Annotated in this window: 52 protein-coding genes and 4 tRNA genes (1 of these 56 only partly in view); 31 read left to right on the top strand and 25 right to left on the bottom strand. The window is 68.4% G+C overall.

From position 1 onward, the window contains the following. The 11 genes from ACFSVL_RS05855 to ACFSVL_RS05805 all read right to left on the bottom strand — a co-directional run. Positions 1-537, bottom strand: the 5' end (the start) of a protein-coding gene (locus ACFSVL_RS05855) for a polysaccharide pyruvyl transferase family protein (protein ID WP_378301144.1). Its footprint begins 645 nt before the window's first position; 537 of the gene's 1,182 nt are visible here — the first part of the coding sequence; the start codon lies at positions 535-537; the stop codon falls past the left edge of the window. After that, positions 534-1,487: a glycosyltransferase family 2 protein gene (locus tag ACFSVL_RS05850; protein ID WP_378301142.1), complete on the bottom strand. Its 954-nt coding sequence runs from the start codon at positions 1,485-1,487 to the stop codon at positions 534-536. The genes ACFSVL_RS05855 and ACFSVL_RS05850 overlap by 4 nt, the downstream gene beginning before the upstream one ends. Continuing rightward, positions 1,484-2,776, bottom strand: a complete 1,293-nt coding sequence (locus ACFSVL_RS05845; RefSeq protein ID WP_378301990.1) for a hypothetical protein — start codon at positions 2,774-2,776, stop codon at positions 1,484-1,486. Before ACFSVL_RS05845 ends, ACFSVL_RS05850 begins: the two co-directional genes overlap by 4 nt. Before the next feature lie 40 nt (positions 2,777-2,816). After that, complete coding sequence (locus tag ACFSVL_RS05840; protein ID WP_378301140.1) at positions 2,817-4,082, bottom strand: DUF4910 domain-containing protein; 1,266 nt, start codon at positions 4,080-4,082, stop codon at positions 2,817-2,819. Next, the gene (locus ACFSVL_RS05835; protein ID WP_378301139.1) at positions 4,082-5,104 is read right to left on the bottom strand and encodes an NAD-dependent epimerase/dehydratase family protein; all 1,023 of its coding nucleotides are present in this window, start codon (positions 5,102-5,104) and stop codon (positions 4,082-4,084) included. Before ACFSVL_RS05835 ends, ACFSVL_RS05840 begins: the two co-directional genes overlap by 1 nt. A gap of 4 nt (positions 5,105-5,108) precedes the next feature. After that, positions 5,109-5,753, bottom strand: a complete 645-nt coding sequence (locus ACFSVL_RS05830; RefSeq protein ID WP_378301137.1) for a PIG-L deacetylase family protein — start codon at positions 5,751-5,753, stop codon at positions 5,109-5,111. Next, a complete protein-coding gene (locus ACFSVL_RS05825) occupies positions 5,750-6,538 on the bottom strand; it encodes a glucose-1-phosphate cytidylyltransferase (RefSeq protein ID WP_378301135.1) in 789 nt (262 codons plus the stop codon). Before ACFSVL_RS05825 ends, ACFSVL_RS05830 begins: the two co-directional genes overlap by 4 nt. Next, the gene (locus ACFSVL_RS05820; protein ID WP_378301133.1) at positions 6,535-7,773 is read right to left on the bottom strand and encodes a methyltransferase domain-containing protein; all 1,239 of its coding nucleotides are present in this window, start codon (positions 7,771-7,773) and stop codon (positions 6,535-6,537) included. The genes ACFSVL_RS05825 and ACFSVL_RS05820 overlap by 4 nt, the downstream gene beginning before the upstream one ends. Before the next feature lie 202 nt (positions 7,774-7,975). Next, the gene (locus ACFSVL_RS05815) at positions 7,976-8,848 is read right to left on the bottom strand and encodes an LLM class F420-dependent oxidoreductase (protein WP_378301131.1); all 873 of its coding nucleotides are present in this window, start codon (positions 8,846-8,848) and stop codon (positions 7,976-7,978) included. Beyond that, positions 8,845-9,708 carry an LLM class F420-dependent oxidoreductase gene (locus ACFSVL_RS05810; RefSeq protein ID WP_378301129.1) on the bottom strand — a complete coding sequence of 288 codons (864 nt, stop codon included), beginning with the start codon at positions 9,706-9,708 and terminating at the stop codon, positions 8,845-8,847. The genes ACFSVL_RS05815 and ACFSVL_RS05810 overlap by 4 nt, the downstream gene beginning before the upstream one ends. Positions 9,709-9,747: 39 nt before the next feature. Next, a complete protein-coding gene (locus ACFSVL_RS05805; protein WP_378301127.1) occupies positions 9,748-10,707 on the bottom strand; it encodes a YncE family protein in 960 nt (319 codons plus the stop codon). Positions 10,708-10,854: 147 nt separating this feature from the next. Between ACFSVL_RS05805 and htpX the strand changes: the two genes are divergently transcribed. Continuing rightward, complete coding sequence (gene htpX / locus ACFSVL_RS05800) at positions 10,855-11,703, top strand: zinc metalloprotease HtpX (protein ID WP_378301125.1); 849 nt, start codon at positions 10,855-10,857, stop codon at positions 11,701-11,703. Between the two features lie 3 nt (positions 11,704-11,706). On the opposite strand, the gene ACFSVL_RS05795 is transcribed toward htpX, so the two are convergent. From ACFSVL_RS05795 to ACFSVL_RS05780, 4 genes are all read right to left on the bottom strand, one after another. Beyond that, positions 11,707-12,501 carry a MerR family transcriptional regulator gene (locus tag ACFSVL_RS05795; protein WP_378301123.1) on the bottom strand — a complete coding sequence of 265 codons (795 nt, stop codon included), beginning with the start codon at positions 12,499-12,501 and terminating at the stop codon, positions 11,707-11,709. A 17-nt stretch (positions 12,502-12,518) separates the two neighbouring features. Then, positions 12,519-13,007: a VOC family protein gene (locus ACFSVL_RS05790; RefSeq protein WP_378301121.1), complete on the bottom strand. Its 489-nt coding sequence runs from the start codon at positions 13,005-13,007 to the stop codon at positions 12,519-12,521. Between the two features lie 44 nt (positions 13,008-13,051). Next, positions 13,052-13,363: an EthD family reductase gene (locus tag ACFSVL_RS05785; protein ID WP_378301119.1), complete on the bottom strand. Its 312-nt coding sequence runs from the start codon at positions 13,361-13,363 to the stop codon at positions 13,052-13,054. Positions 13,364-13,432: 69 nt separating this feature from the next. Next, positions 13,433-13,514 (bottom strand) — tRNA-Tyr (locus tag ACFSVL_RS05780). A 119-nt stretch (positions 13,515-13,633) separates the two neighbouring features. Between ACFSVL_RS05780 and ACFSVL_RS05775 the strand changes: the two genes are divergently transcribed. Then, on the top strand, positions 13,634-14,125 hold the full coding sequence (locus ACFSVL_RS05775; RefSeq protein WP_378301117.1) for a YajQ family cyclic di-GMP-binding protein: 492 nt from the start codon (positions 13,634-13,636) through the stop codon (positions 14,123-14,125). Positions 14,126-14,162: 37 nt separating this feature from the next. Here ACFSVL_RS05775 and ACFSVL_RS05770 read toward each other — a convergent pair whose 3' ends face one another. Then, entirely contained in the window at positions 14,163-14,855 is a 693-nt protein-coding gene (locus ACFSVL_RS05770; protein ID WP_378301115.1) for a hypothetical protein, read from the bottom strand. 200 nt (positions 14,856-15,055) lie between these two features. Here ACFSVL_RS05770 and ACFSVL_RS05765 point away from each other — a divergent pair, with 200 nt between their 5' ends. Both ACFSVL_RS05765 and rfbA read left to right on the top strand, forming a co-directional pair. Next, positions 15,056-16,201 carry an exo-alpha-sialidase gene (locus ACFSVL_RS05765; protein WP_378301113.1) on the top strand — a complete coding sequence of 382 codons (1,146 nt, stop codon included), beginning with the start codon at positions 15,056-15,058 and terminating at the stop codon, positions 16,199-16,201. 75 nt (positions 16,202-16,276) lie between these two features. Next, positions 16,277-17,158 carry a glucose-1-phosphate thymidylyltransferase RfbA gene (rfbA, locus tag ACFSVL_RS05760; protein ID WP_378301111.1) on the top strand — a complete coding sequence of 294 codons (882 nt, stop codon included), beginning with the start codon at positions 16,277-16,279 and terminating at the stop codon, positions 17,156-17,158. Between the two features lie 73 nt (positions 17,159-17,231). On the opposite strand, the gene lon is transcribed toward rfbA, so the two are convergent. The 4 genes from lon to ACFSVL_RS05740 form a co-directional block, all read right to left on the bottom strand. Further along, complete coding sequence (gene lon, locus ACFSVL_RS05755; protein ID WP_378301109.1) at positions 17,232-19,634, bottom strand: endopeptidase La; 2,403 nt, start codon at positions 19,632-19,634, stop codon at positions 17,232-17,234. Between the two features lie 86 nt (positions 19,635-19,720). Beyond that, on the bottom strand, positions 19,721-20,545 hold the full coding sequence (locus ACFSVL_RS05750) for an SAM-dependent methyltransferase (RefSeq protein ID WP_378301108.1): 825 nt from the start codon (positions 20,543-20,545) through the stop codon (positions 19,721-19,723). Continuing rightward, the gene (locus ACFSVL_RS05745; protein ID WP_378301106.1) at positions 20,542-21,390 is read right to left on the bottom strand and encodes an SAM-dependent methyltransferase; all 849 of its coding nucleotides are present in this window, start codon (positions 21,388-21,390) and stop codon (positions 20,542-20,544) included. Before ACFSVL_RS05745 ends, ACFSVL_RS05750 begins: the two co-directional genes overlap by 4 nt. Before the next feature lie 35 nt (positions 21,391-21,425). Continuing rightward, entirely contained in the window at positions 21,426-22,367 is a 942-nt protein-coding gene (locus ACFSVL_RS05740; RefSeq protein ID WP_378301104.1) for a GNAT family N-acetyltransferase, read from the bottom strand. A 249-nt stretch (positions 22,368-22,616) separates the two neighbouring features. On the opposite strand from ACFSVL_RS05740, the gene ACFSVL_RS05735 reads away from it, so the two are divergent. From ACFSVL_RS05735 to ACFSVL_RS05710, 6 genes are all read left to right on the top strand, one after another. Continuing rightward, positions 22,617-25,238, top strand: coding sequence for a putative bifunctional diguanylate cyclase/phosphodiesterase (locus tag ACFSVL_RS05735; RefSeq protein ID WP_378301102.1), 2,622 nt, complete (start codon positions 22,617-22,619; stop codon positions 25,236-25,238). A 79-nt stretch (positions 25,239-25,317) separates the two neighbouring features. After that, a tRNA-Thr gene (locus tag ACFSVL_RS05730) sits at positions 25,318-25,390 on the top strand. Positions 25,391-25,441: 51 nt separating this feature from the next. Further along, positions 25,442-25,514 (top strand) — tRNA-Met (locus tag ACFSVL_RS05725). A gap of 49 nt (positions 25,515-25,563) precedes the next feature. Then, positions 25,564-25,728: a 50S ribosomal protein L33 gene (rpmG, locus tag ACFSVL_RS05720; RefSeq protein ID WP_005152047.1), complete on the top strand. Its 165-nt coding sequence runs from the start codon at positions 25,564-25,566 to the stop codon at positions 25,726-25,728. A 126-nt stretch (positions 25,729-25,854) separates the two neighbouring features. Continuing rightward, entirely contained in the window at positions 25,855-26,304 is a 450-nt protein-coding gene (locus tag ACFSVL_RS05715) for a MaoC family dehydratase N-terminal domain-containing protein (RefSeq protein WP_378301100.1), read from the top strand. Beyond that, on the top strand, positions 26,301-26,699 hold the full coding sequence (locus ACFSVL_RS05710) for a MaoC family dehydratase (protein ID WP_378301098.1): 399 nt from the start codon (positions 26,301-26,303) through the stop codon (positions 26,697-26,699). The genes ACFSVL_RS05715 and ACFSVL_RS05710 overlap by 4 nt, the downstream gene beginning before the upstream one ends. A 126-nt stretch (positions 26,700-26,825) precedes the next feature. Here ACFSVL_RS05710 and ACFSVL_RS05705 read toward each other — a convergent pair whose 3' ends face one another. Next, entirely contained in the window at positions 26,826-27,734 is a 909-nt protein-coding gene (locus tag ACFSVL_RS05705; RefSeq protein ID WP_378301096.1) for an SGNH/GDSL hydrolase family protein, read from the bottom strand. A gap of 50 nt (positions 27,735-27,784) precedes the next feature. Further along, a complete protein-coding gene (locus ACFSVL_RS05700) occupies positions 27,785-28,690 on the bottom strand; it encodes a TIGR03619 family F420-dependent LLM class oxidoreductase (RefSeq protein ID WP_378301094.1) in 906 nt (301 codons plus the stop codon). 435 nt (positions 28,691-29,125) lie between these two features. Between ACFSVL_RS05700 and ACFSVL_RS05695 the strand changes: the two genes are divergently transcribed. The 6 genes from ACFSVL_RS05695 (at position 29,126) to ACFSVL_RS05670 (ending at position 32,876) form a co-directional block, all read left to right on the top strand. Next, positions 29,126-29,198: transfer RNA gene (locus tag ACFSVL_RS05695), tRNA-Trp, on the top strand. A 32-nt stretch (positions 29,199-29,230) separates the two neighbouring features. Continuing rightward, complete coding sequence (gene secE, locus ACFSVL_RS05690; RefSeq protein ID WP_378301092.1) at positions 29,231-29,665, top strand: preprotein translocase subunit SecE; 435 nt, start codon at positions 29,231-29,233, stop codon at positions 29,663-29,665. A 74-nt stretch (positions 29,666-29,739) separates the two neighbouring features. Continuing rightward, a complete protein-coding gene (gene nusG, locus ACFSVL_RS05685; RefSeq protein WP_378301090.1) occupies positions 29,740-30,570 on the top strand; it encodes a transcription termination/antitermination protein NusG in 831 nt (276 codons plus the stop codon). Between the two features lie 82 nt (positions 30,571-30,652). Further along, on the top strand, positions 30,653-31,084 hold the full coding sequence (rplK, locus tag ACFSVL_RS05680; protein ID WP_037360170.1) for a 50S ribosomal protein L11: 432 nt from the start codon (positions 30,653-30,655) through the stop codon (positions 31,082-31,084). A 193-nt stretch (positions 31,085-31,277) separates the two neighbouring features. Then, positions 31,278-31,997: a 50S ribosomal protein L1 gene (gene rplA / locus ACFSVL_RS05675; protein WP_378301088.1), complete on the top strand. Its 720-nt coding sequence runs from the start codon at positions 31,278-31,280 to the stop codon at positions 31,995-31,997. Between the two features lie 69 nt (positions 31,998-32,066). Beyond that, positions 32,067-32,876 (top strand): alpha/beta fold hydrolase, encoded by an 810-nt coding sequence (locus ACFSVL_RS05670; protein WP_378301086.1) that lies wholly within the window; start codon positions 32,067-32,069, stop codon positions 32,874-32,876. A 6-nt stretch (positions 32,877-32,882) separates the two neighbouring features. Here the strand turns inward: ACFSVL_RS05670 and ACFSVL_RS05665 are convergent, their stop codons facing one another. Then, on the bottom strand, positions 32,883-33,854 hold the full coding sequence (locus ACFSVL_RS05665; RefSeq protein ID WP_378301084.1) for a hypothetical protein: 972 nt from the start codon (positions 33,852-33,854) through the stop codon (positions 32,883-32,885). 313 nt (positions 33,855-34,167) lie between these two features. Here ACFSVL_RS05665 and rplJ point away from each other — a divergent pair, with 313 nt between their 5' ends. From rplJ to ACFSVL_RS05600, 13 genes are all read left to right on the top strand, one after another. Next, entirely contained in the window at positions 34,168-34,722 is a 555-nt protein-coding gene (rplJ, locus tag ACFSVL_RS05660) for a 50S ribosomal protein L10 (protein ID WP_378301082.1), read from the top strand. A 48-nt stretch (positions 34,723-34,770) separates the two neighbouring features. Then, positions 34,771-35,157 (top strand): 50S ribosomal protein L7/L12, encoded by a 387-nt coding sequence (gene rplL, locus ACFSVL_RS05655; RefSeq protein ID WP_344270019.1) that lies wholly within the window; start codon positions 34,771-34,773, stop codon positions 35,155-35,157. A gap of 454 nt (positions 35,158-35,611) precedes the next feature. Then, a complete protein-coding gene (locus ACFSVL_RS05650) occupies positions 35,612-36,790 on the top strand; it encodes an ABC transporter ATP-binding protein (protein WP_378301080.1) in 1,179 nt (392 codons plus the stop codon). A 32-nt stretch (positions 36,791-36,822) separates the two neighbouring features. Next, on the top strand, positions 36,823-37,575 hold the full coding sequence (locus tag ACFSVL_RS05645; protein ID WP_378301988.1) for an MlaE family ABC transporter permease: 753 nt from the start codon (positions 36,823-36,825) through the stop codon (positions 37,573-37,575). A 2-nt stretch (positions 37,576-37,577) separates the two neighbouring features. Then, positions 37,578-38,414 (top strand): MlaE family ABC transporter permease, encoded by an 837-nt coding sequence (locus ACFSVL_RS05640; RefSeq protein ID WP_378301078.1) that lies wholly within the window; start codon positions 37,578-37,580, stop codon positions 38,412-38,414. Next, positions 38,411-39,742, top strand: a complete 1,332-nt coding sequence (locus tag ACFSVL_RS05635; protein WP_378301076.1) for an MCE family protein — start codon at positions 38,411-38,413, stop codon at positions 39,740-39,742. The genes ACFSVL_RS05640 and ACFSVL_RS05635 overlap by 4 nt, the downstream gene beginning before the upstream one ends. Continuing rightward, positions 39,739-40,767: an MCE family protein gene (locus tag ACFSVL_RS05630; RefSeq protein ID WP_378301075.1), complete on the top strand. Its 1,029-nt coding sequence runs from the start codon at positions 39,739-39,741 to the stop codon at positions 40,765-40,767. The genes ACFSVL_RS05635 and ACFSVL_RS05630 overlap by 4 nt, the downstream gene beginning before the upstream one ends. Beyond that, a complete protein-coding gene (locus ACFSVL_RS05625) occupies positions 40,764-41,750 on the top strand; it encodes an MCE family protein (protein WP_378301073.1) in 987 nt (328 codons plus the stop codon). The genes ACFSVL_RS05630 and ACFSVL_RS05625 overlap by 4 nt, the downstream gene beginning before the upstream one ends. Continuing rightward, the gene (locus tag ACFSVL_RS05620; protein WP_378301071.1) at positions 41,747-42,928 is read left to right on the top strand and encodes an MCE family protein; all 1,182 of its coding nucleotides are present in this window, start codon (positions 41,747-41,749) and stop codon (positions 42,926-42,928) included. The genes ACFSVL_RS05625 and ACFSVL_RS05620 overlap by 4 nt, the downstream gene beginning before the upstream one ends. 1 nt (position 42,929) lies before the next feature. Further along, entirely contained in the window at positions 42,930-44,159 is a 1,230-nt protein-coding gene (locus tag ACFSVL_RS05615; protein WP_378301069.1) for an MCE family protein, read from the top strand. Beyond that, a complete protein-coding gene (locus ACFSVL_RS05610) occupies positions 44,159-45,421 on the top strand; it encodes an MCE family protein (RefSeq protein ID WP_378301068.1) in 1,263 nt (420 codons plus the stop codon). Before ACFSVL_RS05615 ends, ACFSVL_RS05610 begins: the two co-directional genes overlap by 1 nt. A gap of 36 nt (positions 45,422-45,457) precedes the next feature. Further along, complete coding sequence (locus ACFSVL_RS05605) at positions 45,458-46,066, top strand: hypothetical protein (RefSeq protein ID WP_378301067.1); 609 nt, start codon at positions 45,458-45,460, stop codon at positions 46,064-46,066. A 26-nt stretch (positions 46,067-46,092) separates the two neighbouring features. Then, a complete protein-coding gene (locus tag ACFSVL_RS05600) occupies positions 46,093-47,160 on the top strand; it encodes a hypothetical protein (RefSeq protein WP_378301066.1) in 1,068 nt (355 codons plus the stop codon). A gap of 496 nt (positions 47,161-47,656) precedes the next feature. Here ACFSVL_RS05600 and aroQ read toward each other — a convergent pair whose 3' ends face one another. After that, on the bottom strand, positions 47,657-48,103 hold the full coding sequence (gene aroQ, locus ACFSVL_RS05595) for a gamma subclass chorismate mutase AroQ (RefSeq protein WP_378301064.1): 447 nt from the start codon (positions 48,101-48,103) through the stop codon (positions 47,657-47,659). Between the two features lie 960 nt (positions 48,104-49,063). Here aroQ and rpoB point away from each other — a divergent pair. Further along, positions 49,064-52,567, top strand: coding sequence for a DNA-directed RNA polymerase subunit beta (gene rpoB / locus ACFSVL_RS05590; protein ID WP_378301062.1), 3,504 nt, complete (start codon positions 49,064-49,066; stop codon positions 52,565-52,567). 90 nt (positions 52,568-52,657) lie between these two features. After that, positions 52,658-56,569 carry a DNA-directed RNA polymerase subunit beta' gene (locus tag ACFSVL_RS05585; RefSeq protein WP_378301060.1) on the top strand — a complete coding sequence of 1,304 codons (3,912 nt, stop codon included), beginning with the start codon at positions 52,658-52,660 and terminating at the stop codon, positions 56,567-56,569. 62 nt (positions 56,570-56,631) lie between these two features. On the opposite strand, the gene ACFSVL_RS05580 is transcribed toward ACFSVL_RS05585, so the two are convergent. Beyond that, entirely contained in the window at positions 56,632-57,441 is an 810-nt protein-coding gene (locus ACFSVL_RS05580; RefSeq protein WP_378301058.1) for a hypothetical protein, read from the bottom strand.

Genomic DNA, 57,441 nt, shown 5'->3' with positions numbered 1-57,441 from the left:
CATGTCCGCCATCGCCGAACGCGACAGCTCATCGCGGAAGGACCGATACGCCGCGAGCCGAGTCGCGTGCCGCACCAGAAACCGCGTCGCCGGCACCCGGATCCGATCCGCACCCACGCTGACCAGCGCGACCTTCGTCCGGCCGATCCGTCCGCACAGCGACAGCAGGAACAGCGCGTACGGAAACCCCCACGGCCGCAACGGAAGCGTCGCCTCCAGCACCCCCATGCCGGGAACTATCACCACGTTCTGCCGCCGCACCCACCACGCCGTACGGAAAACGTCGATGACCTTGCCGAAAGCCTTGGCCGCGATCGAACGCAGCCCGGACGCGTGCCGGTACTCGCCGCTGTACCAGTTCAACCGCATCGCCGGGATCCCGTACCGCGCCTGAACGGCGTCCGCACCGCCGCAGAACGCGGACACTTTCGCCTGCGGATGTTCGGCGCGCAGGAAGCCGAGCACCGCCTCCAGCGAGCCGTCATTGCCGAGGTTGCCTGAACCGAGCAGTCCGAAGACTCCGACTCGAACAGTCACGGCACCCGCCGTTCGCGCCCAGCGACCACCCGGTCGACAGTGAGGTTCAGCTCGGCCGCGTGCACCGGAGCCCGATCCTCGACACGTTCCCCGCCGCCGCCCGGCCGCGCCCGGCTGGTGAACCATTCGGCGAGCGCGAGGTAGCAGGCTCGTCGTTCGCCGGAGGACAGCGGCGCGGAGCGGATGCCGTGCACGAAACCCCAGACGTACTCGGCGAGCAGCCGCGCGGTCGGGTTCGTGAGCGCATTGCCGCGCTTCGGATCGAGGTTCGCGCAGCGGGAGCGTTTGCTCGGGTTGGCGCGCTCCGCCCGGTCCGGATGGTCGCGACGGAAGTACAGCAGCTCGGGCACTTGGTAGAACGGACCGTGCAGCGCCAGCTCGGCCACATAGGTCCGGTCCGCGTGGTGGTAGCTGCCCATCGGGGTGACGCGACGCAGCACCTCCGTGCGCATCACGCCGTAGAAATCGTCGCCACCAGGCTCGAAGAGCAGGCTCTTGAACCGCACCGACGGCCGCGGCGCATCCGTCCGGTGCCGGTAGTCCAGCGGCACCGTCACCGCACCGTGCTCGTCGATGATCGCCTGATGCGAGTGCGCGACGATCATCTCCGGCCGCGCGTCGAGCGCTTCGACGCACTTCGCCAGCAGCTCCCGGCCGTAGAGATCGTCGTGCGACGCCCACTTGAACAGCTCGCCGCGAGCCTGATCGAGCAGGATGTTGTGGTTCGGGGTCGCGCCGATGTTGCGCTGCTGGCGCAGGTACCGGATCCGCGAGTCCTGCCGCGCGTACTTCTGGGCGATCTCCTCCGTGCCGTCCTGCGACGCGTTGTCGGAGATGATCAGCTCGAAGTCCTCGTAGGTTTGCCCGAGCAGCGCGTCGAGCGCTTCGGCGAGGAATTCCTCGCCGTTGTAGACAGGCAGACCGATGGTCAGCCGGGGCACCCTGCTCATGCCGGTTTCATCTCCTCGGAAGCCGAATGGAGTTCTGCTTGGCTGAATGAACCTGACGCGGCGGGAAACTCGGGCACCGCCGCGAAGTGGTCGCGAAGCGCGCCGCGCAGCTGCCACCACCACACGGCCGAGCCGGTGAGCGTGGCGGCCGCGACGCCCCACTCCGAGCCGGTCGCGCCGCCGAGCACGGCCCCGATCAGGCCGAACACGACGTAGCACGCGGACGAGATCAGCTGCGACCGCAAGCTCCGCCGCGCCATCCCGAGCGCGCGCAGCCCGGCCGTCGCGCCGGTGGTGAAGCTCGCCCCGACGACCGCCATCGTGACCGCCGGGACCAGCGGCGACGAGCTGTCCCACAGCGAACCGAGCACGAACCGCCCGGCGTCGTCGGGGATGAAAAGCCACAACCCGAGCCCCCACGCCAGCGCCGCGGCGGCCTGCGCGGCGCCGAGCACCACGCAGAAGTGCCACAACCGGTGCGGCGACTGCCGAAGCACCCGCGCCCCCTCGGCAACGGTGACGAGGGAAAGTCCCATGAGCAGCGCGAGAAACGGCCCGAGCAGCTGTTCCGCGCCGCGCACTGTCCCGACGGCGGCGAGCCCGGAAATCGCGCCCAGCCCGTACGCCCGCAGCTGCGACGAACCGCTGTTGCTGACGTTCTCCACGAGATACCGCACGCCAAGATCGCGATGGTCCCGCAGCCAGTCGCGCACCCCGCCGAGCCGCGGCAGCACGCTCGTCTGCACCCAGCCGAACGCGGCCGCGACCCCGGCCGAGCAGCCCCAGGCCAGCAGGAACGCGACCACAGTGTCGTAGCGCGCGGCCAACACCAGCGCCGGGAACAACGCGACAGCCTGGATTCCGTCGTTGAGGAACGCCTTGTGCCCCGTGCCCTGTGCGAAGAACCCGAACCGCCAGGCGTCCTGCACGAGCAGGAACGGCAGTACCGCCCCGAGCGCGACGAACGCGGTGCCGAGCGAACCGCCGACCGCGAGTCCAAAAAGGACACTGAGCAGCCCGAAAGCGACGCCGACCATCAACGCCGTCCCGACGGCCTGTCCCACCGCGGTCCGCCAGCTCGCCCGGGGGACCCCGGAGAAGCGCACCATCAGCGGGTCGGTCGCGAGGCCGCGCGAGATGTTGAGAATGACGCCGTAGGTCACCCACGCGATGCTGAACAGGCCGAACGCCGTCGCGCCGAGCGAGCGCGCGACGAACAGGCCGACCACGAAGTTGGTCAGGCTCGAAACGGCCTGGTCCCCAAGGCCCCAGCTGAGCCGTCCCGCCATCGCGCGGACGGCTCGCGAACGCAGGATCGACGGCACGGCCTCACTCCTTCAGCAGTCCGGCGGCCTGAAGGGCATCGGCCGCCGCGGCTACGGCACCGAACGGCAGGTCCGCCCGTTCGGCGATGTCGAGGAGGCTGTGGTCGCCGTCGGAGAGGCTGAGCACCCACAGCATGGCCAGCTGGGCGTCCTTCGCGTCGCTGCGCCCGCCGAGCGAGTCGTACAGCCCGCGCTTGCCGAGCTGTGGTTCGCCGTACGGGCTGAGGTTCACGTAGCGCCGGTTGCGATCGAGCACGGACAACGCCGTCCGCAGCGTGTCGAGAGTGTCGGCCATCGAGTCCGGATCGACGAACGACGGGTTGTCCGCCGAAGTGTGGTATTCCGGGTAGCCCGCGTACGGAGTGCGGGTGAGCGAGCCGACGCCGAGGTTGAAGCCGGGGGAGCAGAACTGGCGCTCGTCATAGCCGTACGGCGAGAACTCGCGGATCTCGTGCGGCTTGCCCTTGAGGACGTGCGCGAAAACCCGGTCGATGTCGGCGTCGCCGCACCGGCTGCGCTTGTAGGTCAGCGAACCGCGGTCGCCGGCGCAGGCCAGCACGACGCCGTGCTTGACCCGGTCGATGTGCTCGGCATTGCGCGCCAGCCAGGTGATCGCGCCGATCGTGCCGGGCATGAACAGGAACCGGTAGGTGTAGTACGGCTTTTCCCCGGCCAGCGCCTGTGCGAGCGCGACGGCGACCGCGATGCCGGCGAGGTTGTCGTTGGCCAGCGACGGATGGCAGAGGTGGCACGAGATCAGCACCTCGTCGCACACCTCGCCCGGCACGACGTGCTCGGCGTAGGTGAGGTGGCCGTCGGCGAGCGTCGAGTCGATCTTGACGTGGTAGTCGTCGTCCGGCAGCGCGTCGAGTACGTCCTGGGCGAGGCAAAACCCCCAGGTGGGGGAGTAGTAGCTGGTGCGGTACGGGATCAGCGACGGCTGCTCGGGCAGCGTGTGCAGGTGCGTGCGCAGCTCGGCCAGCCGCACGACCCGGTCGACCGGGACGCTGTAGCCGACCACGTGCAGGTTCGACTTCCGGAAGTCGATCACCCGCCGCCCAGAGGAATCCGCGACGAACGCGTCGCGGATGTTCCACTCCGGCGGCACGGTCCAGTCCAGCACCTCGGTGCCGCTCGGCACCTCGTACCGGTCGAGCGGGAGGTGCTCGCCGATGACGGCAAGGGTCTGCCGTACGCCGTCACCGGTGATGCTCCGGCAGAACGGATACAGCCGTTCCACCAGAGCGTGCATCTCGGGCCCGGTGCGCATCAGGCGTGTCGCAGGGAGGCGTCGACCGCGCCGGCGGCCTGCCGGTCGCTCAGCCAGTTGAGCCGGGTGAAGCGGTGCTCGAACTGGCCCCGGGTGAGGCTGTTGCGGCGGTAGGCGTCGAACAGTTGCAGCGCCCCGTCTTTCACTCCCCACTTGCAGTCGAAAGCTGGGACCGCGTCACGGAACCGGGAGAAGTCGACGCGGTAGGACCGCGGGTCGGCCCCGGCCTCGCCGGTGATCCGCAGCTTGGCGCCCGGCACCACGGCGACGACCTCTTCGGCGATCTCGGCGACCGTCACGTTGTTGCGCTCGGTGCCGATGTTGAACGCCTTGTTGTGCACGGCTTCGCGCGGGGCTTCGAGAGCGGCGGTGAAGGCGTGCGCGATGTCGTCGGCGTGCACCAGCGGCCGCCATGGCGTGCCGTCGGAGAGCACCAGCACCTCGCCGGACAGGTAGGCGTGACCGACCAGGTTGTTCAGCACGATGTCAGCGCGCAGCCGCGGCGAGAAGCCGAACGCGGTGGCGTTGCGCATGTACACCGGGGTGAAGCCGTCGTCGGCAAGCTCGGAAACCTCGGCTTCCACACGTACCTTCGACTCCGCGTACGGCGTGACTGGCCGCAGCGGCGCGTCCTCGTCGACCAGACCGCTGCCGCCGGACGCACCGTAGACAGAGCAGGTCGAGGCGTAGAGGAACCGGGAGACCCCAGCCTCTTTCGCGAGTTTCGCGAGCTTGACCGACGCGCGGTGGTTGATGTCGTAGGTCAGCTCGGGCGCGAGCGAGCCGAGCGGGTCGTTGGACAGTGCGGCCAGGTGGATCACCGCGTCGAAGCCCTGCAGGTGTTCGGCCTTCACCTCCCGCAGGTCGACGGCCAGCCCGACCGGATCGTGCGGGGCCGGGCCGAGCACACAGGCGGCGAACAAGCCCGAGTCGAGGCCGATCACCTCGTGCCCCGCCGCGGCGAGTACCGGTGCCATCACCGTGCCCAGATATCCCGTGTGCCCCGTGAGCAGCACGCGCATGCCTTCAGCCCCTTAGGTCGATGACGAGTTTGTTCGCCTCGAACGCCTCGGCATAGCGTTCTTGGCATTCGATTCCGCGGATCCGGGCGAGGCCGAGGAAGGCCTCGCGGTCGTACCAAGGCCGGTGCTGCTGCGACCCGTAGTGCTCGTGCAGCAGTTCGATCTTGTGCTGCATCACGTCGTCGGACAGCGGCGCGTAGGCGGGCAGCCGTCCGAGGTCCCCGTCCCATTTGACGATCTCGTAGCCCAGCGTCAGATGCCCGCGGAACACCGTGGGCACGAGCTGGGCGAGCCCGCGATGGTCCTGGTGCGCGTCGATGGTGCGGGGCGCGAACACGACGTCCGGATCGGTGCGGCGGCGGAGGTCCTCCAGCGCGTTCTTGGCTTCCTCCCAATGCGAGGGGAGACGGCCGTCCGGCAGTTTGAGCACCGTGACGGTCAGCTCGGCGCCCGGGCAGAACGCGGCCAGCGCGGCGCGTTCCTCGGTCTCCCGGTCAGTGCCGCCGCCGGACAGCACCAGCGCGTCGACCTTGAGCCCGGGACGCTTCCCGCAGATCTCAAGCAGCGTGCCACCGGCCCCGATGGCGATGTCGTCGCAATGCGCGCCGAGCACGACGATGCTCTTCAGCTCGGCGCCGAGGCGGATCATGCGTGCACCTTCTCGCGTTCCCACAACGCCCACGGACGGTCGCCGTGCGTGTAGGCGGCGTCGAGTGCGTAGCGTTCCTTGACCGTGTCGGTCGGCTTCCAGAACCCGCGATAGGGGTATGCGAGCAGCCGGCCGCGCTTGGCGAGTTCGCCGCAGCCGTCGGCGACCAGGTCTCCGTTCTCCGGGATGTGGTCGAAAATCTCTTGCCGCAGCACGAAGTAGCCGCCGTTTTCCCACAGCGGCAGTTCGCTGACCGGGGTGATCGCGCCGATCCGGCCGCCCTCGTCCATCTCGACGCAATGGAACGACGACTGCGGCGGCACGACGAGCATCGACGCGCCCGCGTCGCTGTTCCGGAACCGCTCGACGATGTTGTCCAGCGGCGCGTCGGTGAGGACGTCGGCGTAGTTGGCGAGGAACATCTCGTCGCCGTCGAGGTAGTCGCGCACCCGGCGCAGCCGCTCGCCGATCGGCGATTCGATGCCGGTCTGCACGAAGGAGATCGTCCAGTCGGCGATGTCGGTGGACAGCAGCTCCGGCTTCCCGCCGCGCAGCACGAAATCGTTGGACGTCGTTTCCTCGTAGCGCAGGAAGAAGTCCTTGATGTGGTGCGCGCCGTAGCCGAGGCACAGCACGAACTCGGTGTGCCCGAAATGCGCGTAGTAGCGCATCACGTGCCAGATCAGCGGGCGGGGCCCGACCATCGCCATCGGCTTGGGCACGTCGGACGCCTCGCTGCTGCGCATCCGCATTCCGTAGCCGCCGCAGAACAGAACGACCTTCACTTCACTGCCACCTCGACGATTTCCAGGCGCGGAATCGGGAAGACGAGCTTGCCGCCCCACGCGCCGACGTAGGAAAGCTGCTCGGTCAATTCGTCCCGCAGGTTCCAGGGCAGGACGAGCACGTAGTCCGGCCGGTCGGCCGCGATCCGGTCCGGTTCCACGACCGGGATCCGGGTGCCCGGCGTGAACCGGCCGTGCTTGTACGGATTGCGGTCCACCGTGTAGGCCAGCAGGTCCGGCCGGATGCCGCAGTGGTTGAGCAGGGTGTTGCCCTTGCCGGGCGCGCCGTACCCGACGGTCGTCTTCCCGGCCTTCCGCGCCGCGAGCAGGAACTCGAGCAGTTCGAGCCGGACGCGGGTGACCCGGTCGGCGAATTCGGTGTACCCGGACAGCTCGTGCAGCCCGGCCGCCTTCTCCCTGGCCAGCACGTCGGTCATCCGCGCGCTCGGCTCGCCGGCGGCTTCCGCGGGACGCGCCCACAGCCGGATCGACCCGCCGTGTGTCGGCAGGAGTTCGACGTCGACGACGGTCAGCCCGCCGCCCGCCAGCGCCCGCCGCGCGGATTCGACGGTGTAGTACTGGAAATGCTCGTGGTAGATCGTGTCGTACTGGTTCTTTTCGATCAACGTCAGCAGATGCTGCACCTCGATCGACACCCAGCCGTCGTCCGCGACGAGCGCGCGCAGCCCGTGGGTGAACCCGCGGATGTCCGGAATGTGGGCGTAGACGTTGTTCGCCACGACCAGGTCGGCCGGACCGTGTTCGGCGCGCACCTGGCGGCCGGTGTCCTCGGACAGGAAGGCGGTGTGCGTCGGCACCCCGGCCTCACGCGCGGCTTGCCCGACGTTCACCGAAGGTTCCACGCCGAGACAACGGATTCCGCGTTCCACGACGTGCTTCAGGAGGTATCCGTCGTTGCTGGCGACCTCGACGACGAAAGACTGGCCGGTAAGCCCGAGCCGCTCGACCGCGGTGTCGGTGAACCGTTTCGCGTGCTCGACCCACGAGGTGGAAAAAGACGAGAAATACGCGTAATCGGTGAAAGTGTCGGCCGGGTCGAGCAGCGGCGGGAGCTGCGCGAGCCAGCATTCCGTGCACACTTCGAGATGCAGCGGGAAAGTCGGTTCGGGTTCGGCCAGCTGCGCGGCGGTCAGGAACCGCTCGCACGGCGGGGTCGCGCCGAGGTCGACCACGCTGGCGGTTCTTTCCGAACCACAGAGTCGACATGTGGTCATGTACCAGGCTCCTCCGACTCGGATGCGCGATCTGCGTAGGGCAGGTCGATTCGCGCCCGGCCGTCGTTACAGCGCGCCGGGAGGGTCACCGGAGTCGATTCGGAACCGAGATAATGACCGCAGCGGAATGCGGCGAGGTGCTGTGACGAACGGGTGACCGGCTGGCACCGGATGGCGCAGCCGTCACCCGTTCGTCAGCGGATCACAGCTTTTCCGCCGCCGGGATCACGTCGGTGGCGAACCGTTCGAGCACCGCCGGGTCCGGCACGCCCTCCGCCCAGCCGGTCGCGACGCTGAACCCGAGTTCCGACAGCCGGCCCAGTTCATCCAGCAGTTGCCCGGTTTTCTCGCCGTTTTCACCGATGTCCAGCCGCACCGCGGCGGTTTTCGTGATCTCGGAGTAGTCGCGGCCGACGTCCGCGCAGTGCTGTTTCAGCACCTCCAGTTTGCGCGGAAGATCCGGGTTGGGCAGCAAATTGCAGATGTCGCCGTATTGCGCGACGAACCGCAGGGTCTTCTTCTCGCCGCTGCCCCCGATCAGGATCGGCGGATGCGGCCGCTGGATCGGCTGCGGGCTGTTGAGCAGCCGCTCGGCGCTGACGTGCGTGCCGGTGAACGGCTCGTCGCCGTCGGCCCACATCTGGCGGACGTACCGCAGCGCGTCCTCGAGCTGCTCGAACCGCTCCTTCATCGGCGGGAACCGGAACCCGAGCGCGCGGGATTCCTCCTCGTTCCACCCGGCCCCGATGCCGAGGATCGCCCGCCCGCCCGACAGCACGTCGAGCGTCGTCGCCGCCTTCGCGAGCAGCCCCGGATGCCGGTAGATGACGCCGGTGACGAGCGTGAGCAGCTTGACCCGTTCGGTGTGCGCGGCCAGGAAGCCGAGCGTCGTCCAGGCTTCCAGCATCTCGTGCTCCGGCGGGCCGTAGCCGGAAATCTGGAAGAAATGGTCCATCACCGACAGGTATTCGAACCCGGCCTCGTCCGCGGTGCGAGCCACCCTGGCGAGATCCGCGCCGAGCGCCGCCGGACCGTTCGGCCAGGTCTGCTGGGCCAGGTGCAACCCGAGTTTCATGCCAACTCCTTGATCGCCGGAATGATGTCTTTCGCGAAAATCTCGATGCGCCGCTGGTCCGCGCCGCCGGGAAACGGGCCGAGCACGGCTTGCACGCCGAGCCCGTGCAGCCGCTGGGTCTCGGCGAGGAATTCGCCGGTTTTCTCGCCTGCCGGGCCGATGTCCAGATAGTGGTAAACGGTCTTGGTGATCTCGGCGTAGTCGCGGCCTCCGGCCTCGCAGTGCCGCTTCAGCACGTCCAGCTTGTGTTCGAGGTCCGGACCGTTGCCGATGTTGCAGAAATCGCCATGCTTCGCGACGAACCGGAGCGTCTTCTTCTCTCCACCACCGCCGACCATGATCGGCGGCCGCCGCAGCGGCTGCGGGCTGTTGAGCAGCCGGTCAGCGGTGAAATGCTTGCTGGAGAACGGTTTGTCGTCCGCATCCCACATCTGCCGGACATACCGCAGGTTCTCCTCGAGCAGCTCGAACCGTTCCGCTGTGGACGGAAACGGAAAGCCGAGCCCGCGGGCCTCCTCCTCGTTCCACCCCGCCCCGATGCCGAGCATGGCCCGTCCGCCGGACAGCACGTCGAGCGTGGTGACCGCCTTCGAGAGCAAGCCGGGATGCCGGTAAATCGCGCCAGTGACGTAGGCGAACAGTTTCGCGCGCCGGGTGTGCGCGGCGAGGAAGCCGAGCGTCGTATACGCCTCCAGCATCGGGCGATCGCTCGGGCCGACGCTCGGAATCTGGAAAAAATGGTCCATCACCGACAGATAGGCAAACCCCGCGTCGTCCGCGGCCCTGGCCACTCCGGCCAGGTTCCGGCCGAGCGCGGCGGTCCCGCCCGGAAAGTCCGGGACCTGAAGGCCAACTTCCATACTGGCCACCGTATACCTGGAGTAACTTCACCCGCGCGGTCAGAAATCCCGCACGACGCTGATCGTGCCGCGCAGCGGATCCGTCACGTATACCGTCCGCGTGCGCTGATCCACCGCCACGTCCCCCGGATTCACGCCGAGACTCAGCTCCCCGGTAAGGGTTTCCGTTCGTCCGTCCACTCGGGACAGTCCATTTTGCCCGCCATTGGTGTACACGACGTCGCTGCCCTGATGCACCGCGAGCGACGACGCCTCACTGCGCAGCAGCACCGTCTTGACTTGCGCCCGAGCCGATCCGTCCACAATGGACAAATGGTGAATCGCCGAATTCGCCACGAACACCGATCCGCTCATTTCGTGCACCCCGATCCCGGTCGGGGACGCACCCACTGGAACGCTGCCGGCGAACGTCCCCGCGTCGAGGTCGCAGATCTCGACCGAATTCGTGTCAGGGCTGGTGCAATAGGCGCGCCGGCGGCCGCGGTCGAGCGCGATCCCGGCAAGCCCCGGTTTCGGCGCGGGCAGCAGATCCTGCAGGGTGAGACTGATGCTGTCGAGCACCGCGAACGTGCCGGTCTTGCCGCTCACCGCGTACACGAGGTTGGCCGGCGAATCGACCGCGAGCGCCGACGCTCCCGCCCCCGCGCTGACGACGCTCAGCAACCGGTGGGTCTGACTGTCGAAGACGAGCACCGTGCCGCCCGGCGGATTGGCGACGTAGATCCGGTCGGTGTCCACCACGACGTCGCTCGGCTCCCCGCCCACCGCGAGCGCGGACACGACCCGCCCCGCGTCCGGATCGAGGACGAGCACCGCGCCGGACGCCCGGTCTGCTGCGTAAACCAGCCCGGTGACCGGACTCACGGCAAGCGCCGAAAGCGTCCCGCCGACCTGCACCGTGCTGACCCGCTCCGCCGCCGACGCTCGGCCCAGCATCGCCGCCGCCCCGGCGCTGACCAGCGTGAACAGCCCCCGCCGGGACCACTGGGAACCACGCATCGCTCACCTGCCCCGGTCGGTTGGGTTGCTCGCCGACCCTAACCCGGACAAGGATCATGCGAAGGAACTTCGGGTCCCCCGATCGCGTTGTTTCCAGTGAGTAACCCACCCTGACCCATCCCGCGGAGCGGACGGAGGCGAGCGCGCGTGCACAAGCACCACAACGGGCTGAAGACGGCGATGCTGCTCGGTCTGCTCTCGGCGATCATCATCGGGATCAGCGGATTGTTCGGCCGGGGCGCGCTGGTCATCGGCCTGGTCGTGGCGCTGGGGATGAACGCCTACGCCTACTTCAACTCCGAGAAAATGGCCCTGCGCGCGATGCACGCGCGGCCGGTGTCGGAGGTCGAGCAGCCCGCGATGTACCGGATCGTGCGCGAACTGGCGACGTCGGCGCGGCAGCCGATGCCCTCGCTGTACGTGAGTCCAACCGCGGCTCCCAATGCCTTCGCGACCGGGCGTAGTCCGCAGCATGCTGCGGTGTGCTGCACCACCGGGATCCTGGAGTTGCTCGATGAGCGCGAACTGCGGGCAGTGCTGGGGCATGAGCTGTCGCATGTGTACAACCGGGACATTTTGATCTCGTGTGTTGCTGGGGCGCTGGCGAGTGTGGTCAGTGTGCTGGCGAATATCGCGTTTTTCTTCGGCGGCAATGATCGGGAGGGGAATCCGTTCATGTCGCTTTTGCTGGTGTTGATCGGGCCGATCGCGGCTGGGGTCGTGAAGATGGCGGTGAGCCGGTCCCGGGAGTATCAGGCGGATGCTTCGGGGGCGGAGCTGACTGGGGACCCGTTGGGGTTGGCGTCCGCGTTGCGGAAGCTGGAGCGGGGGACCCGGGCCGCGCCGCTTGCTCCGGAGCCGGCTGTGGTTTCGCAGTCGCATTTGATGATCGCGAACCCGTTCCGGCCCGGTGCTGGGCTGAGCAAGATGTTCTCGACGCACCCGCCGATCGAAGACCGGATTCGGCGGCTTGAAGAGATGGCCCAGGGCCGCTGAGCGCTACTCCCACACCGCTGTAGCTGGGTCTACTCCGTGTGCGGCGGCGTTGGCGAAGATCACGTCTCGCAGCCAGGCCGCCAGGCCGGGGGCCAGCGCGTCGTAGTACTCCGTGTATCCGGTTTCCTCGACGAACTTGCGTCCCAGGCAGACCTGCATCGAATGTGTGCAGTCGAAGTATCGGGACAGCGTCGCCCGATGGCGCTCCGCCAGGGTGTTCGCCTCTGCTGAGCCTGGTTCGATCCCTGCTTGCCGTGCTGCGGCTAGGTCGGCGTGGAGCGTCTCGTGCTCGGCCGCGGCCTGCTGCCAGTCCTGTGGGGTCAGGTCGGTGGTCCGCTCGCGGTATTCCGCCCACTGTTTCGTGTCGCCCCAGCGTTCTGCGGCTTCGTCGACCCACTCGGGATTCCAGTCGGACCCGAAGATCTCGATCTGCTCCTCGGCGGTCAACTGCATGCCGCCGCGAGTGGCCGCCGCCATCCGGTCCACTGCGGACACCATGTGTTCCAGACGCGCGATTCGATCCCGCAGTTCGCGTCGCTGGCGGGTGAGGTGGGCGTGCGCGTCGGCGTCCGGGTCGTCGATGAGCCGGCCGATTTCCGACAACGGGAAGCCGAGCTCGCGGTAAACGAGCACCCGGTGCAGGCGCGCGATGTCGTCGGCGTTGTACACCCGGTAGCCGGACCTGGTGCGCGCGCTCGGGCGCACCAGGCCGACTGCGTCCCAGTGGTGCAGCGTTTTGACACTCACGCCGACGAGCGTCGCCGTGCGTCCGACAGTGAGGCCGTCTTGCTCGGTCACGACCCCAGTGTCGCAAATCACGACCGCGGCACGTCGATTCCCACAGCCCGCATCCGCTCGGCGACGGGGCCGTCCGGGTCGATGGGCTCGGCCGCGGTCATCACGACGTTCGTGCCCTCCGGCGTGACGACCGTCAGCTCCCGCGAGTTCCACGGCATCAGCTCCGGCCCGCTCGTGCAGCCCGGGGTGATTTCCTCGCACCGCTTGGCGATCTCGTCGAGTTCGCTGAGCACACACGAGAAACTGATCCGGACCTCGCTGGGCCCAGCCGGGGTGCCCGGCCGGAGCAGGACGTCCTGAAACGCCCACCGGCGCAGGTGCACGACCTCGCCGGGGATGGTGAAGAGGTTGTCGAAGCCGAGCCCGCGCAGCCAGAAGTCCGTGGAAGCGTCGAGGTCGGCGGTGGGCACGATGGGAAACATCGGCATCCCGTAGAAGCCGAGGTAGTTGCCGGGCGACACCGCGTCGAAGGCGGGCATCGGAACCGGACCGCGAAATTCGTTCATGCCGACGAGCGTGCGGCCTCCTGTCGCAGGAGGGTCAAGCCCGATCAGACAACGCCGTCCTGAACCGGATAGTGGATGACGACCGCACCACCAGTGGCGTAGTTGGCGACATCGGCGGCCACCTGCTGACCTTGCGGAGACTCCCGCGACGCGGTCATCGCCGCAGCGTCCGCGAAGTCGGCCTCGAAGATCGCGAAGTACGACGTCTGCCCCGGGGCCGCCGCGACGTCGAAGCTGTAGCGGTACGCGAGCAGGCCGGGCATCTGAGCGACCAGCGGGAGGTGGTTGGCCACGTAGTAGTCGCGGAAGTGATCGGGATCGGCGGGCTTGGGATACAGGACCACCAGCTTGTGCATGAAAACTCCTCCGTCACGACGAACGCCCCGCCACCTGGTTGATCAGGTAGACGGGGCGTTGGGCTGGAGTGGCAGGTGAGGGATTCGAACCCCCGAAGGCTGAGCCGTCTGATTTACAGTCAGATCCCTTTGGCCGCTTGGGTAACCTGCCATGGCCAGGCGAACCGGCCGGAAAGAAGGATACCCAACGGTCCGGACGGCCGGTCAACCGGGATCCCCCGGCGCTACGCTGGGGGTCCCTGACGAGCTGAGACAAGGTGTGAGGAACACGTGGCGGATCCCTCTTTCGACGTGGTGAGCAAGGTCGACCGCCAGGAGGTGGACAACGCGCTGAACCAGGCCAGCAAGGAACTGGGCACGCGGTTCGACTTCCGCGGCACCGGAACCGGCATCAGCTGGTCCGGCGAGGAAGCCATCGCGATCGAGTCGGAGACCGAAGAGCGCGCCCTCGCGGCGGTGGAGGTCTTCAAGGAGAAGCTGATCAAGCGGAACATCTCGCTGAAGGCCTTCGAAGCGGGCGAGCCCGCGATCTCCGGCAAGATTTACAAGGTCAGCGGCAAGATCCTGCAGGGCATCGCGTCGGACAAGGCGAAGCAGATCGCGAAGTTCATCCGCGACGAGGGCCCGAAGGGTGTCCAGGCCCAGATCCAGGGCGACCAGCTGCGGGTGTCGGGCAAGAAGAAGGACCAGCTGCAGGAGGTGATCTCCCTGCTGAAAGGCAAGGACTTCGAGATCGCGCTGCAGTTCACCAACTACCGGTGAGCCAAGGCCTGCGGACGTCCCCGGGCGTCCGCAGGCATCACCATGCGGTGAACGTCCAATCCGCCTCGAACGTCTCCACCTGCACATACGTGGGCCCGGTCAGCGGGAACTCCCCGGTGGTCTGGCCGATGTGGTTCACCACCAGATGCGGATACCCGTCGGCCAGCAGCCAGACCCCGTTCGACCCCTTCGAGCCGGTGAAGAACTTTCCGTAGACCATGCCCGGGGGCACCGCCAGGACCGCGTCCCCGTGGCCGTTGTACGGCTTGCCCGGTTCAACGGTCGGCACGCCGTGGTAGTCGGTGATCGTCGCGGTCCACGCGCCCGTCGCCTCGACCGTCAGCGTGCGCACCGGCTTGCCGCCGGGGGACATGTTGAACCAGGCCGTTCCGTGGTACGGGCCGGAATCGTTCACCAGCAGGCCTTCCGAACCGTCGGTCGTCACGGCGATATGGCCGGTGCACTTTGGACAGTCGAAGGTGAAAAAGCCCGAGACCCCGGACGGCCAAGTCAGCTGGACTGTCGAGTTCCCGTTGCCCTGGTGGGTTTCCGTCGGGTTCTCGGCGATCCGGGGCTTGTCCGGCCGCGGCGGGGGCAGGACCGGCGCGGCGGAGGGTTCGTCCTCGAACCGCGGCACGATCACCCCGAACCCGGACGGCTGCAGCGAGCACGACGCCGTCAGCGCGACCGCCGCACAGACGGCGGCGAGACGCCCGATGGTGCGGCGCATGGTTCTCCCTAGCGTGCCCCGGCGGGGCCTCCGGATGATCTTTCGTCACGCTCCGCCCGGTCGTTACGCAGCGGGCGCCCCTGAACAGCCCAGCGATCGCCTCGAAGGGGTGGACTCACGCGGGTGACCAGGCGAAATCGATCGTGGTGAGCCGACCACGTGGTGTAATCATCCGGCCTAGTCGTGAGAGGAGTTTCTGGATGCGCCGCTGGGCTCCCGTGCTTGCCTTCCTCACCTCGCTGGTGGTCCTCGCCGCGGGGCTGACCCCAGCGGAGGCCGCCGACAAAAAGCTGCTCGTCCCCGGCTTCGGCTCGTATCCGCGGCTGGTCCGGCTGGAACACTCGCCGTTCGGGCGCGGGAACATCATCGCGTCGCTGACCAGCGAGGACGGCAACGGCCGGTTCGCGCCGATCCTCGAAAGCACCGACGAGGGCGCGAGCTTCCACCAGATCGGCGTGATCCGCGACCCCGATGCCAAGTTCGGCCAGTGCTGCGGCACCCTCTACGAACTGCCGCAGCGGGTCGGCCGGATGCGCGCGGGCACGCTGCTCTGGGCGGCGACCTACCGCCAGGACGCGGGCCCGCAGCGCCGGATGGGGATCAAGGTCTGGTCCAGCCGCGACGGCGGCCGCAACTGGCGGTACCTGTCCGAGGCCGCGCTTTCGCACAACCACGACGGCGTCTGGGAGCCGGAGTTCACTGTGGACGCCGGCGGCACGCTCTGGCTGCACTACGCCGACGAGACGCAGGCCCCGAAATACGGGCAGGTGCTCAACCGCGTCGCCTCGACCGACGGGGTCAACTGGGGCACCAAGCAGCTCACCCTTGCCATCGGGCCGTCCCGGGTGCGTCCGGGCATGCCGATCATCCGCAGGCTGCCCGACGGCCGGTACTGGTTCGGCTACGAGATCTGCAATTACCGCGACCGCTACTGCGATCCGTATTACAAAATCTCCGCCGACGGCGCGAACTGGGGCGATCCGGCCGACCCCGGAATCAGGGTGAACACCGCGAACGGCAACTACTTCCAGCACGCCCAGACCACCGCGCTGTTCCCCGGCGGCCCGAACGGCGTGCGGCTGGTGATGGTCGGCCAGATCTACACGAACTCCGACGGTTCGCCGCTGTCCGGAAGCGGCCAGACCCTGCTGGCCAACGACAACTTCGGGGCCGGGAACTGGTACGAGCTGCCCGCCCCGGTCCACATCAGCGGCATCTACAACAACTACTGCCCCAACTATTCGTCCGCGATCCTGCCGGTCGACGGCGGCAAGAACGTGCTGGAGATCGCCACCCAGTACGCGAACGGCTGCCAGGCGTATTTCGGCAAGGGCCCGGCGTTCTGAATTCGAGGGAAGCCCCGGACGCCCGCCGCGCTCACTCGGTACGGTGAACCGAACCACCGCACGTGAGGAGGGGCTGTGAAGGGCATCGTGCTCGCCGGAGGCAGCGGAACCCGTCTGCATCCGATCACGCAGGCCGTGTCGAAGCAGCTGCTGCCGGTCTACGACAAACCGATGATCTACTACCCGATCTCGGTGCTGATGCTGGCCGGGATCCGGGAGATCCTGATCATCTCGACGCCGTCGGACCTGCCGAACTTCCGCCGCCTGCTCGGCGACGGCAGCCAGTTCGGGCTCTCGTTCTCCTTCGCCGAGCAGCCGAGCCCGAACGGTCTCGCCGAGGCCTTCGTGATCGGCGCGGACTTCGTCGGCGACGATTCGGTCGCGCTGGTGCTCGGCGACAACATCTTCTACGGCCAGGGTTTCTCCACGACCCTGCGCACCGCGGCGACCGACCTCGACGGCTGCGTCCTGTTCGGCTACCAGGTGAAGGACCCCGAGCGCTACGGCGTCGGCGAGATCGACGAGACCGGCACCCTGCTGTCCATTGAGGAGAAACCGGTGAAACCGCGGTCGAACAACGCGATCACCGGGCTTTACTTCTACGACAACGAGGTCGTCGACATCTCCCGCAACCTGAAGCCTTCGGCACGCGGCGAACTGGAGATCACCGACGTCAACCTCTCCTACCTGCGCCGCGACCGCGCCAAGCTGATCGAGCTGAGCCGCGGTTTCGCGTGGCTCGACACCGGCACGCACGATTCGCTGCTGGAGGCGGGCCAGTTCGTGCAGGTGCTGGAGCACCGGACCGGGGTGCGGATCGCGTGCCTGGAAGAGGTCGCGCTGAAGATGGGCTTCATCAGCGCGGACGAATGCCACGCGCTGGGCACGAAGCTGGCGAAGTCCGGGTACGGCGAGTACGTGATGAACGTGGCCCTGCTCGCCGGCGCGCAAGGCTGATTTCCCCTGACGTGCCGTGAAGGACTCCTTGCGGGAATCTAATTCCCTCAAGGAGTCCTTCACGGACCTACAGTCAGGCGGCCTGCCGAACCTCCGAAGAGGCCGGAGTCAACGCCAACTCCAGAACCTCCCGCACGTTGGCCACCGCGTGCACCTCCAGCTGCGACAGCACCTCCGCGGGCACGTCGTCCAGATCCGGCTCGTTCCGCTGCGGGATGATCACCGTCTTCATCCCCGCCCGGTGCGCGGCGAGCAGCTTCTGCTTCACCCCGCCGATCGGCAGGACCCGCCCGGTCAGCGAGACCTCACCGGTCATCGCCACGTCCGCCCGGACCACCCGGCCCGACAGCAGCGAAGCCAGGGCCGTCGTCATCGTGATGCCCGCCGACGGACCGTCCTTCGGCACCGCGCCCGCCGGGACGTGCACGTGGATTCCTCGCTCCCGCAGGTCGCCCACCGGCAGCTCCAGCTCCGCACCGTGCGACCGCAGGTACGACAGCGCGATCTGCACCGACTCCTTCATCACGTCACCCAGCTGCCCGGTCAGGGTCAGGCCGGAAGCTCCGCTCTCCGGATCGGCCAGCGACGCCTCGATGTACAGCACGTCCCCGCCTGCGCCGGTGACCGCCAAACCCGTTGCCACGCCTGGCAAAGACGTCCGCTGAGTGGCCGTCGGCAGCGAGGATTCCGGCACGTGCCGCGGACGGCCGAGGTAGGTCTCCAAGTCCGCGGCAGACAGAGACAGCGGCAGTGAGACCGAACCCAAAGCCACCTTCGTCGCGATCTTCCGCAGCACCTTCGCGATCGTCCGGTTCGCGTCACGCACCCCGGCCTCGCGGGTGTACTCCGCCGCGATCCGGCTGAACGCGTCGTCGGTCAGCACCACGTCGCCGGACGCCAGACCGGCCCGCTCAAGTTCGCGCGGCAGCAGGTGATCCCGCGCGATGGTGACCTTCTCGTGCTCGGTGTAGCCGTCCAGCGTCACCAGTTCCATCCGGTCCAGCAGCGGCCCGGGGATGGTCTCCAGCGCGTTGGCCGTCGCCAGGAAGACCACATCGGACAGATCCAGCTCGACCTCGAGGTAGTGGTCGCGGAACGTGTGGTTCTGTTCCGGGTCCAGCACTTCGAGCAGTGCGGCCGTCGGGTCGCCGCGGTAGTCGGCGCCGACCTTGTCGATCTCGTCGAGCAGGACGACCGGGTTCATCGAGCCGGCTTCCTTGATGGCCCGCACGATCCGGCCCGGCAGCGCGCCGACGTACGTCCGCCGGTGGCCGCGGATCTCCGCCTCGTCCCGGATGCCGCCCAGCGCGACGCGGACGAACTTCCGCCCCATCGCCTTCGCGACCGACTCGCCGAGCGACGTCTTGCCGACCCCGGGAGGGCCGGCGAGCGCCAGCACCGCGCCGGAACGCCGTCCGCCGACCGGGCCGAGGCCCGATTCCGCGCGACGCTTGCGCACGGCCAAGTACTCGATGATCCGTTCCTTGACGTCGTCCAGGCCCGCGTGGTCCGCGTCGAGCACCGCCCGCGCGGCGGCGATGTCGTAGACGTCCTCGGTCCGCTCAGTCCACGGCAGCTCCAGCACCGTGTCGAGCCACGTCCGGATCCAGCCGCCTTCGGGCGACTGCTCGGACGTCCGCTCCAGCTTGTCGACCTCGGCCAGCGCGGCCTTGCGCACGTCGTCCGGCAGATCGGCGGCTTCGACCCGGGCGCGGTAGTCGTCGTCGGCCGCGGTGCCGTCGAGTTCGCCCAGCTCCTTGCGGATCGCTTCGAGCTGGCGGCGCAGCAGGAATTCCTTCTGCTGCTTCTCCATCCCGTCGGCGACGTCCTTGCGGATGGTTTCGGTGACCTCCAGTTCGGCCAGGTACTCCCGGCTCCACTCGAGGGCCTTCTCCAGCCGGACGCTGACGTCGAGCGCGCTCAGCAGTTCCAGCTTCTGGTCGGTGGACAGGTACGGCGCGTTGCCGGCCAGGTCGGCGATCGCGGACGGCTCCTCGACCTGCTGGACGGCGTCGATCATCTGCCAGCCGCCGCGCTGCTGCAGCACGGAGATGACCACGGCCTTGTACTCCGCGGCGAGCTGCGCGGTCCGGTCGTCGGAGGTTTCTTCAACGGCGTCCGCGTGCACCCAGCGGGCCGCGCCGGGACCGTCGGCGATCCGGCCGACGACGGCGCGCGCGGTGCCGCGCAGCAGCACGGCGGACTTGCCGCCGGGAACGCGGCCGATCCGCTCGACGGTCGCGACGGTGCCCAGCTCGGCGTACTCGCCGTGCACGCGCGGGACGATCAGGACTTCGGCCTTGCCCGTCCCGCCGGAACGGATCCCGGGGAACGACGCCGTCGCGGGGGTCTTGGCTTGTGCGGACTCCACTGCGGCCCGGGTCTCTGCGTCGCCGAGGTCGAGCGGGACCACCATGCCCGGCAGCACGACGTCGTCATCGAGCGGGAGGACGGGCAGGAGGCGGGGGTCGGACATGTGCACTCCTCGAATAGTTGAGTCTGAGGTGCTCAACTCTCCGAAGGGCGGGTTTGTTTCCCAGGGAGTGTTCGCTGGGAGAGAAGTCAGGGCTTGACCGCGACGGCACCCCAGGCGAACGGCCGCACTTCCGCCGCAAACTCCGACACCGGCTCGTCCGGCCGCCAGTCCGGCAGCGCGCTCATCCCCGGCTCCAGCAGCGGCCAGCCGCCGAACCACGGCCGGATCTCGTCGTCCGAGCGCAGGTAGGCCGGGTTCGACGTGTCCTTGTACGCGTCGACGAACCGGCGGACCTCGGCGGCTCGCTCCGGCGGCGCGTCGTCCCGGCAGGCGGCGTGCGTGACGGCCAGCCACGAACCGGGCGCGAGCCGGTCGCGGTAGGTCGCGACCAGCTCGTCCGGCCGGTCGCCGGGGCCGAGGAAGTGCAGCACGGTGATCATCAGCAGGCACACCGGCTGCGACCAGTCGATCAGCGTCTCGGTGACCTCGTCGGCGAAGATCGCGTCCGGATCGCGGATGTCGCGTTCCACGATCCCGGCCCATTCGGTCGCGTTCTCGTCCTCCAGGATCACCCGGGAATGCGCCGCCGCCACCGGTTCGTAGTCGACGTACACGACCGTCGCGGGCAGGTGGTCGCGCACGATCTCGTGCACGTTGCCCGCCGTCGGCACGCCGGAGCCGAGGTCGAGGAACTGCCGGATCCCGGCGTCCAGCGCGGCCCGGACGACCCGGTTCATGAACGCCCGGTTCTCCCGCGACATCGGCCGGATCAGCGGCCACACCTTCTCGACGCGACGGCCGAATTCCCGGTCCACCGCCCAGTTCTGGGTGCCGCCGAGGTACCAGTCGTAAATCCGCGCGGCGGACGGCTTGTCGACGTCGACGCCCTTCGGCGCGTCCGGCGCGGTCACGGCTTGCGCGCCACGGCGCACCAGGCGAACGGGCGCGCCTCCGCCTCGACCGCGTTCAGCTCGCGCTCCGGCCGCCAGTCCGGCAGATGCGTGATCCCCGGCTCCAGCAGCGGCCAGCCGCCGAAGAACGGCTCGATCTCGTCGCGGTCGCGCAGCCACATCGGATTGCTCGTCTTGCGGTACTGCTCGACGAACCAGCGCAGCCCCTCCAGCGCCGGCCCGTCGCCGTCGCCCTCGCTCATCTGCGAGATCGCCAGCCAGCTGCCCGGCACGAGCTTGTCGCGGTAGGCGCGCACGATGCCGTCCGGATCGTCGTCCGGGCCGACGAAGTGCAGCACCGCCATCAGCATCACGCACACCGGCTGGCTGAAGTCGATCAGCTCGCGGGTGCGCGGGTCGTTCAGCACGGTCCGGGGATCGCGCAGGTCGGCCTGCACGATGCCGGCCCAGTCGGTGGCCGCCTCGTCCTCGAGGATCAGCGTCGCGTGCGCCACGGCGACCGGTTCGTAGTCGACGTAGACCACGGTGGCCTGGTCGTCGTCGCCGAGCGCGGCCTCGACCACCTCGTGCACGTTGCCCGCCGTCGGCACGCCGGAGCCGAGGTCGAGGAACTGGCGGATGCCCGCGTCCAGCGCGGCGCGCACCACGCGGTTCATGAACTCGCGGTTCTGCTTCGCGCCGGGCCGCGCGAGCGACCACATCTTCTCGATCCGGCGGCCGAACTCCCGGTCCACCGCCCAGTTCTGCTTGCCGCCCAGGTACCAGTCGTAGACCCGCGCTGCCGAGGGTTTCTCGACATCGACACCTTCCGGCGCTTTCGGCGCGGCGTCGGGTTTTTCGGTCACTGGGACTCCCCTCGGATGGCCTGGCAAGCGCCAGACTAGCGAGCGCGTACCGCTGGCCGGCGTTGCCAGCCGGTCCACAGCGGCCGATAGCCCTGTGCGTACCAGAACGGCGTCGACCGCGGATTCGCCACGGCGTGGTGCAGCAGCACGACATCCGCGCCTGCCTCGTCGAAAACCTGGTGCGCGTGCGCGGCCAGCGCGGTGCCGACACCGGACGACCGAACCGTCTCGGAAACCGCCAGCGACGACAGGTAACCCACCCGGGAAGCGGCCACCCGGTGCCGGATCCAGCCGGTCTCGTCGGGCATCTGCAGCACGACCATGCCGAGCGGCTGGCCGTACAGCTCCGCGATCCACACCTGCGGCTCCGGCCGTTCGAGGTGGTGCAGCAGCTCCTTGGTGATCAGCTCCTCGACGCCGGGGCGGAGCGTGATCCGGCCGAACTGCGCGTCGTACCGCTGCAATTCGAGCTGCAGCGCGACCGCGGTGGAGAGGTCGTCCGGGGTCGCGTGCCGGATACAGACGCCTGGCGTCGCGTCCGGGCCGGCGGCCATCCGCTGTGCCGGGCGGACCGCGAGCACGCCCACCGGAGCGAAGCCGTGACGGAGAAGCTCGGTGGCCCCGGCGGTGTCGCGGCTGGGTCGCGAGAGCACCGCGGCGCACTCGGTATCCCCCACTCGGGCGAGGGACCCCAGGTGTTCATCCCATCGAGTGAGCAAAGCGTCGAGTCCGGCGGCCGGATCGGGCCCGGCGAGCTGGACCTCCAGCCGGTGCTCGACGAGCGCCCGCCACCTCGAGCGGGGGCTGTCCGGGCCGAGCCCGGTGCAGGTGGTGAGACCCGCCGCGGTGGTGTCGCCGACCTCGGCGGAAAGCAGGGCGGAATCCCCTCCGACCTCGAAGGGGAGCGGCGCGGGAAGCAGCGCGTCCACCGTGGCGATGCGCGCCGCATGGCCGGTGGCTGTCACGTCGTTGTGCATGCCGCCATTGTCCGCCGACCAGCCAGGAAAAGACCCCCAGAACACTCCCCGGCTCGGGGGTTCCGGGACAAACCGGGAGTTTCACTCCTTGGTCCACGCAGGTCAGCGAAGAACGCCCATTGTTAACCCTGGGGTGATCTCCTACTGTCTCGAAAGGGACGCCGGTACGCCCTACGGGGTAAGGTGGCGCCCTCGCCCACACCTGACGTCACGGACGAGCGCGACCGGGCAGCCGGGAAGGAAGGTCGGATGCCGGACAGCAACGCCCATCCCGGTACCGCGCCGGAGGCGATGGGCTCGGGAGGTGCTGGCTCCGCACCGGCCGAAGGCCGTACGGACGAGAGCCGCTTCCGCGTTTACACCTTCTTCGTGCTCGGTCTCGGCCTGCTCGCGGCCTTCGCCGTCAGCGCCTGGCTGCCGTTCCACGGTTCGGCCAAGCTCTGGTGGATCGGCCCGGTTCTCGCGGTCGCGTTCCTGCTCGCCGAACAGCTCGGCATCAACGTCGACGTCCGCAGCGGGATTTCCTGGACCATCTCATTCACCGAGATCCCGCTGGTAATCGGTTTCTTCGTCGCGCCCTTCGAAGTCGTGCTCGCCGCGCATCTCGTGGCGGGCATCGGCACCCTGCTGGCCCGCAAGGTCGCCGGCCGGGTCCTCTACAACGCGGGCGCGTTCCTGCTCGAAATCACCGGCGCGTTCGCCGTCGCCGGACTGGTGCACCTGGCCATGGGCGGCGGGCCGACCATGCCGTGGGTCGCCGCGCTCGCCGGCACGCTCACCGCGCCGCTGGTCAGCACGCTGCTCGCACTGGCCGCCGTGCGCGTGCTGCGCCGCCGGATGCGCGTGAGCACCGCGATCCGGCTGACCGGCCGCATCCTCGTGGTCGGGTTCGTCAACGCCTCGGTCGGCCTCACCGGCTACCTCGTCATCGCGAGCACCCCGCAGGCCTGGCCGCTGGTGCTGGCGGTGTTCCTCGGCCTGACCGCGCTGTACTGGGCTTACTCCGATCTGCTTCGCGAGCAGCGGGACATGGAAGCGCTGTCCGACGTCAGCCTGATGGTCGCGCGCTCCGGTCAGCAGGCCGCCGCTCGTCCGGCGAGCCGCGGCGAGGAACTGGTGGGCGGAGTCGACGTGCGCGAATGGGCCACCATCGCGGAGCGGATCAAGGACCAGCTGGCCGCCGGACGCGTCGTGCTGCGGCTGCGGCTGGAATCCGACGACCCGATGCGCGTCGTGGTCGCGGGCAACGACCTGCCGCCCGCGGACCCGGCCAACGACGATCCGCTGTTGCGCCTGCCCGGCGCGCACGTCCGGCACTTCCGCATCACCGAAGCCAATCCGGACGTCCGCGCGGCGCTGCTGGAACGCAGTGCGCAGGAAGCGCTCGTGGTCCCGCTGCGCAGTGCGAACCAGCTGCTCGGCGTCGTCGAAGCGCACGACCGGCTCTCGCGCTGGCGCGGCTTCGGCAAGTACGACGTCCAGCTGCTCGGCACGATGGCCAGCCACCTCGCGACGTCGCTCGACAACCGCAGGCTGCTCGCCACCCTCCGCCACGACGCCTACCACGACCCGCTCACCGGGCACCTGAACCGGCCGGGTTTCCAGCAGGTCTCGCGGGATCCGCTGCGCGAATCGGCGGAGGTCGTGGTGCTGCGGATCGACCTGGACGTTTTCTCCACGGTCAGCGACGCGCTCGGCTACTCGTGGGCGGACCGGATGGTCGTCGCCGCGGGCACCCGCATCCGCGGCGCACTCGGCCCGGACGTCCCGCTCGCCCGGCTCGAAGGCGCGTCCTTCGCCGCGCTGCTCGTGGACTGCACGATCGAAGACGCGCATCGCGCCGCCGAACGGCTGCGGGTCCAGCTGTCCGAGCCGTATCCGGTGGACCGGCTTTCGGTCGAGGCCAACGCGATGATCGGCTACGCCAGCTCCGCGGACGACGCCGGCGAGGTCGACGTCGACGGCCTGCTGCAACGCGCCGACGTCGCCGTCCGCGCCACTCGCGGCGGCGAGGAAGTGCGCGGCTACGTGCCGAGCATGGGCCAGATCTTCCTGCGCCGGTTCCAGATGGTCACGCAGTTCCGGCAGTCGCTCGAAGACGGCCACGTCTCCGTGCACTACCAGCCGAAGGTGACGCTGCCGAACCGCCAGGTGCAGGGCGTCGAAGCGCTCGTGCGCTGGGTGCACCCGGAGTTCGGCAGGCTCGGCCCGGACGAGTTCGTGCCCGCCATCGAAGCGGCCGGCCTGATCGGCGTCCTGACGTCGTTCGTGCTGGAGGAATCGCTGAAGCGGGTCCGCAAGTGGCTCGACGAGGGCCTGCGGATCTCCGCCGCGGTGAACCTGTCGGTGCGCAACCTGTCCGACGACGACTTCCCGGCGAAGGTCCAGCGCGAACTGGAACGCTTCGACGTGCCGCCGGAGCTGCTCACGTTCGAGCTGACCGAGTCCGGCGTGATGTCCGACCCGCAGAAGGCGCTGCCGATCCTGCGCGAGCTGCATTCGCTGGGCATCGTGCTGGCGGTCGACGACTTCGGCACCGGCTACTCGTCGCTCGCGTACCTGCGTCAGCTGCCGGTGGACCAGGTCAAGATCGACAAGAGCTTCGTCCTCGGCATGGGCACGGACCTCGGCGACCTGGCCGTGGTGCGGTCGATCGTCGAGCTCGGCCACTCGCTGGGCCTGACGGTGGTGGCCGAAGGCGTCGAGGAGGACGTGGCGCGCGATCAGCTCGAAGCGATGGGATGTGACGTCGCACAGGGTTATCTGATCTCGCGGCCGCTGCCGGAGGACCGCCTGGAGGCCTGGCTGCAGGCCCGCACGGCCCGCTCGCCGGGGCGGCACTCGGAGACCGTGCTGACCCTGCTGACCTGAGGTTTTGCGGTTAACCGACCCCGGTTGCACGGCCGGGTGAAGTGCCTTGCTAATCTTTCCAAGTCCTCGCGAGAGGCAGGCCCCTTTAGCTCAGTCGGCAGAGCGTCTCCATGGTAAGGAGAAGGTCTACGGTTCGATTCCGTAAAGGGGCTCTCGACCTCTAGCCGCGTCACCTAGCCGTGTCGCGGCTTGGGTCATGTAAGGGCGGTGTAGCTCAGTTGGCAGAGCAAGCGGCTCATAATCGCTGTGTCGCCGGTTCAAGTCCGGCCACCGCTACGCGGTAACGACGGGGCTGGCCCCCGGATCTGAGAGAGAAGGAAACGCTGTGGCTGCCACCGACGTGCGACCCAAGATCACGCTGGCGTGCGAGGAGTGCAAGCACCGCAACTACATCACCAAGAAGAACCGGCGCAACAACCCGGATCGTCTTGAGATGAAGAAGTTCTGCCCGAACTGCGGTACGCACCGGACTCACAAAGAGACCCGCTGACGCAGGCGGTCTTTTCCAGCTTCGAAAAGCCGTCCCGGCACCATGCCGGGGCGGCTTTTCGCCGTTCTGCTGGCCGGTTCAGGCACCGACGCGGGACCGCGCCGGGGTTCGGTTAGCCTTCTTCGCGTGCCTTTGGACCAGTCGTTCACCGGGCGGGAGTACCCGTCGGACAGCAAGTACTTCGTGAGCCGGGAGAAAATCCGCGAGTTCGCCGACGCGATCGGCGACCCGAACCCGGTGTACCGGGACCCAGAGACGGCCCGCGCGGCCGGCCACCCGGACGTGCTCGCGCCGCCCACCTTCCTCACCATCCTCAACCTGCCGAAGATCAACGGCATCGTGTCCGACCCCGCGCTCGGCCTCGACTACTCCCGGATGGTCCACGGCGACCAGGGCTTCCGCTACGAACGCCCGGTCCACGCGGGCGACGAGCTGGAAATCTCGGCCACGATCGAGACGATCATGGCGAGGGCGGGCAACGACTTCATCAACCTCCGCGCGGAAATCACCGACGCGGACGGCAAACTCGTGTGCACGACGCGGGCCCAGCTCGTGGTGCGGGGGGCGGAAGCGTGAACATCGGCGACGAACTGCCTCCGCTGGAGGTCCGCATCACCCGCGAGCAGCTGGTCCGCTACGCCGGAGCCTCGCTCGACTTCAACCCGATCCACTGGAACGACCACTTCGCCACCAAGGTCGGCCTCCCGGACGTGATCGCGCACGGCATGCTCACGATGGCCCTGTCCGGCCGCATCGTCACCGACTGGCTCGGCGACCCGGCCCGCCTAGTGGACTTCAGCACGCGCTTCACCCGCCCGGTCGTGGTGCCCGACAACGCCGAGGGCGCACTGGTCGAGGTAACCGGCAAGGTCGGTGCCCTGACCGACGAAGGACTCGCCCGGATCGATCTGACGGTCAAGTTCGAAGGCAAGACCGTGCTGGGCAAACCACAGGCCCTCGTCCGCCCCTGACCCCGTACTGGCTTGACCGGGCTGCGGGGCTTCGCCTTCCGCCGACGTCCGTGAGGGGAACCCTGAGGGACTCTGATTCCCTCAGGGTTCCCCTCACGGACGTCTTCATCGCGCGCATTGGGCGCGTCAGTGCACCCCGAGAACCGACTCCACCACCCCAGCCATCCCCGCCTCACCCCGCGCGTTCGGATGCAGCGCCGCCGCCGAGGACGTCGGGACCAACCCCTCCACCCACTTGGTATCCGAATTCGCGCACACGCCGTGCCCCTTGCTCGGCTCAGCCGTATCGGCGAACCCGGAGTCGTGGGATTTGGCCTGATCAGCAAGGGCGTCGTTGAGCTTTTCGAGCGCGCCCCGCAGATACGCGACATCACCAGCACCCAACGGCAGAACCGGCCAGCAACCGTCCCCGTCCGGGAGGACCGTCGGGTAGCCGACCACCACCACCCGCGCCTTCGGGGCCTTCTTGTGGATCTGATCCAGCGCCGTGCCGACCTTCTTCGCGGTGGCATTGATGCGGTCAGCCAGCTCGTCCTTGCCGCCCGCGGTGAGCCGGTCCTTGCAGGGCGAGGCGTTCTGGTGGGCGGTCACGCAGGTCTGAGCCAGCGAGATGAATCCCACATCGTTGCCGCCGATACCCAAGGTGACCAGCGTCGTGTCCGCGGTGACCGAGTCGAACTGCGGCGGGTTCGAGCCCTTGCGCGTCGACTGGGTTTCGCTCAGGTCCTCCGTGGTCGCGCCGCTGCAGCTGACGTCCACGAACTTCGCGGGCTTCAGCTTCGCCGCCACCACGTGCGGATAGTTGTTGTCCGACCGCGCGCACCCGGCCGGCGAGCCCGCCTGCTTCCCGGTGCGCGGCGCGGACGTGTACGAGTCGCCGAGTGCCACATACCGGCCGCTGCCGCCGCCGGTGTCCACGCCCGACGGCGGTGCGGTCGACGAGTCGTGCTTCGACTTGTAGTAGCCGACGGCCAGCAACGCCCCCACGACGACGAGGACGAGCAACCCGCATCCACCGTTCTTGTTTGCCCCCACGCGACCGTTCTACCGGTCCAGCCCGCCGCCGACGACCCGCTTACGGGTGATCACGCAAAGACAGCGGTATGCAGTTCGCCAGCCAGCTCCAGCGCGTGCGGCACGGTTTCGGCCACGTAGTGCAGATCGACCAGCGCTTCGGTGATGCCGTCGGCCTCGGCGGCCTTCAACCGGGCCGCGACGTCCTCGACGGTCGCCGTCGGCGAACCCGGCGTCGGGTTGAGCCGCAGCACCCGCCGCAGCGTCTCCGGGTCTCGCCCGGCCTTCTCCGCGGATTCGACGACCACCGCCCACTTCTCGCGCAGCATCGGAGCCGGGAGTCCGGCGGGCAGCCAGCCGTCCGCGATCCGGCCGACGCGCCGCAGCGCCGCGTCCGACGCCCCGCCCAGCAGCACCGGCGGACCGGGCTGCTGCATCGGACGCAGGCCGATCAGCGAGTCCGGGATGTCCCAGCGCTCGCTGCGGTGCCCGGCCGGGTCGGCGGTCCACAGCGTCCGCAGCACCTCGACCAGCTCGGCCAGCCGCGCGCCGCGGTGCTCCCACGGCACGCCGGCGGCGACGTACTCGTCGCGGAGCCAGCTGAGCCCGAGGCCGACGTCGAGCCTGCCGCCGGACAGCAGGTCCAGCGAGGTGAGGGAGCGCGCCAGCAGCACCGGCGAGTAGAGCGGGCCGTTGAGCGTGCTCGACCCCAGCCGCGCGGACTCGGTCGAGTTGGCGGCGATGGTGAGCGCCAGCAGCGGATCGACGAAACGGACGAACTCCGGCGGGTACGGCCGTTCGGGTGTACCGGAGGCCGGGTAATAGGTCTGCGGGGAGACCGGGGTCAGCACCCGGTCGCCGACCCACAGCGACGCGAAGCCGATGCGCTCCGCCTCGGCGGCGAATCCGGCGATGGCGGAAGGGTCGGCCAGCTTGCCGTACTGCGGCAGTGCGAGCCCGAGTCGCAACTCAGTCACCAAACCTCCTTGATCATGAATTTCGCTTGCCGGTCAACGAAGATCATCTTTCGTCGGACGCGGCTTGGTGACCTGGAAGGGAAATCCAGGGCGTCGGCGAAGGCTTCGCTTGCCGGGCAACGCATCCGGACTGCACGAAATCGCCCCCGTCGCGTGGTCCCGGCTGGCCCGGCGAGGGCTTGGCGATTAATCGGATTACGGTGCACGCGCTCATCGTGGCACGATCGGGTGATCTTCGCCGAGGGATCACGGACAGTGCCCGAAGCGTCCGGATCGACCGCCGCGAGACCGTCGGAAGGCCGTCGAGGGGGCTGGGTTGCAAGGCAACATCCGGCTTGCCGTAGACTTCGGAACTCGGAACGCACTACGGTCATCCCCGCCGGATGGTGGGGATGATGGAATGCGTCCTCCGGAGCCAGGGTGACCGGGCTCCACAGGGGTGTAGCTCAATTGGCAGAGCAGCGGTCTCCAAAACCGCAGGTTGCAGGTTCAAGTCCTGTCACCCCTGCGTACGGGAACTGGTGGAGCGGAGGAGTGGTCGTGAGCGACAGCGACGCCAGCGGCGAGCACGAGCAGGACGATTCGGGCAAGCAGCCCGGAGTCGAATCCCGCCCGGTGTCCGCCGCGGCTCGGCGCGAACGCCGCGCTTCCGCTCGGCCGGCAGGCAAGTCCGAGGCACGGCCGGGCTCGACCCGTCCGTCCGGCAAGGCGGGCGACAAGGTCGCGAAGCCCGCCGACGCCAAGGGTGCGCCCACCCCCAAACGGGACCGGAAGGCGAAGAAGGCCTCGGTGTTCGCCCGGTTCACGCGGTTCATCCGCGAGGTCTGGGCCGAACTGCGCAAGGTCATCTGGCCCAACCGCAAGCAGATGGTCACCTACACCGCGGTCGTGCTGGTGTTCGTGGTGTTCATGGTGGCCCTCGTGAGCGGTCTCGACCTCGGCTTCAAGGAGCTGATCGGGCTGGTCTTCGGCTGACGCCCGACGGGCGCGCCACCGCGCTGGCCGGGCCCCGGTCCGGCCCGGCAAGCGATCAACTGAGAGGACGGAACGTGACCTCCGACAACGGCACCGAAGCCGGTCGCGACCTGACCGAGCTTTCCGACGAGCAGGTGCAGACGGCACCCGGCGACGAGGAGTCCGCCGAGTCCGTCGAGGTGCCCGTCGCCGAGGACGAGGTCGCCGCCGAAGAAGCCTCCGCCGACGCTGACGAAGACGACGCGGACGACGACGCCGAGGTGACCGAGCCCGCCCCCGAGGCGGACGACCCGGTCGCCGCGCTGCGCGCCGAGCTCAAGGCCGCGCCGGGCGAGTGGTACGTCGTGCACTCGTACGCTGGTTACGAGAACAAGGTCAAGACCAACCTCGAAACGCGTACCCAGACCCTGGACGTCGAGGACTACATCTTCCAGATCGAGGTTCCGACCGAAGAGGTCACCGAGATCAAGAACGGCCAGCGCAAGCAGGTGCAGCGCAAGGTGCTGCCCGGCTACATCCTGGTCCGGATGGACCTCAACGACCAGTCGTGGAGCGCGGTGCGCAACACCCCCGGCGTCACCGGGTTCGTGGGCGCCACCTCGCGGCCGTCGCCGCTGACCGTGGACGAGGTGCTGAAGTTCCTCGCGCCGCAGGTCGAGAAGGAAGCCCCGGCCAAGGCGGCCAAGGGCGGCGAGTCCGCCGCGGCCGCGACGCCCGGCGCGCCCGCCGTCGAGGTCGACTTCGAGGTCGGCGAGTCGGTCACCGTCATGGACGGCCCGTTCGCCACGCTGCCCGCCACGATCTCCGAGGTCAACGTCGACGGGCAGAAGCTGAAGGTCCTGGTGTCGATCTTCGGCCGGGAGACCCCGGTCGAGCTCTCGTTCAGCCAGGTCTCCAAGATCTGACGGCCGGGCCATCCCGGTCGGCAGTCCCCGCGTACTGGCAGGTGTGCGGGGGACTCACGTCAGTTAAGAAGGACACAAGGTAATGCCACCCAAGAAGAAGAAGCTTGCGGCGATCATCAAGCTGCAGATCAAGGCGGGTGCGGCCAACCCCGCGCCGCCGGTCGGCCCGGCGCTGGGTCAGCACGGCGTCAACATCATGGAGTTCTGCAAGGCCTACAACGCCGCGACCGAGTCGCAGCGCGGGGACGTCGTCCCGGTCGAGATCTCCGTGTACGAAGACCGGTCGTTCGACTTCAAGCTGAAGACGCCGCCGGCCGCCAAGCTGCTGCTCAAGGCTGCGGGCGTGGAGAAGGGCTCCGGCGAGCCGCACAAGACCAAGGTCGCCAAGGTCACCTGGGACCAGGTCCGCGAGATCGCGAAGACCAAGGAGACCGACCTCAACGCGCACGACATCGACCAGGCCGCGAAGATCATCGCCGGCACGGCTCGGAGCATGGGCATCACCGTCGAGTGATCCACCCGAGAAATCGCTCCGGTTTCTGGACTGAGCGATTCGATCGGCCCCCCGGGCCGAGCGGATCGGGAGGGAAGAAACCGGATGAAGGCGATTTCTCCGCCGCGACGAAGTCGCGGCAATCAAACACCGTGGGAGAGCCAGGTGCTGGCTCGTCACCACACTGATCCACTGACTTACTAAGGACAGAAGCATGACCAAGCACAGCAAGGCCTACCGCCAGGCCGCGGAGCTGATCGACAAGGCGCGGCTGTACGCGCCGCTCGAGGCCGTGAAGCTGGCGAAGGAGACCTCCAAGTCGAAGATGGACGCGACCGTCGAGGTCGCGATGCGTCTCGGGGTCGACCCGCGCAAGGCCGACCAGATGGTCCGCGGCACCGTGAACCTGCCGCACGGCACCGGTAAGACCGCCCGCGTCATCGTTTTCGCCGTTGGCGACAAGGCCGCTGAGGCCGAAGCCGCCGGCGCGGACGCGGTCGGCACCGACGAACTGATCGAGCGCATCCAGGGTGGCTGGCTCGACTTCGACGCCGCGATCGCGACGCCGGACCAGATGGCCAAGGTGGGCCGCATCGCCCGCATCCTCGGCCCGCGCGGCCTCATGCCGAACCCGAAGACCGGCACGGTGACCCCCGCGGTCGAGAAGGCCGTGAAGGACATCAAGGGCGGCAAGATCAACTTCCGCGTCGACAAGCAGGCGAACCTGCACCTGGTGATCGGCAAGGCGTCGTTCGACACCGAGAAGCTGGTGGAGAACTACGCGGCCGCGCTGGACGAGATCCTGCGCGCCAAGCCGTCGTCGGCGAAGGGCCGCTACGTCAAGAAGATCACCTTCACCACGACGATGGGCCCGGGCATCCCGGTCGACCCGGCGCGGACCCGCAACCTCCTCACCGAGGAAGCGGCGGTCTGAGTCGCACATCACGCGAAAGGGTGGTCACGCTTCGTGCGTGACCACCCTTTTTTCGTGTCTCATGGACATATGCCAACGACGTTCATCGCCCCCGACGGGCTCCAGCTGAGCTACACGGTCTGGGAGGGCGACGGACGGCACCGGCGGCCCGTCGTGCTGCAGCACGGTTTCGCCGCTGATTCCGAGGTGAACTGGGTCAACCCCGGGGTCGTGGACGCGCTGGTCAAGGCCGGGTTCACGGTCATCGCGCTGGACGCGCGGGGGCACGGCGCGTCGGAGAAGCCGCACGACCCGGCGGCCTACGGCGAGGACGTCATGGCGGCCGACCTGACGGCGCTGTTCGACGAGCTTGGCCTGGACGACGTGTGCCTCGCGGGCTATTCGATGGGCGCGATCGTCTCGCTGCTGGTGGCTACGCGTGACCGCCGGGTCCGCTGCCTGGCGGTCGGCGGGGTCGGCGCGGGCATCGTGGATTTCGGTGGGGTGGACGCACGGGTGGTCAACCGGAGCCAGATCGCGGCGGGGCTGCTGGCCGAAGACCGGTCGGAGGTGCCGTCGGCGGCACGCCCGTTCCGCAGGCTGGCCCGCCGGGCGGGCGCGGACGTCGAAGCACTGGCCGCGGTCATGCACGCGACCCCGCACGGACCGATGCGGCTGACGAACCTGTCCGCGGCGACGCTGATCCTGGCCGGGGAATCGGACGAACTGGCGACACAGCCGGAACGCCTCGCGGCGGGCATCGCGGGCGCCCGGCTGGTGCGGGTCCCGGGGAACCACATGGAAGCGGTGGCACACCCGGCGTTCGCGGCGGCGCTGGTGGACTTCTTCGCGTACTCGGACACGGGGGAGAGCCGGCTGCCGATCAGCTCGCCTGCCTGACGAGGGTCAGCCGGGGGTGCTGGTCGCGGTCGGCGGCGCGCACTTCTCCGGTCCGCGTTGGTGCCCGACGATCAGCCACTGTCCCTTTTCGACCTGCTTGACGGTGAAGTCGCCGAGCGCCGGACCTCCGGTAATGGCGAAGTCGCACGACTTGATCACTACGTTCTCGCCCGGCGGCCATCCGGAACGCTTCGAGATGGATTCGGCGTAGGCATCGACGGAACCGGGCGCGCGGTCGAGCCGGTCGTGCAGGCCCTGGACGGCGGCGGCGCAATCCGAGAAGCCGAGATCGGTCGCGAACTTCAGTTGCGTGGCCTGATCGAAGAGGCCGCAGACGTGGTCGACCATGCTCTTCTGCCCGGGGCCGTGCTGCGCGACGCCGTCGTAGACGCGGCGGACCGATTCATACGGCGAGGCCGTCGTGAGGATCTGGTTCGTGTGGTAGGTCCCGCCGCCCTCGGCAGCGATCTGGGCGGAGGTTTTGCCGTCGTCGCTGGGGAAAATCTGGTGGTACCCCCAGTTGACCAGGATCCCGAGGATCACCAGGGCGATCACCCAGCCCAGGATCTTCCCGCCGAGGCGCTTCACCCAGCGCGGCACCGGGCGGCGGTTGCGCGGCGGCTCCTCGTACGCGGTCAGCGCGCCCGGCTGGTTCGGCGGCGCGGGCGGCTGGCCACCGGCCAGCGGCTGCGGCTGCCGGTTGCCAGCCGGGACCAGGCCGGCGTCTGGGGGCGGGGCCGGTTCGGTGCCCTGCTGGGACTGGGTGAACCGCAGGTACTCCTGGAACCGCTGGAATTCCTGGAACTGGCGCAGCTGCTCAGGATCCAGCTGCGGTTCGTTCGCCGCCGGTTGCGCGGGCGGCCGCGGAGCTACCTCGGCCCCACCGGGCTGCGGCAGCGCAGGCGGCTGTGCCGAGGATCCACCCGAACCGGGAGCGGGGTTTTCTTCCGGCTTTCCGTGATCACGCTGTTCCGCCACGTCACCAATGATGCCCGCTCGATCGCGATTTCCCGAGACTGCCCCGGTTCTCGCAGCTCAGCGAGGGGGTGCCCGCGAACGCCGCGAAGGCCTCCCGTATGCTAGTCGACGGTTCTACCAAAGACCGCTGGTTCTCTCCGGATCTCCGGGGAGCGAAGGTTCCGCAGTACGGCGGACGGCCTGCGCAGGAGGAACGAGGCCCCCGGTCGTAAGACTGGGCAACGCCCCGCGTCTTGCTGCGCGTGGGCGTTTTGTCGTTCGGGGGCGCCTCCGTCCAGGCCAGTGGTGACACTAGCCAAGAGAGGAGGCGACCATGGCGAAGCCCGACAAGGTGGCGGCCGTCGCCGAGATCGCGGAGAGCTTCCGCAGCAGCTCGGCCACCGTCGTTACCCAGTACACCGGCCTCTCCGTGACTCAGCTGTCCCAGCTGCGCCGCGCTCTCGGCACCAGTGCCAAGTACCGGGTCGCGAAGAACACCCTCGTCAAGCGTGCCGCCGAGGACGCTGGCCTCGAGGGCGTCGAGGACCTGTTCGTCGGCCCGACCGCGATCGCCTTCGTTCAGGGCGAGGCGGTTGACGCCGCGAAGGCCCTTCGCGACTTCGCGAAGGAAAACAACGCGCTTGTCATCAAGGGCGGCTACATGGACGGCCGCGCGCTGTCCGTGGACGAGATCTCCAAGATCGCTGATCTCGACAGCCGTGAGGTGCTGCTCTCCAAGGCGGCGGGCGCGTTCAAGGCGAAGCTTTCCCAGGCCGCCGCGCTGTTCCAGGCGCCGGCGTCCCAGGTTGCCCGCCTGGCTGCCGCGCTGGAGGAGAAGCAGCGCAACGCCACCGGTACCGAAGCAGCCGAAGCACCCGCCGAGAGCTGAACCACCCCACCCCGAACGTCTCGTTCGTTTTTCTGAGAGGAAGCCATCATGGCGAAGCTGAGCACCGCCGAGCTGATCGACGCTTTCAAGGAGCTGACCCTTCTTGAGCTGTCGGACTTCGTGAAGGAGTTCGAAGAGGTCTTCGACGTCACCGCCGCCGCCCCGGCCGCCGTTGTCGCGGCCGCCCCGGGTGCCGCGCCCGCCGAGGCCGCCGCGGAGCAGGACGAGTTCGACGTCATCCTCGACTCGGCCGGCGACAAGAAGATCCAGGTCATCAAGGTCGTCCGCGAGGTCGTCTCCGGTCTGGGCCTGAAGGAGGCCAAGGAGCTGGTCGAGGCCGCTCCGAAGGCGCTGCTGGAGAAGGTCGACAAGGAGGCCGCCGAGGCCGCCAAGGAGAAGCTCGAGGCCGCTGGCGCCAAGATCTCCATCAAGTGATCCCGGGCGCGCAAGCGCCTGCGTCACCTCGAAAGGGGCGGACACCCGACACGGGTGCCCGCCCCTTTTGCTGTCCGGGACAAAAAGACGCACAGTCGCCGAACCGGACTTCGAGCGCCCTCGTTCAGGCGAACAAACCGGTCGCCCGACGGCCCCGGATCACCCCCTGTTTGCCGCGTTTCCGCCGGTTAACCCGTCAGGGTGAGCGGCGGTCGGCCATCTGGATCTGCGCCCGAACGTGACGTGCACTACCGTGCTGCCAGCGGTCGCCGTACTGGATCTCCGTCGCGTGAGGTGTGCACGGGGGCTGGCCAGAGAACAAAACTGGTGAGTAACCTGTTCGCGCTCAGCTCGTTGCACCTGGTTGAAGCGGAGTTCGCCGCGCGAGCTCCGCCGCTGCCAGCGGTGACGGGGCGGCGGTGCGCGACGACGCGGAACAGCTCCTGGAGGTGCGATGGGTGCCGAGGTGGTCATCGAAGGTCTGACGAAGTCCTTCGGAAAGCAGACCATCTGGCGGGACGTGACGCTGACCCTGCCTCCCGGCGAGGTCTCGGCGATGCTCGGCCCGTCCGGAACCGGCAAGTCCGTGTTCCTGAAGTCGATGATCGGCCTGCTCAAGCCGGATCGCGGACGCTGCGTGATCAACGGCGTCGACATCGTCACCTGCTCCGAGCACAAGCTGTACGAGATCCGGAAGCTCTTCGGCGTCCTCTTCCAGGACGGCGCGCTGTTCGGCTCGATGAACCTCTTCGACAACGTGGCCTTCCCGCTGCGGGAGCACACGAAGAAGTCCGAGACCGAGATCCGCCGGATCGTGCTCGACAAGCTGGAGATCACCGGTCTGGCCGGCGCGGACAAGAAGCTCCCCGGCGAGATTTCCGGCGGCATGCGCAAGCGCGCCGGCCTCGCCCGCGCCCTCGTGCTCGACCCGGAGATCATCCTGGTCGACGAGCCGGACTCCGGTCTCGACCCGGTCCGCACGACCTACATCTCGCAGCTCTTCCTGGACGTCAACGCCCAGATCGACGCGACGTTCCTGATCGTGTCGCACAACATCAACCTCGCCCGCACGGTGCCGGACAACCTCGGCATGCTGTTCCGCAAGGAACTCGTCATGTTCGGCCCGCGCGAGGTGCTGCTGACCAGCGACGAACCGGTGGTCGAGCAGTTCCTCAACGGGCGCAAGCTCGGCCCGATCGGCATGTCCGAGGAGAAGGACAGCGCCCAGATGGCCCGCGAGCAGGCCGAGGCCGAGGCGGGCCACGGCGACGTGCTCAACGAGGACGTGCGCGGCGTCGTGCCGCAGATGCAGGTCAGCCCCGGCGTTCCGGAGCGGGCCGGTGCCAAGCGGCGGATGGACCGCGTGATGCGGATCCTGCACACGCTCCCGCCGAACGCGCAGGAGGGGATCATCGAATCCCTGACGCCTGAGCAGCAGCGGCACTACAACGTGCGGCCCAACCCCGGTGCGTTCCACCACCGGACCGGCCCCGAGGACACCCAGCAGCTGCCGCCGGTCGCCGCGCCGGGCCCGGTGCCCACGCAGCACCAGGGACAGCTGCCCGCCGACCAGGTCGCACGCATTCCGGGTGCGGACCGCCGGTCGCCCCGGCACGGGCAGGGTGGCGCGTGACCACCACCTCGGCCAAGATCCCCGGCTACGGAATGCTGCGGGAGACCGGGAACCTGTTCGCGCTCGGCCTCGACATCATCCGCGGCATCTTCCAGCGCCCGTTCCAGTTCCGCGAGTTCATCCAGCAGGCCTGGTTCGTCGCGAGCGTGACGATCCTGCCGACCGCGCTGGTCGCGATCCCGTTCGGCGCGGTCATCTCGCTGCAGTTCGGCGCGCTCGCCCGCCAGCTCGGCGCGCAGTCCTACACCGGTGCCGGTTCGGTGCTGGCGACCGTGCAGCAGGCCAGCCCGCTGGTCACCGCGCTGCTGGTGGCCGGCGCGGGAGGAAGCGCGGTCTGTGCTGATATCGGCGCGCGGACCATCCGCGAGGAGATCGACGCGATGGAGGTGCTGGGCGTTTCCGCGGTCCAGCGCCTGATCGTGCCCCGCACGCTCGCCATGATGCTCGTCGCGCTCCTGCTCAACGGCATGGTCAGCGTCATCGGCGTGCTCGGCGGCTACTTCTTCAACGTCGTGCTCCAGGGCGGCACCCCCGGCGCGTACCTGTCCAGCTTCTCCGCGCTCGCGCAGCTGCCCGACCTCTGGGTCGGCGAGATCAAGGCGCTGATCTTCGGCTTCATCGCCGCGGTCGTGGCGGCTTACCGCGGGCTGCACCCGAGCGGCGGCCCGAAGGGCGTCGGCGACGCGGTGAACCAGTCGGTGGTCATCACGTTCCTGCTGCTGTTCGTGGTGAACTTCGTGATCACGCTGATCTACCTGCAGATCGTGCCCGGAAAGCTGGACTGACCATGACGTTGCTCTCGGGCGCGAAGCGGATCGCCAACCGGCCGCTGGAGACGCTGGACACGCTCGGCGACCAGATGTCGTTCTACGGCAGGGCCTTGCTGTGGACGCCGCGCACGCTGCGCCGCTACACCAAGGAAGTGCTGCGGCTGCTGGCCGAGGTGAGCTTCGGCTCCGGTTCGCTCGCGGTCATCGGCGGCACGGTCGGCGTGATGGTCGGCCTGACCCTGTTCACCGGTGTTCTCGTCGGCCTGCAGGGTTATTCGGCGCTGAACTCGATCGGCACCTCGGCGTTCACCGGCTTCCTCACCGCGTTCTTCAACACCCGCGAGATCGCGCCGCTGGTGGCCGGGCTGGCGCTGTCGGCGACGGTCGGCGCGGGCTTCACCGCGCAGCTCGGCGCGATGCGGATCTCCGAGGAGATCGACGCGCTCGAGGTGATGGGCGTGCCGAGCCTGCCGTACCTGGTCACCACGCGGATCATCGCCGGATTCGTCGCGGTGATCCCGCTGTACGTGATCGGCCTGCTGTCCTCGTACCTCGCCTCGCGGCTGGTCGTTATCTATATCTACGGACAATCCGCGGGTACCTACGACCATTACTTCGACCTGTTCCTACCACCGCAAGACGTGCTCTATTCGTTCATCAAGGTGCTGATATTCAGTGTCTTGATCATTCTTTCGCACTGTTACTTCGGGTACCGGGCCACCGGCGGTCCGGCCGGGGTGGGCGTGGCCGTCGGCCGCGCGGTGCGGCTTTCCATCGTCACGGTTTCGGTCGTGAACTTCTTCATCGGTTTCGCGATTTGGGGAACCGACGTCACGGTGAGGATTGCGGGATGACCACACTACGGCGCAGGTTGCTCGGCCTGCTGCTGGTGGCGGTGCTCGTCGGCGGGATCGCGCTCAGCATCGCGATGTACGACAAGGCGTTCAGCAAGTTCGTCACGGTGAAGCTCGACGCGGGCCACATCGGCAACCAGCTGCTCAAGCAGTCGGACGTGAAGGTCCGCGGTTTGATCGTCGGTTCGGTGCAGGACATCAAGGCGACCGAGAACGGCGCGGAACTGACGCTGGCGATGGATCCGGAGTCGGTGAAGCTGATTCCGCAGAACGTGTCCGCGCGATTCCTGCCGAAGACGTTGTTCGGCGAACGCTATGTGTCGCTGCAGATTCCGCAGGACCCGTCGGGCCGGACGCTTTCCCAGGGCGACGTGATCACCCAGGACCGCACTTCCGGCGCGGTCGAGCTGGACCAGGCGCTCGAGCACCTGATGCCGGTGCTGCAGGCGGTGCAGCCGCAGAAGCTGTCCAGCACTCTCACCGCGATTTCGACCGCGCTGCAGGGGCGGGGCAAACCGCTCGGCGAGACGCTTTCGCAGCTCGGCCAGTACATCGGCGACCTGAACCCGCACGAGCCGGAACTGCAGCACAACCTGAAGGCACTCGCGGAGTTCTCCGGCCACCTGAGCAACGCGACGCCGGATCTGGTGCAGAGCCTGGACAACCTGAGCACCACCACCCGCACCGTGGTCGAGGAGCGGGGCAACCTGTCGAGCCTCTACGGCAACCTGACCACCGCGTCGCAGGACCTGCAGTCGTTCCTGGAGGCGAACTCGCAGAACCTCATCAGCCTCGCCAGCACCGCGCGGCCGACCGCCGAACTGCTCGCCAAGTACTCGCCGGAATACCCGTGCGTGCTGAAGCAGATGGCGAAGGTCGTCCCGGTCGCCGACGCGGCGCTGGGCAAGTACAACGGCAAGCCCGGCCTGAACGCCACCATCGAGGTCGTCGTGAACCGCGGTCCGTACAAGCCCGGCGAGGAGCCGCGGTTCGAGGACAAGCGCGGTCCGCGCTGCTACGACCTCAACCCCGCGCCGGACCCGTTCCCGCAGCAGCCGCCGGACGGCGCGTTCAAGGACGGCACCAAACAGGGCCCGGGGTCGAAGACCGTGGGCGAGGGCCTCAACCCGGCCAACTTCAAGGCGGACGCGGCGGGCATCAACGGCGGCGGGGCCGCCGGCGGCAACCCGGTCAACACCGCGGCTGAGAACAACTTCCTCGCCGCGCTGGTCAGCCCGGAGATGGGGATTTCGCAGGGCCAGTTCCCCGGATGGGGATCGCTGCTGGTCGGCCCGCTCTACCGGGGCACGGAGGTGACGGTCAAGTGAGGGGACTCGCCGCACCGCTGATCAAGCTGATGATCTTCGTGGTGGTCACGGTGCTGTTCACCACGGTGCTCGGCATCAGCATCGCGAACATCAACACCACCAGCACCAGCGCGTACTCCGCGCGGTTCACCGACGCCACGCTCCTGCTGCCGAACGACGACGTGCGCATCGCCGGCGTCCGCGTCGGCCAGGTCAAGGACGTGAAGATCGTCGACAAGCGCCAGGCGCAGGTGGATTTCGAGGTCGACGCCGGGCGCAAGCTGCCCGCGGGCGTGACCGCGCAGATCAAGTTCCGCAACCTGGTCGGCCAGCGCTACGTCTCGCTCGGCCAGGGCGACGACACCACCGGCGCGACGCTCAAGCCGGGCGATTCCATCCCGCTCGAGCGCACCACGCCCGCGCTGGACCTGACCGAGCTGTTCAACGGCTTCAAGCCGCTGTTCACCGCGCTGAACCCGGCTGACGTGAACAAGCTGTCCTACGAGGTCATCCAGGTCCTGCAGGGCGAGGGCGGCACGGTAGAAAGCCTGCTGTCGCACACCGCCTCGCTGGCCACCACGATCGCCAACAAGGACCAGGTGATCGGCCAGGTCATCGACAACCTCAACTCGGTCCTCGACACGGTCAACCAGCACACCCCGCAGCTCAACGACCTGATCGTGAAGCTGCAGCAGCTGGTGTCCGGCCTCGCCGCGGACCGCAAGCCGATCGGCGACGCGATCGACGGCCTCGGCAACCTGGCCACCACGACCGCGGGCCTGCTGACCGACGCGCGGGCTCCGCTGAAGGACGACATCGCCGCTCTTGGCAAGCTCACCACGAACCTGAACCAGAACGAACCGCTCGTCGAGCACTTCATCCAGTTCATGCCGAAGAAGGTCAGCGCGCTCACCCGCACCGCCGACTACGGCTCGTGGTTCAACTTCTACGCGTGCGAGATGACGGGGACGGTCGGCGCGCCGCCACTGCTGCCGAACACGGACTTCACGCTCTTGCCGACGAACCGGGACAGGTGCAAGGGATGAAGTCCTTCCAGAAACGCAACCCGATCCCGATCGCGCTGGTCGGCATCGCGGTCATCGCGCTCGGCCTCGTCGCCGCGATGAACTCCGAGGACCTGCCGGTGATCGGCGGCGGCACCACCTACAGCGCGGACTTCTCCGAGGCGGCCGGGCTGCAGAAGGACAACGACGTGCGGATCGCCGGCGTGAAGGTCGGCAAGGTGTCCGACATCAAGCTGGACGGGCCGAACGTCAAGGTGTCGTTCAAGGTCAAGGACGCCTGGATGGGCGACAAGACCACGGCGGCGATCAAGATCAAGACGCTGCTCGGCCAAAAGTACCTCGCGCTCGACCCGCAGGGCAACGGCAACCTCGACCCCGGCGCGCCGATCCCGCGCGACCGCACGATGTCGCCGTACGACGTGCTCGACGCGTTCCGCGGGCTGTCGCAGACGGTCGACGAGATCGACACGAACCAGCTGTCGAAGAGCTTCGAGGCGATCACCCAGACGTTCTCGAACACCCCGCAGGACGTGAAGGGCGCGCTGTCCGGGCTTTCGAAGCTGTCGGACACGATCGCCAAGCGCGATTCGCAGCTGGCGAACCTGCTGGCCAACACGCGCCAGGTGTCGCAGACCCTGGTCGACCGCGACGCCGAGGTGCAGAAGCTGCTCACCGACGGCAACAAGCTGCTGGACGAGATCGGCAAGCGCGAGCAGGCGATCAAGACGCTGCTCGAAGGGTCGAAGCAGCTGTCCACGCAGCTGCAGGGCCTGGTCGACGACAACGACGGCCAGCTGAACCCGGTGCTCACCCAGCTCGACCAGCTCACCTCGATGCTGCAGCGCAACCAGGACTCGCTCGCACAGGGCATCCAGAAGTTCGCGCCGTTCATCCGGGTCTTCAACAACACGATCGGCACCGGGCACTGGTTCGACAACTACATCTGCGGCCTGGTGCTTCCTTCGGTCGGCCCGCTCAATCCGGAGGGGTGCAACTCCAAATGACCGACACCCGCTTCGGCCAGTCGCTCACCCGCGGCTTCACGATCGCGATCGTCCTCGCGCTCGTGGTCGCGGGCGCGCTGTGGTGGACCCTCAAGGACGCCGGCCGCAACCACCTGACCGCGTACTTCTCCGGCGCGGTCGGCCTTTACGAGGGCAACAGCGTCCGGATGCTCGGCGTGGACATGGGCACGGTGACCAAGGTCCAGCCGATGGGCAACCAGGTCCGGGTCGACCTCGAATACGACCGCGCGGTGGCGGTGCCCGCCGACGCGAAGGCGCTGATCGTGTCGCCGTCGCTGGTCAGCGACCGCTACATCCAGCTCGCCCCGGCCTACACCGGCGGCCCGCGGATCTCCGACGGCGCGACGATCGGGCTCGACCGCACCGAGGTGCCGCTCGAGGTGGACCAGCTCGCCGCCAGCCTCGCGAAGGTCAGCGAATCGCTCGGCCCGAACGGGGCCAACAAGAACGGCTCGCTCTCGGACCTGCTGAACACCGCGGCGAACAACCTCGACGGCAACGGCAAGGCGCTGCACGACACGATCACCAAGCTCGGCAAGGCGTCCGGAACGCTGGCGGGCAACAAGGACGACCTCTTCCAGACGGTGCAGAACCTCGGCAAGTTCTCCCAGTCGCTGGCCAACAGCGACGGCCAGGTGCGCCAGTTCGAGAGCCAGCTCGCCGACGTGAGCGGATTCCTGGCCGGGGAGAAGGACAATCTCGCCGCGACCGTCAAGCAGCTCGGCACCACGCTGCAGTCGGTGCAGGGCTTCATCGAGCGCAACCGCGGCCGGCTGAAGTCCAATGTGGACAAACTGGCCAGCGTGACCAAGGTGCTGGTGGACCAGCGCAGCTCGCTCGCCGAGATCCTCGACGTCGCGCCGGTCGCGCTGTCCAACATCGTCGGCGTCTACAACGGCTCGTCCGGCACGCTCGACGCGCGGCCGAACCTCAACGAGCTGACCCAGCCGCCGCTGGTGATGGTCTGCAGCCTGCTCAAGCAGACCTCGGTGACCAAGCAGCTGCTCGGCAACGCCTGCGACGGCATCGCCAAGGTGGTCGACGGCGTGGTTCCGCTGCCGTCCACCGCGCAGGTGATCCAGGCGATGCAGAACGGCCAGCTGCCGCCGCTGCCGCTCCCGCTGCAGGGCCAGGTCTACGGGACGCAGGGGAGCTGACGTGAAGCGACTGACGAAGTTCGCCGCGGGCGGGGCGCTCACCACGGTGACCGCGCTCGTGCTCAGCGGGTGCGCGTTCAACGGCGTCTACGACGTCCCGCTGCCCGGCGGGGCCGACCTCGGCAGCCACCCGTACACGCTGAAGATCCAGTTCAAGGACGTGCTCGACCTCGTCCCGCAGTCCGGGGTGAAGGTCAACGAGGTGCCGGTCGGGCAGGTCAAGGAGATCGGGCTGACGCCGGACGGCTGGCACGCCGAGGTGACCGTCGAGGTCAACGGCGACGTCAAACTGCCCGCCAACGCGATGGCCAACGTGAAGCAGTCGAGCCTGCTCGGCGAGAAGTACGTGGAGCTGGCCTCGCCGGGCGGGAACGAGGCGACCGGGCAGCTGGCGAGCGGGGCGACCATCCCGCTGGCGCGCACCGGCCGCGACGTCCAGGTGGAGGAGGTGCTCGGCGCGCTGTCCCTGCTCCTCAACGGCGGTGGCGTGGAGCAGCTCAACACCATCACCAAGGAACTCAACAACGCCACGGCCGGCCGCGAGCCGGACATCAAGGCGCTGCTGGCCAACGCGAACGAGCTGGTCACCAACCTCGACAACCAGTCGGCCAACATCACCCGCGCGCTCGACGGCCTCAACCGGCTGTCGATGACGCTGCGGGACCAGAAGGACAAGCTGGTCGGCGCGGTCGACAACCTCGGCCCCGGCCTCGGGGTGCTGGAGCAGCAGCGAGGCCAGCTGGTCACCATGCTGAACGCGCTCAACAACCTCTCCGGCATCGCGACCGACACGGTCAACAAGAGCAAGGCGGACCTGGTGGCCGACCTGAAGGCGCTCACGCCCACGCTGCAGAAGCTCGGCGAGGCGGGCAGCGACCTGCCGAAGGCGCTGGAGATCCTGCTGACCTATCCGTTCACCGACCAGGCCTACAACGACGTCAAGGGCGACTACTTCAACCTGTTCGCCAAGGTCGACCTGAACCTGAAGGACGTCATCGACAACCTCGGCCGCAGCAGGCAGAACGGCCTCAACGGGTTGATCCCGGCTCCGGGGCTGACCGGCGGCGTCGAGGGCACGCCGGCGAACCAGCCGCCGCCGCTGTCGTTCCCGAGCAGCGGGGGACAGCCGCAACAGCAGGCTCCGCAGTCGACCGGCGGCCAGGGCGGCGGGCAGCCGTCGCAGGGCGGCTTGTCCGGCCTGTTCGGGGTGCTTTCCGGAGGTGCTGGCTGATGTTGCTGCGCAGGACGAAAATCCAGCTGGTGCTGTTCGCGATCATCTCGATCGTGGCCATCGTGTACGCGCTGATCCGCTTCGCCGGCCTCGGCACGGTGTTCGGCAGCAGCGGCTACACGGTGAAACTGCAGCTCAACGAATCCGGCGGCATCTTCAGCAACGCCGAGGTCACCTACCGCGGCTTCAACGTCGGCCGGGTCGGGCAGCTGCGGCTGACCCAGACCGGGCTCGAGGCCGATCTGAACATCGACCCGTCGGCCCCGCGCGTGCCGTCCGACCTCGACGCGGTGATCGCCAACCGGTCCGCGGTCGGCGAGCAGTACGTCGACCTGCGGCCGAAGAACGACAAGGGTCCGTACCTGGCGGCCGGTTCGGTGATCCCGGCCGCGCGCACGACCACCCCGGTCAGCACCGACCGGCTGCTCGGCGACCTCGATTCGCTGTCCGCCTCGGTGCCCACCGACGCGCTGCGCAAGGTCGTCGACGAGTCCTACGACGCGTTCCGCGGCACCGGCGGCGACCTGCAGACGCTGATGGACACCGCGCGCAGCTTCACCACCACCGCGCAGCAGTACCTGCCGCAGACCGTGCAGCTGCTGCAGGCCGGCGGCAAGGTGCTGGACACGCAGAACGATCAGGCGTCCAATTTCGCGTCCTTCTCCAAGAGCCTCAACCAGCTCAGCGGGACGCTCAAGAACTCCGACGGCGACCTGCGCAAGCTGATCGGCGTCACCCCGCAGGTGGCGACCCAGATCAGCCAGGTGGTCCAGGAGACCGGGCCCGGTCTCGGCGCGCTGACCGCGAACCTGCTGACGACGGCCAACCTGACCGTGACCCGGCTGGACGGCCTCGAACAGGGCCTGGTGACCTATCCGGCACTGGCGGCCGCCGCGCCGTCGGTGGCCCCCGGCGACGGGACCGCGCACCTCGGACTGGTGCTGAACCTGTTCAACCCGCCGTCGTGCACCAAGGGCTACCGGCCCTACAGCCAGTACCGGCCGGGTTCGGACACCTCGTTCCGGCCGGAGAACGACAAGGTCTACTGCGCCGAGCCGAAGGGCAGCCCGATCAACGTCCGGGGTTCCCAGAACGCGCCCTACAACGGCGTGCCGGTGCAGCCGTCGCAGCAGGACATCGCGGCCAACCAGAACCGGCCGGCGCAGGAGCTGCAGGAGATGCGCGACGCGCAGGTTCCCGGCGTCGTCGGCAGCCCCGGGGTCTCGCTGAACAGCCTCGGCGCGCTGCTCGGGGTCGGCTGACCGGGATTTGATGACCGTTACCTACTCTGGAGTGTTATGAGTGCCGAGCACGCGGTCGCCGAGGAAGAGGTGACCGCTGATACGCCCGAACCGGCTTCGGCCGGTGCGGCGCAGGAAAAGTGGCCGCTTCCCGGATCGCCGCGCGTCTGGCTGCTCGGGTCCGGGGCGTTCGCCCTCGCCGCGCTGGTGGTGGCGATCGTGTTCGGGATCATGTGGCTGGTCGCGGAGATGGACGGCGACCGGGACCTCGCCTCGGCGCGCGACGACGTGATCAAGGACGGCACCGCCGCGGTGCTGGCCTACACCCAGGTCGACTACCAGAACCTGGACGCGTACTTCCAGAAGCAGAAGGACGTCTCCAGCGACGACATGGCCAAGCAGATCACGCAGGCCCAGCCGAACTACTCGAAGGCGCTGACCGACCAGAAGGTCAAGGTCACCACCACGATCCAGGACATCGCGGTCGAGGAGCTGAACGACCACGACGGCAAGGCCAGCTTCCTGGCCGCGATCAGCACGGACACCTCCGCGGGCGGCAAGAACGCCACCAAGGCGCTGCGGCTCGAGGTCCAGATGTCCCGGGTCGACGGCAAGTGGAAGCTGTCCGGGATCGACCAAGTGCCGCTCGTCGCCGCCGGCCAGTAGCTTCACCCGCAGATCGGAGTTCCGCAGTGCCCCCCTCCCGTCGCCAGCCACCGCGCAGCAGCACGCCCCCGGCCCGCCGGCCGAAGGTCGCCGGGCTGCGCAAGCCGTCGGACCCGGCGGCGCCGGCGGCCTCGCCCAAGCCACGACCCCGGCCGCGGCCGCTCCCCGACGCGGATCCGGCCGAAGCGACCCAGGAACTGCGGATCCCGCGCGGCGGCCTGGTGCGTCCGGCCGAGCCGGAGACCGAGCCTGAGGCTGCCGAGACCGAGGTCGAAGAAGCCACCGAACCGGAGGCCGAGGTTTCCGGCGTCACCAAGGAAGCGCCCGCCGAAGAGGTCGACGCGCTCACCGGCGAGACGGTCGAGGAGGAACCGGCCCGGCCGAGCCCGCGGCGGAAGAAGCGGGACACCGGCTCGGCGAAGCCCTCGGACGTCGAGGAAGCCGAGGCGCGGGCTAAGGACTCCGGAGACGACGAGGAGCCCGAGGTACCGGCTCAGCGGTCCGCGGTCAGCCGCAACACCGTGCGGGTCGCGCTGCTGCTCGTGGTCGGCTTGGCGCTGGTCGCGGCGGCGGTCATCTTCCAGGTCAAGGGCTCGGAGGCGGCCGATTCGACGAGCAACCGCGCGGTGCTCGACGTGGCGAAGACCGCGCAGGTGAAGGACCAGGTCTCGAAGGCGATCGAGACGCTGTTCTCCTACGACTTCAACAACATCAAGAAGACCGAGGACGCGGCCAACCAGCTGCTCGCGACCGACCAGGTCAAGACCAGCTACAACGCGCTGATGGGCCAGGTCAAGAAGCTCGCGCCGCAGCAGAAGGTGGTCGTGACCTGCAAGGTCACCCGCAGCGCGGTGATCCGGCTGAACGGCGATCTGGCCAGGGTGATGCTGTTCATCGACCAGACGTCGACCCGCGCGGACACGAAGCAGACCGCGGCGGGCACGGCGCAGATGCACGTGGACGCGCAGCTGCAGGGCAACACCTGGAAGATCACCGACATGGACACGTACAAGGCCGCCGGTCCGGCGGCTGGCGCGCCCGCTCCGTCGGTGCCCGCTTCCTCCGCGCCCGCTTCGGCTCCGCCGTCGAAGTAAGCGGTCCTCATCGGACGTCACGGCCCGTCCCCGGAAGCTTCGGGGGCGGGCCGTTGTCGTGCCTCGTGAGTGGCAATCCCGGTTAGAACCGGCATCGCCGCTCACGACAGGGACTTCAGCCTGGTGGCCTCAGCCTGCCGACCATCCATAAAGGACACCAACGTCGGCAATATGCACGATTAATGCGAGTATGACCGTTTCTTCAAGTCTGTGAGGGACTCCTTGAGGGAATCAGATTCCCTCAAGGAGTCCCTCACAGACGACACGCCCAGCTACCGCCGCCCGCGCAGGCCCTGACGCAAGCCAACCCGGTCCGCTAGCTGCTTCGGCGGACACGCCTCAGCTGCCCCCATAACGCCGCCTTAAGCCCCTGGCGGGCATGCGCACTCACGAGGGTGCCCAGGGGCAGGAGGCGAGGGGGCCGGGTGCGGGGGAGGCTGTCCCGTTGCCGAGGTGGCTCGTGAGTGGCAATCCCGGTTAGAACCGGCATCGCCACTCACGAGGGCCGCTGGGCCAGCGAACGGAAGGCCGTCCGAAGTGGCTCCTGCTTCAGCTCGTCCGGGGTTTCCGGCGGGGTCAGGGGTTCCGGGCCGGTCGCGCGCAGCTGGTCCAGCAGAGCGACCGTGAGACCGTCCAATTCGGCCCGCAGCACCGAGAGGTCGGGACCGCCGGTGGGCCGGTCGCCGGGATGCGCGGTCCAGTGCGCGAAAAGCCGGTGCTGGACCTGCTTGCTGGCCGCGATCTGGTCGGCGAGGAAGCCTGCCGCGCGGTCCGGGTCGAGGCCGATCTCGCGGGCCCGGTCCCGGACGCGGGCCAGCTCCCGCTGTTCGCGCACCGGATCGTCGACCGGCCGCCCGGTCCCGAATTTGGCGGCGGCGACCTGCTCGCTGATCGCCAGCCTGCGCAGGACGAGCGCGGGAAGCGACCCGCCGGTTTCGGCCATCGTGCACCTCCGGGAGTTCGGCCCCGCCCAGTTGATCACCGGGACACGGCCGCCGCCACCGTCGCGGCCGCGCGGCGCAACCCCCCATGCCAGGGACTTAAGCCGTTGTCGTCAGCCTGCTGACCGTCCATAAAGGACGCCCATGCTAGCGAAATGCCCGGCTAAGTCCCGAGTGCCCGTTTCTTCAGGTCCGTGAGGGGGCCCCTGAGGGAATCTGATTCCCTCAGGGGCCCCCTCACGGACGGCGTGCCAAGCTTTCGCCGCTCGCTTAGTCCTGGGCGGATACGCTCAGCCGCATCCATCACGCCTGGCATTGGGCGCAACCCCTGCCCGGGGGACCCGGAATCTGGGGCCGAGCTGCCCGAAGTTCCCCTTCTTCCGAACTGACGCTCGGCGCGCGACCGCTCGCGGAATGTGATCCATCCCGCGCCCGCCGCGCCGGGGAGAAAACCGTCGTCGGAACCGCGTACGGGCCGCCGACCTGCGCCGCCGCCCGGCCGACCTGCGCGGCGGTCCGCGGGTACCCGGCGGTAACTCTGGTCCGCGCCAGAGCCGTCACGCTCCGCTGCCTCGATCCGACGCTGCGCCAACCGGCGGGACCGCCGCGCGGCATCTTGACTCCGCAGCCGCGTGGGTTCACGCTTACTGCCAACGGTCACGGCCGGGGAACGCGAACCTTGCGGGAGGGGCGCGAAAACCCGGGCGAACCGGGAGCCGGAAGGACGCAGTGAGGCTCAGGGAGACGCACTGCCCCAAGGTGACGCGATGCAGGCTGGGCCCCGTCGGGAGAGCCCCCTGGACAGACCGCGTCATGGGGGCTAGACTGCTTCTTTGCGCTGCCCTCTTTCAGGCTGCCCGGAGCCGGTAGTTAGGATAGTGGGCACACGGCACCCCTGACAGTCCGCGACAGCTGTTGCCATCGCGGCTGCTCACCGCTCATTGTCCCCGGAAGGACGCATCTTGGCAGTCTCTCCCGCGAACCAGGCCACTGCTGCGACCACCTCGGCTGAATCCCGCGCGCAGGCCACGGGAATCCCCGGAGCGCCCAAGCGGGTCTCCTTCGCGAAGATCCGCGAGCCACTCTCCACCCCGAACCTGCTTGACGTCCAGATCCAGTCGTTCCAGTGGTTCACCGGCAACGAGGCGTGGTTCGAGCGCCGCGTCAACGAAGGCGAAGAGAACCCGGTCGGCGGCCTGGAAGAGGTCCTCAACGAGATCTCGCCGATCGAGGACTTCTCCGGCTCGATGTCCCTCTCCTTCTCCGCTCCGCGCTTCGACGAGGTCAAGGCCTCGATCGAGGAGTGCAAGGACAAGGACATGACGTACGCGGCCCCGCTGTTCGTCACCGCCGAGTTCGTCAACAACAACACTGGCGAGATCAAGAGCCAGACGGTCTTCCTGGGCGACTTCCCGGTGATGACCGACAAGGGCACCTTCATCATCAACGGGACCGAGCGGGTCGTCGTGTCCCAGCTGGTGCGTTCTCCGGGCGTGTACTTCGACAGCAGTGTCGACAAGACGACCGACAAGGACGTCTTCAGCGTGCGCGTGATCCCGAGCCGCGGCGCGTGGCTCGAGTTCGACGTGGACAAGCGCGACACCGTCGGCGTCCGCATCGACCGCAAGCGCCGCCAGCCGGTCACCGTGCTGCTGAAGGCGCTCGGCTGGACCACCGAGGCGATCCGCGAGCGCTTCTCGTTCTCCGAGACGCTGCTGGCCACCCTCGAGAAGGACCACACCGCCGGCACCGACGAGGCGCTGCTCGACATCTACCGCAAGCTGCGCCCGGGCGAGCCGCCCACGAAGGAGAGCGCGCAGACGCTGCTGGAGAACCTGTTCTTCAAGCCGAAGCGCTACGACCTGGCCAAGGTCGGCCGCTACAAGGTCAACAAGAAGCTGGGCCTCGACACCCCGTACGAGACCGGCACGCTGACCGAAGAGGACATCGTCTCGGCCATCGAGTACCTGGTCCGGCTGCACGCCGGCGAGGACAAGATGACCAGCTCCGCCGGCGTCGAGGTGCCGGTCGAGACCGACGACATCGACCACTTCGGCAACCGCCGCCTGCGCACCGTCGGCGAGCTGATCCAGAACCAGATCCGGGTCGGCCTCTCCCGCACCGAGCGCGTCGTGCGCGAGCGCATGACGACCCAGGACGTCGAGGCGATCACGCCGCAGACCCTGATCAACATCCGCCCGATCGGCGCGGCGATCAAGGAGTTCTTCGGCACCTCGCAGCTGTCGCAGTTCATGGACCAGAACAACCCGCTGTCCGGCCTCACGCACAAGCGCCGCCTGTCGGCGCTGGGCCCCGGCGGTCTGTCCCGTGAGCGCGCCGGCATGGAGGTCCGCGACGTCCACCCGTCGCACTACGGCCGGATGTGCCCGATCGAGACGCCGGAAGGCCCGAACATCGGCCTGATCGGCTCGCTGTGCTCCTACGCGCGGGTCAACCCGTTCGGCTTCATCGAGACGCCGTACCGCAAGGTCGTCGAGGGCCAGGTCACCGACCAGGTCGACTACCTGACCGCGGACGAGGAAGACCGTTACGTCAAGGCGCAGGCCAACGCGCCGCTGACCGAGGACAGCCACTTCGAAGAGGACAAGGTCCTCGGCCGCCGCAAGGGCGGCGAGGTCGAGCTGATCGACCCGCTCGAGATCGACTACATGGACGTGTCGCCGCGGCAGATGGTCTCCGTCGCCACCGCGATGATCCCGTTCCTGGAGCACGACGACGCGAACCGCGCGCTGATGGGCGCGAACATGCAGCGCCAGGCGGTGCCGCTGCTGCGCAACCAGGCTCCGTACGTGGGCACTGGTGTGGAGCTGCGCGCCGCGGTCGACGCCGGGGACGTCCTGGTCGCCGAGCAGGCCGGCGTGGTCGAGGAGCTGTCCGCGGACATCATCACGATCATGCACGACGACGGCACGCGGAAGAGCTACGGACTGTACAAGTTCCGCCGCTCCAACCACGGCACGTGCTTCAACCACCGGCCGATCGTCAACGAGGGCGACCGGGTCGAGCAGGGCCAGGTCATCGCCGACGGCCCGTCCACCGAGAACGGTGAGATGGCGCTCGGCAAGAACCTCCTCGTCGCGGTCATGCCGTGGGAGGGCCACAACTACGAGGACGCGATCATCCTCTCCGAGCGCCTGGTGCAGGACGACGTGCTCACGTCGATCCACATCGAGGAGCACGAGATCGACGCCCGCGACACCAAGCTGGGCGCCGAGGAGATCACCCGGGACATCCCGAACGTCTCCGAGGAGGTCCTGGCCGACCTCGACGAGCGCGGCATCATCCGGATCGGTGCCGAGGTCCGCGACGGCGACATCCTGGTCGGCAAGGTCACGCCGAAGGGCGAGACCGAGCTGACCCCGGAGGAGCGCCTGCTCCGCGCGATCTTCGGCGAGAAGGCGCGCGAGGTCCGCGACACCTCGCTGAAGGTGCCGCACGGCGAGACCGGCAAGGTCATCGGCATCCGGGTGTTCTCCCGCGAGGACGACGACGAGCTGCCCCCGGGCGTCAACGAGCTGGTCCGCGTCTACGTGGCCCAGAAGCGCAAGATCCAGCCGGGCGACAAGCTCGCCGGGCGGCACGGCAACAAGGGTGTCATCGGCAAGATCCTGCCGGTCGAGGACATGCCGTTCATGGAGGACGGCACCCCGGTCGACATCATCCTGAACACCCACGGTGTGCCGCGACGGATGAACATCGGCCAGATCCTCGAGCTGCACCTGGGCTGGCTGGCCTCGCAGGGCTGGACGATCGAGGGCAACCCGGACTGGGCGAAGAACCTGTCCGAGGAGCTCTACGACGTCGCGCCGAACACGAACACCGCGACCCCGGTGTTCGACGGCGCGAAGGAGGAGGAGCTCACCGGGCTTCTCGGGGCGACCAAGCCGAACCGCGACGGCGAGCGCATGGTCAAGGAGAACGGCAAGGCCACGCTGTTCGACGGCCGCTCCGGCGAGCCGTACCCGTACCCGGTGTCGGTCGGCTACATGTACATCCTGAAGCTGCACCACCTGGTCGACGACAAGATCCACGCCCGCTCCACCGGCCCGTACTCGATGATCACCCAGCAGCCGCTGGGCGGTAAGGCGCAGTTCGGCGGCCAGCGCTTCGGCGAGATGGAGTGCTGGGCGATGCAGGCCTACGGCGCGGCTTACACGCTGCAGGAACTGCTCACGATCAAGTCGGACGACGTGGTCGGCCGCGTCAAGGTGTACGAGGCGATCGTGAAGGGGGAGAACATCCCCGAGCCGGGCATCCCGGAGTCGTTCAAGGTGCTCCTGAAGGAGCTCCAGTCGCTGTGCCTCAACGTCGAGGTGCTCTCCAGCGACGGCGCGGCGATCGAGATGCGCGACTCCGACGACGAGGACCTCGAGCGCGCCGCGGCGAACCTCGGCATCAACCTGTCCCGCAACGAGTCGCCCTCGGTGGACGACGTCGTGCACTGATCCGGTGTCGAGCGGGAACCTGCCTCCCGCGGGTTCCCGCTCCACCGCCGACCCCTCCTCTAGCCGAAACAACCCCAAGGGGATCTAGACGTGCTGGACGTCAACTTCTTCGATGAGCTCCGGATTGGCCTCGCCACCGCCGACGACATCCGTCAGTGGTCCTTCGGCGAGGTCAAGAAGCCGGAGACCATCAACTACCGGACCCTGAAGCCGGAGAAGGACGGGCTCTTCTGCGAGAAGATCTTCGGTCCGACCCGGGACTGGGAGTGCTACTGCGGCAAGTACAAGCGCGTCCGGTTCAAGGGCATCATCTGCGAGCGCTGCGGCGTCGAGGTCACTCGCGCCAAGGTGCGCCGTGAGCGGATGGGCCACATCGAGCTGGCCGCGCCGGTCACCCACATCTGGTACTTCAAGGGCGTTCCGTCGCGCTTGGGCTACCTGCTGGACCTGGCGCCCAAGGACCTCGAGAAGATCATCTACTTCGCGGCTTACGTCATCACCGGCGTGAACACCGAGCTGCGGCACAACGACCTGCCGACCCTCGAGAACGAGATCGGCGTCGAGCGCAAGAACCTCGAGACGAAGCGCGACTCCGACATCGAGGCCCGTGCGCAGAAGCTGGAAGCCGACCTGGCCGAGCTGGAGGCGGAGGGCGCGAAGTCCGACGTGCGCCGCAAGGTCAAGGAGGGCGGCGAGCGCGAGATGCGCCAGCTGCGCGACCGCGCCGGCCGCGAGCTGGACCGCCTCGAGGAGGTCTGGACGACCTTCACGAAGCTCGAGCCGCGTCAGCTGATCGCCGACGAGCTGCTCTACCGCGAGCTGATCGACCGGTACGGCGAGTACTTCACCGGCGGCATGGGCGCCGAGGCGATCCAGAAGCTGGCGACCGAGTTCGACGTCGCCGCGGAGGCCGACAGCCTGCGCGACACCATCCGCAACGGCAAGGGGCAGAAGAAGCTCCGCGCGCTGAAGCGGCTCAAGGTCGTCGCCGCGTTCCAGGCGACCGGCAACGACCCGCGCGGCATGGTGCTCGACGCCGTCCCGGTCATCCCGCCGGACCTGCGCCCGATGGTGCAGCTCGACGGTGGCCGCTTCGCCACGTCGGACCTGAACGACCTGTACCGCCGCGTGATCAACCGGAACAACCGGCTCAAGCGGCTGATCGACCTCGGCGCGCCCGAGATCATCGTCAACAACGAGAAGCGGATGCTGCAGGAGGCCGTCGACGCGCTGTTCGACAACGGCCGCCGCGGGCGTCCGGTCACCGGCCCGGGCAACCGGCCGCTGAAGTCGCTGTCCGACCTGCTGAAGGGCAAGCAGGGCCGGTTCCGCCAGAACCTGCTGGGCAAGCGTGTTGACTACTCCGGCCGTTCGGTCATCATCGTCGGCCCGCAGCTGAAGCTGCACCAGTGCGGTCTGCCGAAGGACATGGCGCTCGAGCTGTTCAAGCCGTTCGTCATGAAGCGGCTGGTCGACCTGAACCACGCGCAGAACATCAAGTCCGCCAAGCGGATGGTGGAGCGGTCGCGGCCGCAGGTGTGGGACGTGCTCGAAGAGGTCATCACCGGCCACCCGGTGATGCTGAACCGCGCGCCGACCCTGCACCGGCTGGGCATCCAGGCCTTCGAACCGCAGCTGGTCGAGGGCAAGGCCATCCAGCTGCACCCGCTGGTCTGCGAAGCGTTCAACGCGGACTTCGACGGCGACCAGATGGCGGTGCACCTGCCGCTGTCGGCCGAGGCGCAGGCCGAGGCCCGGATCCTGATGCTGTCGGCGAACAACATCCTGTCGCCGGCGTCGGGCCGTCCGCTCGCCATGCCGCGTCTGGACATGGTCACCGGCCTGTTCCACCTGACCCGGCTGAACGAGAACGCCGAGGGCGCGGGCAACGCGTACTCCTCGCCCGCCGAGGCGATCATGGCGTTCGACCGCAAGGCGCTGAGCCTGCACGCCCCGGTCAAGATCCGCGTCACCGACCGTCAGCCCGCGAAGGCCGACGAGGCGCGGCTCGCCGAGGCGGGCTGGGAGCCGGGCAAGGCGTGGCTGGCCGAGACGACGCTGGGCCGCGTGCTGTTCAACGACCTGCTGCCGGCGGACTACCCGTTCATCAACGAGCCGATGCCGAAGAAGCGGCAGGCGGCCATCGTGAACGACCTCGCCGAGCGGTACTCGATGACGCAGGTCGCGCAGACGCTGGACAAGCTCAAGGACGCCGGTTTCTACTGGGCGACCCGCTCGGGCGTCACGGTCGCGATCTCGGACGTGCTGACCCCGGTCGGCAAGAAGGCCATTCTCGACGAGTACGAGGGCAAGGCCGACCAGGTCGAGAAGCGGTACCAGCGCGGTCAGCTGTCCCACGCCGAGCGCAACAACGAGCTCGTCAAGGTGTGGACGCAGGCGACCGAAGAGGTCCACAAGATCATGGAGACGGCGCTGCCGGACGACAACCCGATCGCCATGATCGTGAAGTCGGGCGCGGCGGGCAACATGACGCAGGTCCGTTCGCTGGCCGGTATGCGTGGCCTGGTGTCGAACCCGAAGGGTGAGTACATCCCGCGCCCGATCAAGGCGAACTTCCGTGAAGGCCTGTCGGTGGCGGAGTACTTCATCGCCACGCACGGCGCCCGGAAGGGTCTGGCGGACACGGCGCTCCGTACCGCCGACTCGGGTTACCTGACCCGTCGTCTGGTGGACGTTTCGCAGGACGTCATCGTCCGCGAGATCGACTGCGGCACCACGCGCGGCATCATGATGCCGATCGGCGAGGACCTCGGCGACGGCAAGGTCGTGCGCGACCAGCACGTCGAGACCTCCGTGTACGCGCGGAACCTCGCGACGGACGCGGTGGACGCCAAGGGCAACGTCGTGCTGAACGCTGGCGACGACATCGGCGACCCGGCGCTGGACAAGCTCATCTCCAGCGGCATCACCAAGGTGAAGGTCCGTTCGGTGCTGACCTGCGAGTCGGCGGTCGGCGTCTGCGCGACCTGCTACGGCCGTTCGATGGCGACGGGCGAGCTGGTCGACGTCGGCGAGGCGGTCGGCATTGTCGCCGCCCAGTCGATCGGTGAGCCGGGTACGCAGCTGACGATGCGTACGTTCCACCAGGGTGGTGTCGCCGGTGACGACATCACGACCGGTCTGCCCCGTGTCACCGAGCTTTTCGAGGCTCGCGTGCCGAAGGGCAAGGCTCCGATCGCGGACGTCGACGGCCGCGTGCGGATCGAGGAGAGCGAGCGGTTCTGGAAGATCACCCTGATCCCGGACGACGGGTCGGAGGAGATCGTCTTCGACAAGCTGTCCAAGCGGCAGCGGCTCGCCAACACCCCGAACGGCCCGCTGGGCGACGGCGACCACGTGGCGGTCGGCCAGCAGCTGCTCGAGGGCACGCCGGACCCGCACGAGGTCCTGCGCGTCATGGGCCCGCGCGAAGCGCAGATGCACCTCACGGACGAGGTCCAGAAGGTGTACCGGGCGCAGGGTGTGTCGATCCACGACAAGCACATCGAGGTCATCGTGCGGCAGATGCTGCGCCGCGTGACGATCATCGACTCCGGTGCCACGGACTTCCTGCCGGGCGAACTGCCCGAGCGGACCAAGTTCGAGGCGACGAACCGGGCCGCGGTCGCCGAGGGCGGCGAGCCGGCTTCGGGCCGTCCGGTGCTGATGGGCATCACGAAGGCGTCGCTGACCACGGACTCGTGGCTGTCGGCGGCCTCGTTCCAGGAGACCACGCGAGTCCTGACCGACGCGGCGATCAACGGCCGCTCGGACAAGCTCGTTGGCCTCAAGGAGAACGTCATCATCGGTAAGCTCATCCCGGCCGGTACGGGCATCAACAAGTACCGGAACATCCAGGTGCAGCCGACCGAGGAGGCGCGGGTCGCGGCGTACGCGATCCCGTCCTACGACGACGGTTACTACACCCCGGACGTGTTCGGTTCGGGCACCGGTGCCGCGGTTCCGCTGGACGACTACGACTTCGGTCGCGACTTCCGCTGATCCCGCTCCGCTTGAACGAAACGCCCCCGGCTTCGGCCGGGGGCGTTTCGCTGTATGAGGGGTCAGACCGCGGCGGGCACGTTGATCCGGTCGAGGAAGCCGGCGACCAGGTCGATTCTGGCGACCAGGGTCTCCGGGTCGATCTCGTCCCGGTACACCGCGTAGCACCACCCGCGCTCGAGGCCGATGAGGTCCGGAAGCAGTTCATGGTTGCCGCGCAGCCAGTCCATGGTTTCCGGGGCGGCGACCTGAGCCGAGAGCTCCTGGTCGCTGGCGTATCCGGTGAACTCGCTCTCGGACGGCGTGAATTGCTCCCAGCGGGCGGCCGAGGGCGAGGTTCGCGCCTCCGCTTCGAACAGCCTTTGCTGGTAGTTGAGATACGCCATGGTCCGCCCGAACATCCGCACCGGTTCGGTCGGGTACGCCTTGGCGATCTTCATGCTTGGCGTCGGCCCGACCCTTGTTTCGATGGTGTACTCGTAGATCCTTCTGCTGCTGTTGGCCCCGACCCGGAGCGTGCACCAGTACGCGCTGACCCGGAACTGCCGGTCCCGCCGCGGCAGGTCAGCCGCGAACTCGACGGTCGGAGGACTGCTGGGGAAGCTCATGCCCTCCGAGATGGTCTTCGGCCGGTACAGCTCGCCAAGAGGCTTCCGGCGCTGCGCGGACCGGGGCCGCCCGTATTCCAGATCGGCGACCATGGATCCGCCCAGTTCCTCGGGCACCGCGTGCAATGCGGCCAGCCAGGCTTGCTTCGCTCGTTTCTTCTTCAGATGCCAGCGGAAGCCGAGAACACTCGGAAGCACGACTAGTACCAGGAATCCGACGATCGGTCCGAGCCACACCCAAGTGTCGTGCAGTGCGCGAGCCAC

This window comes from Amycolatopsis silviterrae (genome assembly GCF_042684085.1).
Classification (GTDB): Bacteria; Actinomycetota; Actinomycetes; order Mycobacteriales; family Pseudonocardiaceae; genus Amycolatopsis; species Amycolatopsis silviterrae.
This window is presented reverse-complemented; position numbering and strand designations above follow the sequence as displayed.

Coding starts and splice junctions, on each gene's coding strand:
- ACFSVL_RS05815 (WP_378301131.1), bottom strand. CDS start 8,848: ATGAAACTCGGGTTGCACCTGGCCCAGCAGACCTGGCCGAACGGTCCG.
- aroQ (WP_378301064.1), bottom strand. CDS start 48,103: ATGGCCGAAACCGGCGGGTCGCTTCCCGCGCTCGTCCTGCGCAGGCTG.
- ACFSVL_RS05765 (WP_378301113.1), top strand. CDS start 15,056: ATGCGCCGCTGGGCTCCCGTGCTTGCCTTCCTCACCTCGCTGGTGGTC.
- ACFSVL_RS05650 (WP_378301080.1), top strand. CDS start 35,612: ATGGGTGCCGAGGTGGTCATCGAAGGTCTGACGAAGTCCTTCGGAAAG.
- ACFSVL_RS05605 (WP_378301067.1), top strand. CDS start 45,458: ATGAGTGCCGAGCACGCGGTCGCCGAGGAAGAGGTGACCGCTGATACG.
- rplJ (WP_378301082.1), top strand. CDS start 34,168: ATGGCGAAGCCCGACAAGGTGGCGGCCGTCGCCGAGATCGCGGAGAGC.
- ACFSVL_RS05835 (WP_378301139.1), bottom strand. CDS start 5,104: ATGCGCGTGCTGCTCACGGGGCACACGGGATATCTGGGCACGGTGATG.
- lon (WP_378301109.1), bottom strand. CDS start 19,634: ATGTCCGACCCCCGCCTCCTGCCCGTCCTCCCGCTCGATGACGACGTC.
- ACFSVL_RS05770 (WP_378301115.1), bottom strand. CDS start 14,855: ATGCGCCGCACCATCGGGCGTCTCGCCGCCGTCTGTGCGGCGGTCGCG.
- ACFSVL_RS05850 (WP_378301142.1), bottom strand. CDS start 1,487: ATGAGCAGGGTGCCCCGGCTGACCATCGGTCTGCCTGTCTACAACGGC.
- ACFSVL_RS05610 (WP_378301068.1), top strand. CDS start 44,159: ATGTTGCTGCGCAGGACGAAAATCCAGCTGGTGCTGTTCGCGATCATC.
- ACFSVL_RS05805 (WP_378301127.1), bottom strand. CDS start 10,707: ATGCGTGGTTCCCAGTGGTCCCGGCGGGGGCTGTTCACGCTGGTCAGC.
- ACFSVL_RS05645 (WP_378301988.1), top strand. CDS start 36,823: ATGCTGCGGGAGACCGGGAACCTGTTCGCGCTCGGCCTCGACATCATC.
- ACFSVL_RS05830 (WP_378301137.1), bottom strand. CDS start 5,753: ATGATCCGCCTCGGCGCCGAGCTGAAGAGCATCGTCGTGCTCGGCGCG.
- ACFSVL_RS05740 (WP_378301104.1), bottom strand. CDS start 22,367: ATGCACAACGACGTGACAGCCACCGGCCATGCGGCGCGCATCGCCACG.
- ACFSVL_RS05785 (WP_378301119.1), bottom strand. CDS start 13,363: ATGCACAAGCTGGTGGTCCTGTATCCCAAGCCCGCCGATCCCGATCAC.
- ACFSVL_RS05625 (WP_378301073.1), top strand. CDS start 40,764: ATGAAGTCCTTCCAGAAACGCAACCCGATCCCGATCGCGCTGGTCGGC.
- rplL (WP_344270019.1), top strand. CDS start 34,771: ATGGCGAAGCTGAGCACCGCCGAGCTGATCGACGCTTTCAAGGAGCTG.
- ACFSVL_RS05845 (WP_378301990.1), bottom strand. CDS start 2,776: ATGGCGGGACGGCTCAGCTGGGGCCTTGGGGACCAGGCCGTTTCGAGC.
- ACFSVL_RS05810 (WP_378301129.1), bottom strand. CDS start 9,708: ATGGAAGTTGGCCTTCAGGTCCCGGACTTTCCGGGCGGGACCGCCGCG.
- rplA (WP_378301088.1), top strand. CDS start 31,278: ATGACCAAGCACAGCAAGGCCTACCGCCAGGCCGCGGAGCTGATCGAC.
- ACFSVL_RS05735 (WP_378301102.1), top strand. CDS start 22,617: ATGCCGGACAGCAACGCCCATCCCGGTACCGCGCCGGAGGCGATGGGC.
- ACFSVL_RS05820 (WP_378301133.1), bottom strand. CDS start 7,773: ATGACCACATGTCGACTCTGTGGTTCGGAAAGAACCGCCAGCGTGGTC.
- ACFSVL_RS05670 (WP_378301086.1), top strand. CDS start 32,067: ATGCCAACGACGTTCATCGCCCCCGACGGGCTCCAGCTGAGCTACACG.
- ACFSVL_RS05635 (WP_378301076.1), top strand. CDS start 38,411: ATGACCACACTACGGCGCAGGTTGCTCGGCCTGCTGCTGGTGGCGGTG.
- rplK (WP_037360170.1), top strand. CDS start 30,653: ATGCCACCCAAGAAGAAGAAGCTTGCGGCGATCATCAAGCTGCAGATC.
- ACFSVL_RS05640 (WP_378301078.1), top strand. CDS start 37,578: ATGACGTTGCTCTCGGGCGCGAAGCGGATCGCCAACCGGCCGCTGGAG.
- ACFSVL_RS05620 (WP_378301071.1), top strand. CDS start 41,747: ATGACCGACACCCGCTTCGGCCAGTCGCTCACCCGCGGCTTCACGATC.
- ACFSVL_RS05790 (WP_378301121.1), bottom strand. CDS start 13,007: ATGAACGAATTTCGCGGTCCGGTTCCGATGCCCGCCTTCGACGCGGTG.
- ACFSVL_RS05840 (WP_378301140.1), bottom strand. CDS start 4,082: ATGCGCACCGGGCCCGAGATGCACGCTCTGGTGGAACGGCTGTATCCG.